Origin of the sequence: Streptomyces sp. GESEQ-4, from assembly GCF_017948455.1 — a bacterium.
Classification (GTDB): Bacteria; Actinomycetota; Actinomycetes; order Streptomycetales; family Streptomycetaceae; genus Streptomyces.
The window spans coordinates 56795-113205 of the sequence record NZ_JAFFSU010000023.1; the positions used below are offsets into that span (position 1 = coordinate 56795).

General features: G+C 69.5%; 53 protein-coding genes, 1 tRNA gene and 2 pseudogenes (2 of these 56 running past the window's edge). 23 read left to right on the top strand and 33 right to left on the bottom strand.

What is annotated here, in order from left to right:
• The 4 genes from KCH48_RS32720 to KCH48_RS32735 form a co-directional block, all read right to left on the bottom strand.
• Positions 1-498, bottom strand: the 5' portion of a protein-coding gene (locus KCH48_RS32720; protein WP_210579739.1) for a zf-HC2 domain-containing protein. It extends 399 nt beyond the left edge of the window; only the first 498 of its 897 coding nucleotides appear in the window; the start codon lies at positions 496-498; the stop codon falls past the left edge of the window.
• Positions 495-1055 carry an RNA polymerase sigma factor gene (locus KCH48_RS32725; RefSeq protein ID WP_210579741.1) on the bottom strand — a complete coding sequence of 187 codons (561 nt, stop codon included), beginning with the start codon at positions 1053-1055 and terminating at the stop codon, positions 495-497. Before KCH48_RS32725 ends, KCH48_RS32720 begins: the two co-directional genes overlap by 4 nt.
• Before the next feature lie 81 nt (positions 1056-1136).
• On the bottom strand, positions 1137-1403 hold the full coding sequence (locus KCH48_RS32730) for a hypothetical protein (RefSeq protein ID WP_210579744.1): 267 nt from the start codon (positions 1401-1403) through the stop codon (positions 1137-1139).
• Between the two features lie 243 nt (positions 1404-1646).
• A complete protein-coding gene (locus tag KCH48_RS32735; protein WP_307841012.1) occupies positions 1647-5270 on the bottom strand; it encodes a helix-turn-helix domain-containing protein in 3624 nt (1207 codons plus the stop codon).
• Positions 5271-5481: 211 nt separating this feature from the next.
• Here KCH48_RS32735 and KCH48_RS32740 point away from each other — a divergent pair, with 211 nt between their 5' ends.
• On the top strand, positions 5482-6753 hold the full coding sequence (locus KCH48_RS32740; protein ID WP_210579747.1) for an acyltransferase: 1272 nt from the start codon (positions 5482-5484) through the stop codon (positions 6751-6753).
• A 681-nt stretch (positions 6754-7434) separates the two neighbouring features.
• Here the strand turns inward: KCH48_RS32740 and KCH48_RS32745 are convergent.
• Together KCH48_RS32745 and KCH48_RS32750 are read right to left on the bottom strand one after the other, a co-directional pair.
• A complete protein-coding gene (locus KCH48_RS32745) occupies positions 7435-7605 on the bottom strand; it encodes a hypothetical protein (protein WP_210579755.1) in 171 nt (56 codons plus the stop codon).
• Between the two features lie 39 nt (positions 7606-7644).
• A complete protein-coding gene (locus tag KCH48_RS32750; RefSeq protein WP_210579757.1) occupies positions 7645-8001 on the bottom strand; it encodes a PRC-barrel domain-containing protein in 357 nt (118 codons plus the stop codon).
• A gap of 168 nt (positions 8002-8169) precedes the next feature.
• Here KCH48_RS32750 and KCH48_RS32755 point away from each other — a divergent pair, with 168 nt between their 5' ends.
• The 3 genes from KCH48_RS32755 (at position 8170) to KCH48_RS32765 (ending at position 10865) form a co-directional block, all read left to right on the top strand.
• Positions 8170-9003 carry a ribonuclease BN gene (locus KCH48_RS32755; RefSeq protein WP_210579759.1) on the top strand — a complete coding sequence of 278 codons (834 nt, stop codon included), beginning with the start codon at positions 8170-8172 and terminating at the stop codon, positions 9001-9003.
• Between the two features lie 413 nt (positions 9004-9416).
• Positions 9417-9830: a hypothetical protein gene (locus KCH48_RS32760; RefSeq protein ID WP_210579767.1), complete on the top strand. Its 414-nt coding sequence runs from the start codon at positions 9417-9419 to the stop codon at positions 9828-9830.
• Positions 9831-10715: 885 nt separating this feature from the next.
• The gene (locus KCH48_RS32765; RefSeq protein WP_210579770.1) at positions 10716-10865 is read left to right on the top strand and encodes a hypothetical protein; all 150 of its coding nucleotides are present in this window, start codon (positions 10716-10718) and stop codon (positions 10863-10865) included.
• Between the two features lie 335 nt (positions 10866-11200).
• Here the strand turns inward: KCH48_RS32765 and KCH48_RS32770 are convergent, their stop codons facing one another.
• The 6 genes from KCH48_RS32770 to KCH48_RS43020 form a co-directional block, all read right to left on the bottom strand.
• Positions 11201-12442: a PP2C family protein-serine/threonine phosphatase gene (locus KCH48_RS32770; RefSeq protein WP_210579772.1), complete on the bottom strand. Its 1242-nt coding sequence runs from the start codon at positions 12440-12442 to the stop codon at positions 11201-11203.
• A 295-nt stretch (positions 12443-12737) separates the two neighbouring features.
• On the bottom strand, positions 12738-13049 hold the full coding sequence (locus KCH48_RS32775; RefSeq protein ID WP_210579774.1) for an STAS domain-containing protein: 312 nt from the start codon (positions 13047-13049) through the stop codon (positions 12738-12740).
• 69 nt (positions 13050-13118) lie between these two features.
• Positions 13119-13394 carry a hypothetical protein gene (locus tag KCH48_RS32780; protein WP_210579776.1) on the bottom strand — a complete coding sequence of 92 codons (276 nt, stop codon included), beginning with the start codon at positions 13392-13394 and terminating at the stop codon, positions 13119-13121.
• A gap of 10 nt (positions 13395-13404) precedes the next feature.
• On the bottom strand, positions 13405-14106 hold the full coding sequence (locus tag KCH48_RS32785) for a DUF5994 family protein (protein WP_210579778.1): 702 nt from the start codon (positions 14104-14106) through the stop codon (positions 13405-13407).
• Between the two features lie 575 nt (positions 14107-14681).
• Entirely contained in the window at positions 14682-15209 is a 528-nt protein-coding gene (locus KCH48_RS32790) for a DUF5994 family protein (protein WP_307841013.1), read from the bottom strand.
• Positions 15210-15362: 153 nt separating this feature from the next.
• Positions 15363-15497, bottom strand: a complete 135-nt coding sequence (locus tag KCH48_RS43020; RefSeq protein WP_282615210.1) for a hypothetical protein — start codon at positions 15495-15497, stop codon at positions 15363-15365.
• Positions 15498-15617: 120 nt separating this feature from the next.
• Between KCH48_RS43020 and KCH48_RS32795 the strand changes: the two genes are divergently transcribed.
• Positions 15618-16103 (top strand): DUF5994 family protein, encoded by a 486-nt coding sequence (locus KCH48_RS32795; protein WP_210579780.1) that lies wholly within the window; start codon positions 15618-15620, stop codon positions 16101-16103.
• A gap of 6 nt (positions 16104-16109) precedes the next feature.
• Here the strand turns inward: KCH48_RS32795 and KCH48_RS32800 are convergent, their stop codons facing one another.
• From KCH48_RS32800 to KCH48_RS32820, 5 genes are all read right to left on the bottom strand, one after another.
• Positions 16110-16877, bottom strand: coding sequence for a GAF and ANTAR domain-containing protein (locus tag KCH48_RS32800; protein ID WP_210579782.1), 768 nt, complete (start codon positions 16875-16877; stop codon positions 16110-16112).
• Positions 16874-17623, bottom strand: a complete 750-nt coding sequence (locus tag KCH48_RS32805; RefSeq protein ID WP_210579784.1) for an ANTAR domain-containing protein — start codon at positions 17621-17623, stop codon at positions 16874-16876. Before KCH48_RS32805 ends, KCH48_RS32800 begins: the two co-directional genes overlap by 4 nt.
• A gap of 88 nt (positions 17624-17711) precedes the next feature.
• A complete protein-coding gene (locus KCH48_RS32810; RefSeq protein WP_210579786.1) occupies positions 17712-18080 on the bottom strand; it encodes an STAS domain-containing protein in 369 nt (122 codons plus the stop codon).
• Positions 18081-18097: 17 nt separating this feature from the next.
• A complete protein-coding gene (locus tag KCH48_RS32815) occupies positions 18098-18679 on the bottom strand; it encodes a hypothetical protein (protein WP_246886222.1) in 582 nt (193 codons plus the stop codon).
• Positions 18680-18716: 37 nt separating this feature from the next.
• A tRNA-Gly gene (locus KCH48_RS32820) sits at positions 18717-18790 on the bottom strand.
• 540 nt (positions 18791-19330) lie between these two features.
• Here KCH48_RS32820 and dcd point away from each other — a divergent pair.
• The 4 genes and pseudogenes from dcd to KCH48_RS32840 all read left to right on the top strand — a co-directional run.
• Positions 19331-19906, top strand: coding sequence for a dCTP deaminase (gene dcd / locus KCH48_RS32825; protein ID WP_210579796.1), 576 nt, complete (start codon positions 19331-19333; stop codon positions 19904-19906).
• Between the two features lie 22 nt (positions 19907-19928).
• On the top strand, positions 19929-20444 hold the full coding sequence (locus KCH48_RS32830; protein WP_210579935.1) for a phosphoribosyltransferase: 516 nt from the start codon (positions 19929-19931) through the stop codon (positions 20442-20444).
• Between the two features lie 120 nt (positions 20445-20564).
• Positions 20565-21350 (top strand): calcium-binding protein, encoded by a 786-nt coding sequence (locus KCH48_RS32835; protein ID WP_210579804.1) that lies wholly within the window; start codon positions 20565-20567, stop codon positions 21348-21350.
• Between the two features lie 86 nt (positions 21351-21436).
• A pseudogene (locus tag KCH48_RS32840) lies at positions 21437-21958 on the top strand (DUF899 family protein); the annotation flags it as partial.
• 35 nt (positions 21959-21993) lie between these two features.
• On the opposite strand, the gene KCH48_RS32845 reads toward KCH48_RS32840, so the two are convergent.
• From KCH48_RS32845 to KCH48_RS32875, 8 genes and pseudogenes are all read right to left on the bottom strand, one after another.
• Entirely contained in the window at positions 21994-23007 is a 1014-nt protein-coding gene (locus KCH48_RS32845) for a Yip1 family protein (protein ID WP_210579806.1), read from the bottom strand.
• A gap of 125 nt (positions 23008-23132) precedes the next feature.
• Positions 23133-24575 carry an FG-GAP-like repeat-containing protein gene (locus KCH48_RS32850; RefSeq protein WP_210579808.1) on the bottom strand — a complete coding sequence of 481 codons (1443 nt, stop codon included), beginning with the start codon at positions 24573-24575 and terminating at the stop codon, positions 23133-23135.
• 35 nt (positions 24576-24610) lie between these two features.
• A complete protein-coding gene (locus KCH48_RS32855) occupies positions 24611-26086 on the bottom strand; it encodes an FG-GAP and VCBS repeat-containing protein (protein WP_307841014.1) in 1476 nt (491 codons plus the stop codon).
• A 130-nt stretch (positions 26087-26216) separates the two neighbouring features.
• Positions 26217-26420 carry an FG-GAP repeat protein gene (locus KCH48_RS43265; RefSeq protein WP_307841015.1) on the bottom strand — a complete coding sequence of 68 codons (204 nt, stop codon included), beginning with the start codon at positions 26418-26420 and terminating at the stop codon, positions 26217-26219.
• 60 nt (positions 26421-26480) lie between these two features.
• Positions 26481-26775 (bottom strand): annotated as a pseudogene (locus KCH48_RS43520) (VCBS repeat-containing protein); the annotation flags it as partial.
• A gap of 129 nt (positions 26776-26904) precedes the next feature.
• Positions 26905-27189 (bottom strand): zinc-ribbon domain-containing protein, encoded by a 285-nt coding sequence (locus tag KCH48_RS32865; protein ID WP_210579810.1) that lies wholly within the window; start codon positions 27187-27189, stop codon positions 26905-26907.
• 49 nt (positions 27190-27238) lie between these two features.
• Entirely contained in the window at positions 27239-28336 is a 1098-nt protein-coding gene (locus KCH48_RS32870; protein WP_210579812.1) for an ankyrin repeat domain-containing protein, read from the bottom strand.
• 117 nt (positions 28337-28453) lie between these two features.
• Positions 28454-30721 carry a (Fe-S)-binding protein gene (locus KCH48_RS32875; protein ID WP_210579819.1) on the bottom strand — a complete coding sequence of 756 codons (2268 nt, stop codon included), beginning with the start codon at positions 30719-30721 and terminating at the stop codon, positions 28454-28456.
• A gap of 204 nt (positions 30722-30925) precedes the next feature.
• On the opposite strand from KCH48_RS32875, the gene KCH48_RS32880 reads away from it, so the two are divergent.
• The 5 genes from KCH48_RS32880 (at position 30926) to KCH48_RS32900 (ending at position 36195) form a co-directional block, all read left to right on the top strand.
• Positions 30926-31945, top strand: coding sequence for an MraY family glycosyltransferase (locus tag KCH48_RS32880; protein ID WP_210579821.1), 1020 nt, complete (start codon positions 30926-30928; stop codon positions 31943-31945).
• Between the two features lie 94 nt (positions 31946-32039).
• The gene (gene dnaK / locus KCH48_RS32885) at positions 32040-33887 is read left to right on the top strand and encodes a molecular chaperone DnaK (RefSeq protein WP_210579842.1); all 1848 of its coding nucleotides are present in this window, start codon (positions 32040-32042) and stop codon (positions 33885-33887) included.
• Positions 33884-34528, top strand: coding sequence for a nucleotide exchange factor GrpE (gene grpE / locus KCH48_RS32890; RefSeq protein WP_210579844.1), 645 nt, complete (start codon positions 33884-33886; stop codon positions 34526-34528). Before dnaK ends, grpE begins: the two co-directional genes overlap by 4 nt.
• A 36-nt stretch (positions 34529-34564) precedes the next feature.
• The gene (gene dnaJ / locus KCH48_RS32895; RefSeq protein WP_210579846.1) at positions 34565-35737 is read left to right on the top strand and encodes a molecular chaperone DnaJ; all 1173 of its coding nucleotides are present in this window, start codon (positions 34565-34567) and stop codon (positions 35735-35737) included.
• A 5-nt stretch (positions 35738-35742) separates the two neighbouring features.
• A complete protein-coding gene (locus tag KCH48_RS32900; protein ID WP_210579848.1) occupies positions 35743-36195 on the top strand; it encodes a heat shock protein transcriptional repressor HspR in 453 nt (150 codons plus the stop codon).
• 78 nt (positions 36196-36273) lie between these two features.
• On the opposite strand, the gene KCH48_RS32905 is transcribed toward KCH48_RS32900, so the two are convergent.
• Positions 36274-36531, bottom strand: a complete 258-nt coding sequence (locus KCH48_RS32905; protein ID WP_210579850.1) for a hypothetical protein — start codon at positions 36529-36531, stop codon at positions 36274-36276.
• Between the two features lie 155 nt (positions 36532-36686).
• Here KCH48_RS32905 and KCH48_RS32910 point away from each other — a divergent pair, with 155 nt between their 5' ends.
• Positions 36687-39539 (top strand): AfsR/SARP family transcriptional regulator, encoded by a 2853-nt coding sequence (locus KCH48_RS32910; RefSeq protein ID WP_210579853.1) that lies wholly within the window; start codon positions 36687-36689, stop codon positions 39537-39539.
• Between the two features lie 37 nt (positions 39540-39576).
• Here KCH48_RS32910 and KCH48_RS42550 read toward each other — a convergent pair whose 3' ends face one another.
• Positions 39577-41247: a PA14 domain-containing protein gene (locus KCH48_RS42550; protein ID WP_246886223.1), complete on the bottom strand. Its 1671-nt coding sequence runs from the start codon at positions 41245-41247 to the stop codon at positions 39577-39579.
• 295 nt (positions 41248-41542) lie between these two features.
• Here KCH48_RS42550 and KCH48_RS32920 point away from each other — a divergent pair, with 295 nt between their 5' ends.
• On the top strand, positions 41543-42649 hold the full coding sequence (locus KCH48_RS32920) for a sugar ABC transporter substrate-binding protein (protein ID WP_210579860.1): 1107 nt from the start codon (positions 41543-41545) through the stop codon (positions 42647-42649).
• A gap of 39 nt (positions 42650-42688) precedes the next feature.
• Here KCH48_RS32920 and KCH48_RS32925 read toward each other — a convergent pair whose 3' ends face one another.
• From KCH48_RS32925 to KCH48_RS32935, 3 genes are read right to left on the bottom strand one after another with little or no spacing between them, the layout of a single operon-like run.
• Complete coding sequence (locus tag KCH48_RS32925; RefSeq protein WP_210579862.1) at positions 42689-43531, bottom strand: transglutaminase family protein; 843 nt, start codon at positions 43529-43531, stop codon at positions 42689-42691.
• Positions 43532-43533: 2 nt separating this feature from the next.
• Positions 43534-44466: an alpha-E domain-containing protein gene (locus KCH48_RS32930; protein ID WP_210579863.1), complete on the bottom strand. Its 933-nt coding sequence runs from the start codon at positions 44464-44466 to the stop codon at positions 43534-43536.
• Positions 44463-46004 (bottom strand): circularly permuted type 2 ATP-grasp protein, encoded by a 1542-nt coding sequence (locus KCH48_RS32935; protein WP_210579866.1) that lies wholly within the window; start codon positions 46002-46004, stop codon positions 44463-44465. The genes KCH48_RS32930 and KCH48_RS32935 overlap by 4 nt, the downstream gene beginning before the upstream one ends.
• Positions 46005-46272: 268 nt before the next feature.
• On the opposite strand from KCH48_RS32935, the gene KCH48_RS32940 reads away from it, so the two are divergent.
• A complete protein-coding gene (locus KCH48_RS32940) occupies positions 46273-47295 on the top strand; it encodes a LuxR C-terminal-related transcriptional regulator (RefSeq protein ID WP_210579868.1) in 1023 nt (340 codons plus the stop codon).
• Here the strand turns inward: KCH48_RS32940 and KCH48_RS32945 are convergent.
• Positions 47258-48235, bottom strand: coding sequence for a helix-turn-helix transcriptional regulator (locus tag KCH48_RS32945; protein ID WP_210579877.1), 978 nt, complete (start codon positions 48233-48235; stop codon positions 47258-47260). The two genes, KCH48_RS32940 and KCH48_RS32945, sit on opposite strands and share 38 nt — an antisense overlap.
• Positions 48232-49269, bottom strand: a complete 1038-nt coding sequence (locus KCH48_RS32950; RefSeq protein ID WP_210579879.1) for a helix-turn-helix transcriptional regulator — start codon at positions 49267-49269, stop codon at positions 48232-48234. The genes KCH48_RS32945 and KCH48_RS32950 overlap by 4 nt, the downstream gene beginning before the upstream one ends.
• Positions 49270-49563: 294 nt before the next feature.
• Between KCH48_RS32950 and KCH48_RS32955 the strand changes: the two genes are divergently transcribed.
• The 3 genes from KCH48_RS32955 (at position 49564) to KCH48_RS32965 (ending at position 53532) form a co-directional block, all read left to right on the top strand.
• Positions 49564-49902, top strand: coding sequence for a hypothetical protein (locus tag KCH48_RS32955; protein ID WP_210579881.1), 339 nt, complete (start codon positions 49564-49566; stop codon positions 49900-49902).
• Between the two features lie 330 nt (positions 49903-50232).
• Complete coding sequence (gene clpB, locus KCH48_RS32960) at positions 50233-52830, top strand: ATP-dependent chaperone ClpB (protein ID WP_210579882.1); 2598 nt, start codon at positions 50233-50235, stop codon at positions 52828-52830.
• 174 nt (positions 52831-53004) lie between these two features.
• Positions 53005-53532 carry a YbjN domain-containing protein gene (locus KCH48_RS32965; protein ID WP_210579884.1) on the top strand — a complete coding sequence of 176 codons (528 nt, stop codon included), beginning with the start codon at positions 53005-53007 and terminating at the stop codon, positions 53530-53532.
• A gap of 141 nt (positions 53533-53673) precedes the next feature.
• On the opposite strand, the gene KCH48_RS32970 is transcribed toward KCH48_RS32965, so the two are convergent.
• Positions 53674-54864 (bottom strand): pyridoxal phosphate-dependent aminotransferase, encoded by a 1191-nt coding sequence (locus KCH48_RS32970; RefSeq protein WP_210579886.1) that lies wholly within the window; start codon positions 54862-54864, stop codon positions 53674-53676.
• Between the two features lie 129 nt (positions 54865-54993).
• Between KCH48_RS32970 and KCH48_RS32975 the strand changes: the two genes are divergently transcribed.
• The 3 genes from KCH48_RS32975 to KCH48_RS32985 all read left to right on the top strand — a co-directional run.
• Positions 54994-55239 (top strand): hypothetical protein, encoded by a 246-nt coding sequence (locus tag KCH48_RS32975; protein ID WP_210579888.1) that lies wholly within the window; start codon positions 54994-54996, stop codon positions 55237-55239.
• Between the two features lie 382 nt (positions 55240-55621).
• Positions 55622-56212 carry a DUF2617 family protein gene (locus KCH48_RS32980; RefSeq protein WP_210579890.1) on the top strand — a complete coding sequence of 197 codons (591 nt, stop codon included), beginning with the start codon at positions 55622-55624 and terminating at the stop codon, positions 56210-56212.
• Between the two features lie 58 nt (positions 56213-56270).
• Positions 56271-56411, top strand: partial view of a polyamine aminopropyltransferase gene (locus KCH48_RS32985; RefSeq protein WP_210579893.1) — the 5' portion only. It continues 1497 nt past the right edge of the window; the window shows 141 of its 1638 coding nt (coding positions 1-141); it begins with the start codon at positions 56271-56273; its stop codon lies beyond the right edge, outside the window.

A 56411-nucleotide genomic window follows, 5' to 3' on the forward strand; every position in this document is an offset into this window, starting at 1 on the left:
CGACCACGACGCCGCGACGCCGAGTACGGGCAGGACCGGCGCGAACAGCAGCACCAGCGACACCTCGCCGGAGCCGGAGCCGGAGCCGGAGCCGGAGCCGAAGCCGGAGCCGAAGCCGAAGCCGGAGCCGGAGCCGAAGCCGGAGCCGGAGCCGGTGTCGGCCAGGTCGAGCAGCAGCGCGAGCAGTGTCACGCCCATGACCATGGCCAGCCACGGCACCATCGTGGGCGTCATCCACCTCGACAGCCGCGCCGACCAGCGCCGTCCGCGCGGCATCGTGGCGGTGACCGCCAGCTGGGGTTCGAGGCCGGACCACACGGTGTCGACCAGCGACGCCACGGCGGGCACCTCGGCACCGACGGCGGCAGACAGCCGGTCACGGCACACCCGGCACGCCTCCAGATGGGCCTCTACGGCCCACACCTCGTCGGCGGCAAGGTCCGTGCCGCCGCGCGCGTAACCCTCGATGACCCGCATCGACGCGTGTTCCACACTCATGCCAGCGCCCTCCGCATCGCGATCCGAGCCCGGCGGGCACGGGTCTTGACCGTGCCCTCGGGCAGCCCGAGCAGGACCGCGGTCTCCCGGACGGACAACCCGTCGAGCACCATGGCCTGCAGTACCTGCCTGAGTTCCGGTGCGAGGCGCCGCAGGGCGTCACCGACGTCCCCGTCGACGGTCGCCGCGAGCGCCTCCTCCTCGGCGGCGGGCGCCGCGTCGGGGAGAGCGGCGGCCGGCGGCGGCTCGGCATGGTGGGCCCTGCGCCGGAAGGCGTCGACGAGGCGGCGTGCCGCGATCGTCCACAGCCATCCGGCAGCGGTCCCGCCCACCGAGGCCCCCGCGAACGCGCCCGCCGCTCGCCACACCGCCAGATACGTCTCCTGCATGACCTCGGCGACGATCTGCTCGTCGGCACAGCGACGGCGCAGCCGCACCGCCATCCACGGCGCGGTGCGCCGGTACAGCTCCTCGAACGCCGCGCGGTCACCCCTGGCCACCAGCCGGACGAGACGCTCCTCGTCCAGCTCGCCCGGTGCCTTCCTCACTGATCTCACACCGGCTAGACGCCGGGCCTGGACAGCCGGTTTTCCCTTTGGCGTGAGCCCCGTCACATACTCGGTGCAGGGCGTCCTTACCTACCGCGGTCGTCGTGAATGCCGATTCGTGCGTCGACGCACAGTAAAGGCGCAGGCCAGCATGCCGAGGCCCCAGGCGATCAAAAGGGCACCCCACAGCGGCATGGTCACCTCTGGGATGAGAAGGCGGATCTCGACGCTCGTGCGGTTCTCGAAGATGAAGACCAGAGCGATCGCGGTGATCAGAACGAACGGTGCGAGGCGGCGTACGCCGGGGCGGGAAAGGAACGGCGTGTGAGCCTTGTGATCTGTGCTGGTCTCGGCCATGAGGTGTCTCTCCATCACGTGCCCCTGCATCCAGGGTCCCCTTTCACCACGTGGCACGCCACCGAAGGGACCGCGGGGGCGGCGGCTCCATGGAGCGGGTGACGAGAATCGAACTCGCGCTCTCAGCTTGGCAAGCGACGGCGCTCGGGCGGGCGCTGTGCCTCTGGACTGCCACCGCTCGCTCGGCTGTCTGCTCCAGCAGTCTCGTCGCGAGTGGACACACTGCGGTGATGCATTGAGGTCCTATCGCGCGGGCGGCTGACAGCCGGTAGTTGTGCCGACGGCCTCGCAGATGTTCCGGATCGCGCGGGCCGGGTCGGGTAGGTCGACGTTCCGCAGCTCGACGGAGCTGCCCGTGCTGATGGCCAGAGTGCGTCCGTCCGGGCTGAACACCACTGCTGCGGGCGAGCGGGTCGGCAGGGTGGTTCGGATCTGGCTGGTGGCGAGGTCCCACAGCTGGACTCCTCTTGCGCTGCTTGTGGCCAGGGTGCGTCCGTCGGGGCTGAAAGTCAGCGACGTCACCTCGGCGCTGACGCTGAGGCTGTCTCGGAGCTGACCGGTGCGCGCATCCCATGTCTTCACCAAGCCGTTGCTGCCGCTTGCTGTGGCCAGTGTGTGCCCGTCTGGGCTGAACGCGAGGGACAGTGGGCTCCAGACTCTCGTCTTGATGGTGTGCTGTGTACGGCCGGTGGTGGCGTCGAGCAGCGTGACCTGTTCGCCGCTGTCCTCGATGTAAACGACGGCTAGTGTGCGGCCGTCCGGGGCGAACGTCACCGCCCTTACGGGTCGGCCGCGACCGGTGTGGATGGTGTGCAGCGCGCCGGTTGAAAGGTGCCAGATCCGCACCGATCCCTCCCAGCCGACGATGGCGAGCCGCGTCCCGTCGGGACTGAAGATCGCCGTGTCGATGGCACCCAGGGCACGGCTTTGGCGAAGGCGGCCCGTGGCAACCTCCCGGACCTCGATCACCTTCTTCTTGACGGCCCTGGCAGCCAGAGCGCGCCCGGTCGGGCTGAATCCCACAGCCCCGAGGCGGGAAACCGGGTCGGGCAGTTGCTTTGCCTGGAGTGCCGGGTCGGTGTCGAGCGCCAGTGTGGCTTCGCGGTCGCCTGTCCTGACATCCCAGAGCTGTGCGGACCCACGGCCGGGCGGCCCTTGGTGAACCGTGGCCACCGAGCGTCCGTCCGGACTGAATGCCAAGTCGGAGGCGGAGGTGTCGGCTTGGCCTGACAGAGTGGTCTGCGGGTGATCAACAGTTGGTCGATGGATGCGGATGTCGGGGTCCCCGTTGTTGCTGGTAACCAGGGTGTGGCCGTCCGCGCTGAGGGCCACGTTCATGGCCCCGCGTCCGTGATGACCGGCGGTCACGGTGGCCACCGCTGTGCCGGACGCGGTGTCCCACAGTCGTACCGTGTCCCCGCGACCGGGGATGGCGAGGGTCCGCCCGTCCGGAGCGAAAGCCACTCCGTCCAACCCGTTGGCAGTGTCCCGGATGGTGCGCCGGACGATGCCAGTCGCCGTCTCCCGCAGTTGCACCGAACCGTCGGTGCGGACAGCCGCGTATGTCCGGCCGTCTGGGCTGAAGCCCACCGCAACGCCCTCAATCTGGTTGTCGCGGGCGGCCCGGGTGCGGCCCGTGGCCACGTCCCACACGCGCACCTCTCCATTACGGCTCACCGCAGCGACGGTACGTCCGTCAGGGCCGAAGGCAACCGCCTGCGGGTCGAGGTTGGTGAAGCTGTGCCGCTTGCGGCCGGTGGCGACGTCCCATACCCGTACGGCACTTACGGAGGAGGCGGCCACAGTACGACCGTCAGGGCTGAAAGCCATCCCGCGTACCGCACCGTCCGGGATGGTGAAGGTTCTGAGTTTCCTACCAGTGACCGGATCCAGGAGGGCCACCACCGTGTCGTCGGCACGGATGGCAGTGACAGCGAGGGTGCGTCCGTCGGGGCTGAATGCCGCGATCTCGCCGCTGTCGTAGACGGTGAACGTGTGCCGCAACCGGCCTTCGGGCAGCTCCCAGATCCGCACCTTGCCGTCTCGGCTGTTGGCGGCGAGGGTGTGTCCGTCCCGGCTGAGAGCGATGGAGTCCACGGGCCCGGTGCCGCTGACCAGCCGCTTACGCAGCGGTAGCGCCGCCGCGGCATACAGCGCGGCCGTGGCTTCGCGCGTCGGGCTGGTGCGATACGCGTGGACGGCGAGCAGTGCGGCGAGGTCGGGTTCGGAGTCCAGCAATGTGCTGGACTGGGCGGCCAGTTGCCGGGACTGGGCCAGGTGCTGGGCGGTGACCGCGCTCTGCCACTGCCCCACGGCGAGGCCTGCGGCGACGAGGGCGAGGCACAGGGCGGCGGTGACCGCGGTGAGCACCAGCCGGTACCGGCGACGACCTTTCTGCTCGTGATCGCCACTGGCCTCGAGGAAGGCGTGCTCCAGGTCGGTCAGGTCCTCGCGCGGTGCGCCGCCGAAGTGTTCCTGGGCGGCGGCGAGCCGGCTTCCCCGGTACAAGGCGCCCTTCTCGCGGTTCAGTTCCTGCCAGGCCTGGGCTGCCTCGGTCAACGCCCGGTGCAGACGCAGGCGTTCGCGGTCCTCCTCGATCCACCCGCGTAGCCGGGGCCAGGCAGTGATCAAGGCCTCGTGGGCCAGCTCGACCGTGTCGCCGTCCAGGGTGAGCAGCCGCGCTCGGGCGAGTGCCTCCACCACCTGGGCGGTGTCCTCCCGTCCGGTGCCGGGTAGTTCCGCACGCTCGACGGGACGGCGGGTGTCGGGGGTCCCATCACCAGGGGCGATCAGCCGCAGCAACACACGGCGGGCGGCAGCCGCTTGGCGTTCGGTGAACCGGCCGTAGACCTCCTCAGCGGTCTTGGCGATCGCACCGTCCAGGCATCCGGCCGCCTCATACCCCGCCATGGTCAGTGTCTTGCCGCGGCGGCGGCGCCAGGTCTCCAGCAACGCGTGGGACAGCAGCGGCAGCCCGCCCGGCGCATCGGCGACCTCCTTGACCAGCCGAGCGGTAAGGGCGCGTTCCACGGTCAGTCCGGCGGCCGTGGCCGGCTTGACGACGGCGTCGCGCAGTTCCGCCGGGCTCATCGCACCGGCCAGGAGGTTGGCGTCGCGCAGTGCGTCGGCCAGGTCGCGGTGCTCGGCGCAGTGGCCGTAGAAGTCGCCGCGTACCGCCAGCAGCACTCGTAAGCGGCTCTCGGACTGCCGGGCGGCCAGCAGCAGGTCGATGAAGCGAGCACGTTCGGCGGCATCGTGGCAGAGGGTGAAGACCTCCTCGAACTGGTCGACGATCACGAACGTGTCCGCCCCGGCGCTGCCGTCGCCGGGAGTCGCGGGTGTGAGGAGGGGCCCGTGGCTGCGGGCGGGGCGGTGGCCCGGGGTCAGGATCCGGATCGCGGCCGCGCGCAGGTCCGGGTCCTGAGTCTGCCGGAGTACGGGTATCAGGCCGGCCCGCAGCAGGGAGGACTTGCCGCTGCCGGAAGGGCCGAAGACCGCCGCGAACCGACGACGGCGCAGCAGGTCGATCAGGTCGGTGGTGAGCTGTTCCCGTCCGAAGAACAGACCGCTGTCACCGCTCTCGAACCGTGCCAGACCCCGGTACGGCGTCAGTGATCCGTCGTCGTCCCCAGAGCCGTCACCGGCGGACTCCTCCACCGCCTCCTTCCACCGGGCCTCCCATTCCCCCAGGTCTCCACCGCACGCGCCCACATACGCCAGGGCCACCGGCAGCGTCGGCAGTTGCTCGCCCGCCGCGGCCTGCGACAGCGTGGTCACCGAGTAGCCCGCCCGCTGGGCCAGAGCCCGGTACGTGATCCCGCCGGCTTCCGCCCGCAGCTTGCGTAACTCGGACGCAAATCGCTGCACCGGACCCGACGCCGGATCAACCGGCACCTCACGACGACCCGCCACACCCCTCACGCCCCCCAGCTACCTCATTGTTCGGCCGCCAGAACGGTACTGCCGAACAATGCGCCGGCCGCTGAACTCGGTGATGTTGAGCGGCACGGGGGACCGCTCCGCGGCCGCACCACGACCAACCCACCGGACACCTCACCGAAGAGGACGCTGCCTGCGCATGCAATCGCCACCCCTCACACCACGATTACTTGCAGCCATCACGACGGCCGGTTCGTCGCGGCTGGGCTGGCTGGACGCGTTACGAGGCATCGCCGCACTCGTCGTGGTGTTCGACCACTCGTCGTACACCTTCATGGCGGATTTCCGGAGGGAGTTGATGCCGCAGTTCAACACCAGCCGCTACGGCATCATGGTGTTCTTCCTGGTGAGCGGCTACATCATCCCCGCGTCGCTGGAGCGCCGGGGCTGCATCCGCACGTTCTGGATCGGACGGATCTTCCGTGTGTACCCGCTGTGGGCGGCTGTCGTCACGGTGCTCCTTGCCGTCGACCTCTCAGGCATCGCGGAGATGCGCGACTCCGGCGAGCAGAGCGCTGCCGCCGTCGCTGTAGCCCACGCCACCATGCTCCAGGAGTTACTGGGGACACCCAATCTCCTGCTCATCCTGTGGACGCTCTCCTACGAGATGTCCTTCTACCTGCTGGTCGTCGCTCTTTTCACGGTCCGCCTCCACCAGCAGTCCGCGGCGATCGCTGCCATCTTGGCCGTTCTCGCCGCCGCGGGCGTGACAGCGGGGGTGGCGCTGCCGCCCTCTGCCCTGTCCGGCCTGGTCGGCACCGGCCCGCTGATCGCCTTCGCCACCATCGCCATGGGCGTCGCCATCTGCTGTGCGAGCGCCAGGTCATCCGTGCTCCAGGGGGTCGGGGGTGTGTTGGGCGGCGTGCAGGCGCTCGTCCTGGTTTCGTTCAACGGCACTGTCCCGCTGTGGGAGAGCCTGGTGATCCTCGCCGTGATGTTCCTCGGCACCGCCGTCTACCGTGCCGAGAACAGGCAGAGCACTTGGCGGTGTGCGGCGGGCACTGCCGTCGTGGTGGTCGCCTGTGCCGTGGGGAGTGCGTACCGGTACGGCGACGGTGACCATTTCACCCGGCGCGGCTGGATCACCGCGTTCCTGCTGGCCGTACTCACCTTCAGCGCCGGACTGGCGTCGCGTCACCGGCGCGTACCGCGGATGCTGACCGGACTGGGAGCGATCAGCTACTCGGTCTACATGGTGCATCCAGTGCTGCTGGCAGTGATCGACAGCACGATCGGCCGACGGCGGCAGGACAATCTCGCGCTCGAAGTGGCGTTCTTCGCCGTGCTGTTACCTCTGTGCGTGCTGACCTACCGTTACATCGAAGCGCCGAGCCAGACCTGGGGCCGCAGATTGGCACACCGCGTGCAGCCACGGGCACGCGGAGGGCATGCAACCCTCAAATTGGACTAGACAACAAACAAACCCCAGGCTATTGACCTGGGGTTTCAATCTGGAGCGGGTGACGAGAATCGAACTCGCGCTCTCAGCTTGGGAAGCGACGGCGCTTGGGCGGGTTCTGTGGCTCTGACCTGGGTAGATACCGTTTCCCGCTCTTACGGGCACGCTATGGGCACGGCGTCGTATATCTGCGGGATATTGCGTGAGCGCGATGGCTGAAGCGCCGGGCTCGGCTCGCTCTGTTGCCATTGTCATTTCCGCGGATCAGTGTTGAAGTCCGTGATCGGCAGGGGCAGAGGGGCGGAGTTGCGCTGCTCACCGTCCGAGTGGAGGCGGCTCTCACGGGGCCGATCGAGAACCGGAGAACGGCAAGCTGCGATCAATCCGCTGACTTGGCCGCTGACCTGGGCGAACGGACGGAACGGGGTCTCGTCGACTTCGCTTGCTTTCACCGTGATTCCCCGTTGTTCCCCGTCCGGCATGCTTCTTGATCCTGCTCATGAAGGGTGCTGCTCCGCCATCCGCTCACGCATAGCTCACGCGTGCGAGGGCGTTCTTACCTGCGGCGGAGCGGGCACGGGTGGGTCAGCAGCCAGTTGTGGTGAGCGCGCGGGACCGCTGTGAGCGGAGGGCTGTACGTCGTGGGCGGCCAGGTCTTCCGTGGTGCCGGCGATGATGGGCGAGCTGCCGGTGTTATCGGATGGGGCGGTGACGGGAGTGCTGGGACCGGCGCGCGGCCGTGAGGGCCAGCGCGGCCACGAGGACCACGATGCCGACAAACAGCAGGTAGCTCAGCCCATCCGCTACGACTCCGATGATTCCCAGCACGACGGCGACCAGAACGAGAAACAGCAAGAGAGCCATGATGCGAACATCTCCCTTGGGTAGCTGAGTACCGGACGGTCAGCGGCGCGCGAGTTGCCGCTCGCCGCCTGCGCCCGTCTGGTAGGTCATGTCGTAGTGCTGGAAGATCGCTTCCTCTGCCTCGGCGGGCAGGATGTCGTCCATGCCGACCGAGGGTGCCTTCTTCACCAGCGCCTTGGCGTAGGAGACCTTGACGTAGTCCGGTCCGAGGGTCGCCTCGTCGAGGGGCACGAAGGCCAGGTGGTGGCGGGTGGGGAGTCCGGTGCGGACCGTGGCCACGGCCGGTTCGTCGGTGGTGGTGTCCACGTAGACCGCTTCGAGTACGCCGATCTTGTGGCCCTTCGGGTCGACGACGCTGCGGTTACGCCACTCGCGGATATCGGCTGAATGGATCATGGCTGCCTCCTGAGCCGTTGATCCGGGCCGGTGCGGGCCGCCCAGCCGCCCCTGCGGTAAGCCGCCGCCCGATGCGGGACCGATAGGCCCTTGTCCTTCCAGGTTATCGAGGAACCTCTGTGCCGCGCCCTCGCGCGGTGACGGTACCGAGCGTGGTAGTCGACAGGCATGCCGATGAAGCCTTCCGGTGCCGCGGACCGTCCATCTCGACTCGGGCGGCTGCGCCGCGCGATCACCCGTTCACCAGCCGGGCGAGGATGGCGGCGGGGCAGGGATCTCGAGCTGTGGTCGCGTTCGCTGGGCTTCGCGGCGCTGGGGTTGCTCACGCTGGTGCCGTTGCTGATCATTGTCTCCTCTGCCGATCCCGAGCACGGGCGGGGGTTCGCCCAGTGGCTGGGGGAAGGTCTCGGCGTGTCGAGAGCCTCCAGGCGGCAGGTCGAGCAGTTGTTCATCCGGCCCGGCCAGGCACTGCGGACCACGACCGCGTTCGGTATCGCAGCGCTCGCCGTGTTCGGTCTGACCTTCGGGGCGGCGGTGCAGACCGGCTACGAGAAGGTCTGGGACCTGCCGCCGGCCCGCTGGTGGGCGAGGTGGCGGCATGTGGTGTGGCTCGGGATCCTCACCGGGTACCTCTTCGTCTCCGCCACCACCACGCTGCGGCGTGAACCCCTGGCAGGTGTGGCCGTCGCGTCGCTGAGCGCCGTGCTGTTGCTCTGGTGGTCCCAGCACCTGTTGCTCGGCGGGCGGATCGGCTGGCGTGCCCTGTTGCCCGGCGCCGTGGCCACCGTGATCGGGCTGCTCGGCCTGAGGGTCTTCTCCAGGCTCGTCTTCTCGCCGTTGATCGCATCCAATGCTGTCACCTACGGGCCCGTCGGAACCGTTCTGGTCATCCAGTCCTGGCTGGTCGGCGTGGGAGTCGTAGTCTTCGGCGGGGCGCTGGTCGGACGACTTCTGTACGAAGAACTCCCGCGCGCGGCACACGCACTGAAACGACGCAGGTGAGCTGCTGCGGGGCAGCTGGCCATTTGGCCTGGGCCGTGATCGCCCTCAGGGGGCGAGTCAGCCATGGCCTGATGGGCTGGATGACGTTCGTGTCGGCGGAGGTCAGGACGTGGAATAACCAGGCGTCACTGCGGTCATGATCGACCGGCTCCGGCAGAGACCTCTGCTGACCGGCGGGCGGCGACGGTGTGGCCGCTGGTGATACGCCGGCACACCAGCCCGTCGGCCGACGCGGCTCGTACACGTCGGACGGTGGTGCGGGTTCGCCGCTGGATGCCTCTCCTCTCGGCCGTGGTCGTTCTTAGTGGAACGGCTGACCAGGCCGGCCCATCTGCGACCGGGCCTTCCGCGCTCTGCTCGCCGACGAGGCCACCCATCGAAGCCAGGACCCGCTCGTCTCTGCTCAGTCAGCGGTGGCGTCGGAACTGCTCACGGCACCGTTGCTGGACGGCGCGGATGGCGCAGATGGCGCGGACGACTCGGACGACGCTGAGGCGCTGGGACCGGAGCTGGAGCCGGAGCTGGGAGTAGAACTGGTGTCCGGCGCCATACTCGCGTCCGGCGAGGCAGAGCTGCCTGTCTGCGGCGCCGAGCCACTGGACGCACCCGGGGTGGGGGTCCGGGTGTCGGCGGGATCGGGGGTACCGGCCGTGCCACCGCCCACCGAAGTTCCCCTGCCCGGCTCGTTCTTGACCACGGCCGCTACCGGCTTGCCCATGATCAGCTCCACCGCGGTCACCGTGAGCATCGCCAGGGCGAACACCAGGCCCGTCGCCAGGGCGTACTTCCTCCAGCCGATGGACCTCCGGAGGGAGCCACCCCGGTAGGTGGTGACCGACTCGCCCTCGGAGGGCGCGGAGGCCGGCGTCGTCCCGCCGTGTTCACCACCTGGGCCACCGGGCTCACCGGGCGACCTCGTGTCAACAGCCGTGGCGTCCGCCTGTAAACCGAACGCCGCCGGGGCGTCCGCGCGGTGTTCCGCCCGCTCCTCTCCTGGCGTCCTCGGCACTCCTACGGACGGCACCCGGCTGCGAATCCCCTCGCCCGTCCGTCGGAAAGCATCCTGTACATGAGGTTCTTCTGCGAGATGACGCAGGCTCGCATCGGTCTGCAGCTCGGTGACGGCCGACCCCCGCGTTCCGAGAAGGACCGCGTGACGACATCCAGGGTGCACGGGCGGCGCCTGCGAACGGCCCCATTCCGCTTCGCCTCCATCTGCTCTAGGCTCCACGCAGGGAAGACGGCACTGCGACTGTGTCAGGTACCGGCACGTCTCCCCACCCAGGCTCCCAGCCCCCGAGTCGGAATATCGAGGCCCGGCCGGAGCCGCATCTCCGCAGTGCGCGGCTCCAGCCTCCGTCCTCCCGGCATTTTCCAGACGGGGTGTTCCCACCAGTCCCGCCGCCGCGGAGGACAACGCGCGAGGACACGGTGGAGGGGGGCTTCCCATCCTCGCGCCACGGACGGCCGCCGCCGCAGGGGCGGCGGCGGCCGTCCGGAACGCGAACCCCGGCGCAGGGATCGCGGTCGGTAGCGTGTCGACTGTGGCGCGGAGTGGGTCAGGACCCCAGACCGAGAAGAGGTCCGGAGTCGTCTGCAGGGGCAGCGCGAACACGGCGTCAGGACGGCCGAGCCATGGGTGAAGGCGTCCACGCAGGGCCCCCTCGCCCAGTGTGAGCTGGAGCTCTTCCAGTTGCTCTCTGATGTCGTCGGTGCTGCGCAACGGATGGCTCGCCGTGGTCCGGGACATCGCCGACAGCCCGGCCCCGCCGACCGGCAGCGCGGCCACGGCCGCGGTGCATACGTCCACCACACTCACCCGGGCACCTCGTCGGACCGCCTGCTCGGCCGCCAGCATCTGAATACGGGTCGACCGCCTGTCAGACCCCACCCGGGCCACCGCCTCCAGGCATCGTGACGACGGGAAATACCAGTGCGCGGAACGTGGTGGGGTCTGTGTTCAGCAACGCATGCCGCCGGGGTCTGGAACGTCTGCACAGCAGCGTAGTCCTCGCGCTGTGTGGTGGACGGTCCGAAGCTGTCCGAGGCATCGCAACGGCAGTCGGACAGAAAGCATTCCGTGTGTGGCCGGCAGGGGGCGCACCGGCGGACAGTCAGGGGCGAGTGCGCACCGAGGTTGGCCAGGCAGTGGGTCCCTGTGGCGTCGGCCCCTGTCTTCAGTGGTGCGGTTGTCGGCTCACTCCAGGACCACGAGGTGGTCGGCGGCGCCGCCTCGCCATTCGATCAGGAAGAGGGTCGCGTCGTCGGTGGTGCGGCCGCCCCGTTGCTGCTTCAGGGCGTGGGAGAGTGAGCGCACCACCGCTCGTACCCCCTTCTCTGTGTGTTCGATGCGGTTGACCCAGTGGATGAGTTGTTCTTCGCCGAATTGTTCTTCGCCGGCTTCGTGCTCCTCGATCAGGCCGTCGGTGAAGCACAGCACTCGGTCGCCGGGTTGGAGCAACTGCCGGCTGATCTGGGGCTCTTCACCGCCGAAGCCGACCGGCAAGGTGGTCGGGCCTGCCAGTTGCCGGACGACCTGGTGGTTGCGGATCAACAGCGGTACGGGGTGGCCCGCGTTGACCCACTGCAGATGGCCCGTTGCGATGTTCAGACGCATCATCTGCGCGGTGACGAAGTGGTCGGGCCCGAACTGCTCGGCGATGGCCCGGTCCATGAACGTGTAGATCTCGGACAGGCCGATGTCGGCACGTCTGGCGTGGCGGTAGGCCCCGACGGCGACGGTCGCCATCGTGGCGGCGTCCAGGCCATGGCCCATCGCATCGACCATGGCCACGTGCAGGATGTCCTCGTTGAGGGCGTAGTCGAAGCTGTCGCCTGCGACGCTGTAGGCAGGCTCCAGGATTCCGGCCACCGCGACCTGCGGGACGGACATCGCCAGCGGCGGCAGCAGGGACCACTGGATCTCCGCGGCCACGCTCATCGGTTCGCGGCGCCGGGCAAGGAAGAACTGGTCGGTGTAGCTGTGCTTGGTGACCAGTATGTCGGCGACCAGACCGGCGAGTCTGCGCAGCAGCCGCCGGTCGTTGTCATCGAGGGCGTCGAGGGTGAGGGCCATCACGCCCACCTGGTCGCTGCCGTCCAGCAACGGTAGGTACATCCGGACGCCGTCGGACTGCGGCACCTCGGCAGGGGTCGCGTGCAGGAAGGCCGTGCCGGCGGGAGAGCCATCGATCGGCTCAGGCTCGCCGACCATCAGTCGCCGACCCGGCAGCGGCACCAGCACCTGCTGGCCGTAGTCCTGCAGCAGGATCGAGACGTCGCGGCCACCGACCCTGGCCACCTCTTCCGCGATCAGCGGTGCGATCAGCTGCGGCGGCATCTCGTGTGCCCGGTCCAACAGCACCCCCAGCAGCCGCTCACCGAACCCTTCCGACCGGTCCAGCATGCCCTTGTCAGGCTGCCGCTCACCTTCCGCCATAGCCGCACCCCTGCGCCGGCGTCGTCGAAGCTTCGGCAGCCGTGTCCATGCTCACCTCGTACAGCGAGTCCAGTGCCCGCACCGACATGCGCGGTCCGTCTTGCGGTCACGGCGGATGCGCTCGACCCGCTCACGTGATCTGTACACACGGACTCCTGACACGACCGCGATCAACCCGCACAGAGTGACGCGACCTGCCACGCCGAACAGCCCATTACGCCAGACGCGGCATGTCACACACGGTCGGAACAGATGGCTCTCCGGCCCGTTGTGCACCACATCTCTCCCGGAGCCGTCACAGGAGCAGAAGATCGGAGCCGGTGTCCGCGAGGAGCCGTGCGGTCTGCGGGGACGGGTGGTGCAGCCGCAGGCACGCGTGGGTCTCGGCGGCATGCCGCGACGCGTCGAGGAAGACCCGCCGGCCGCTGCTGTCGCAGAGGCCGACGGTGGTCAGATCGACGTCAATGGTGGTGATGCCGTCACTCAGGCACCGCTCCAGAACAGCGCGCACCTGGGGCGCGGTAGCCGGGTCGATCTCGCCGGCCAGGGTGATCAGTGCTCGCCTGCCCCGGTCGTGCCGGTAGATGTTCAGCTGCGGAAGAGTCATGATGCCTCGGTTCATGGGCCCCCGGCCGCTCCCCGCACAGTCGATGGCCCGGTGACGGAAAGCGGCTGGTCACCTGTGGTGAGTGGTACGGCTGCGGCGGCGGCGCGGCGGGAAGCGGCCGCGGCCTCCGTCGCGGTGGTCACGTCGTTCGCCGGCGGTCGGTGACTCGGATCGGTCCGGTTCCACCGAGGGCTGCGGCGTGACGCGTCCGCGGCGGCCGGGCAGGGCGGCGGTGTACCGGTGCACGGCGATCCTGTCGGCGTGTTGGAGGTTGAGCCGGTGGATCACGTATGCCGCCGCTGCGATGAGGACGATGAAGGCGGCGGCTGTAAGGAAGGTGTTCATGGCGGCCGCCTCACTTACCGACGATCAGGTGACTGGCCGTACCGGGCGCGCCGGGCTGCTCCGGGACGACCGTGGACACCGCGGAGGCGCCGCCCTCGTACTCCCATGTCTCGTCCGGTTCCAGTGGCTCGTCGGTCGCGGCGACGCCGTGCCGGGCCTTGTCCGCGGCGATGAGCGCGCTCGCAGTGAGGGGCGGGCCGTCGTGGTCGGACGCGGCGGCCATCAGCCGGGCCGCCGACTCCGCCCCGGTCTCGGGCGGGATGATCAGCAGGTCCCAGCGTCCGGTGCGGTAGGAGAGCAGCAGCAGCTTGTGCGGGTCGATTTCCGGGGTGAACCAGCCGACCTTGACGATGTGGCCGCCCACGGGAACCTGGCGTGGGATGACCGGCCAGTACATCGGATTGACGGCGATGCGGGTGATGCGGCCCCCCAAGGGGTCCAACACGTCGGTCAGCGCGGGCAGTTCGCTCAGCAGATCCCGGGAGCGGGGCCACCAGGCACCGTCCAGGAGTCCGCGCGAGGTGTCGTCGGTCTTCAATGCGAGACGCGCGGCCGGGGCTGCGACGGGCTCGGGGTGCAGGGTGGGGTGCAAGGTCGCCGACATGATGCGGACCCGTCTCCGGGCAGCCTCAGCGGCGGCCCGGGTTTCATCTTTCGCCGAGAACGACCCGGCGTGGAAGCCGGTGTGCGAATTGCCCTCAGTACCGTCCACACTACTCCGCGCTCCGTCGCAGCGCGGACCTGCGGCGGCCTAGAGCTGGAGCAGTCGCTGGGTGATCTCGGTACTGCCTCAGCGCTTGCCGGAGTTCGTCGGACTGTGCGTCGGGGTCCCGGTCCTGGCGGCCGGCGCGAAGAGGACGCCGCTGTTCCGCGAGGGCGTTCACGAGCAGTGCGGTGGCTTCGTCGTAGGCGCTGGACGATCTTGTCTTCTTCGTTCGACGGGAGCAGCAGCTTCGCGCCCGGGGTGCGGTCCGCGGGCTGCTGGGCGCGCGTCTGGTCGTACATCATCGGGGGCCGCTTCCGTTCCGCCGGAAGGCTTCCGTGATCCTTCCCTTCATCGTCTGTGCCTGACGGTCTGTGAAACGGTCAGGGCCGGCCTCGCTGTTGTCCGGTACGTGGGTTCCTGCGGGATCTGGGCGAGGCGGGTGGGCGGATTGCTTCGCCGTCTGTTCCGGGGTGGCATGGCCCTGCGCCGTGCGGCCAGCCCATGTCCGGCGGCCGTCCGTGTCAACGCGACGGCCATGCGATCCGGGCGGCCTCGTTACGGCCGGGCGGTGACGCGGATGGTCACATCGCCGCCGCCAGTCGGCCGGGCCGTCCGGTGCCCGCGTCGCACGACCAGGAGGTGCCGTCGGCCTGCTCCGCCGTCATGAGGGCGGTCGCGGTCAACTGCGGGCCGGTGCTCGCGCTCGCAGCGGCCATCAGCCGGGCGGCCGAGGGGGCACTGGTCTCCGGGGGAATCACCAGGAGGTCCCAGCGGCCCGCCGTGTAGGACAGCAGCAGGATCTTGTGCGGATCCAGCTCCGAGGTGAACCAACCGACCTTCACCACATGGCCGTTGACGAAGATCCTGGGCGGAATCACCGGCCAGTAGCGGGGGTTGACGGCGATACGAGTGATCCGGCCCCACAGCGGGTCCAGTACGTCGGCCAGCGCGGGGAGTTCGTGGCCCAGGTCCCGTGAGCGGGGCCACCAGGCTCCGTCCAGCTCAACCCGTTCCGGGGAGGGGCTCACAGGTTTGAGGGCGAGGCGTGTGGTCGGCGCCCTGAAGGGCACGGCGCGCAGCGCCGGATGGTCGGTGATCGCGGACATCATGCGAACCCGTCCCCGGACCTCTGCGCGTGGGCAGTTGACCGGTGTCGTTGCTCACCAGGAACGACACCGGGATCGGGGCCGGTGCGCGAAGTGCTCCCGATGACTTCACGCTACTCCCCGAAGAGGCCGAACGGACCGCTCCCGGAGATCGCCTCACTTCCGGCGGGCGTCCTCGGGGGAGGCGGCGACGATGCGTACGTCGGCGTGTCCGTCCGAGGGTGTTTCCTTGGGCTGCATGACAACCTCGTTGTTCCCCTTGGGTACGGATCCGCGGACCGGATCTTTCACTCTGGTCCGGCGTGACCCGCAGGTTCCGCGTGTGACCAGCGAGCTTTCCGGCTGCTGTGGGTCGAAGAGTACGTTGAAACGAGGAAGTCACTCCGTATCTCTCGCAGACAGGCGAGTGTCATGTCCGACTCCGGCTCCCCACGGGTGACCAGGCTCTTGCCGGACGCCGTCCACCAGGTGGTGAAACCCGGGACGGCTGTCGTACGGCTGGAGACCACGCACGACCGCCGGGGCGTTCTCGACGGGGCGTGGTGGCCGCGATCCCGTGACATTGCAGCCGAGCTTCCCGCCCTGATCTCCGCACTGACCGAGTACCTGGGGCCGGTCACGCGCGTCGGCCTGGACGTCGGAGCCTGGGACGCGCTGCCAACTCGACTGCTCGTCGACGACCGCGTCGTCCATATCGACTCCTTCCCGGTCGGCGACGACACCGTTCTCGTTACCCGGGGCGATCAGGACCACTTCTCCCTCCTCGTGGTCCCACCGCACGCGACGCCCGAGGCGGCACGCGCCGCGATGGCCGAGGCCGTCCGCTCCGACAACGTCACGCACGCCGAACAGATCCTCATCGACACCGGTACCGGCCGGGCGGCGCCGGGGGTGTGACGGCGGTCAGCCGCGGTGGTCGCCGGTCCGGTCCGGGGCCGGTGGCGGGATTGCGTCGGTGTCGAAGGCGCCCGAGATGATCCGCGTGGCCAGGTCCGACAGACGCAAGTGACGGGCGCGGGCGTACGACCGGAACGCGGCGAAGGCGTCGTCGACGGAGGTGTTCCAACGCTCCGCCAGGACCCCCTTGACCTGCTCGATCAGGACGCGACTGGTCAGCGCGGTCTCCATCTGGCTGTTCTCGACGTGCGACTGCTCCAGGGTGCGCTGCTGCAGGATCGAGATCGTGGCCACGTCGGCGAGTGCTTGGGCAAGCACTATGTCGTCGTCGCCGAGGCGCTGCGGTGTGGCCTGGAACAGGTTGAGCGCGCCGACGACCCGGCTGCGCAGGCGCAGCGGGATGGCGTGCGTGCTCACATACCCCGTCTCGCGAGCTCGTGCGGCAAAGCGCGGCCAGCCGACGGTGACTTCCGCCCGCGCCAGGCTGATGTTGGTCCGGGCGGTGCCGGTGCGGTAGCACTCCACGCACGGGCCCTGGTCGTGCTGGAGCGCGAACAGCTCCAGCAGGCGGGTGTGCTCGTCGGAGGCGGCGATGATCTGCAGTTCGCCCTGCGAGTCCGCGAGCAGGATTCCGGCCGCCGACACGTCGAGCAGTTCTACACAGCGCGTGGACAGCCGCTGGAGCAGGTCGATGACGTCGAAGTCCTCGACGAGGGAGTCCGCGACCTCCACGAAGATCTCGGCCAGACGTCGTTCGCGGGCCATGCTGATCATCCCTTCCCGTCGTCGGGCGAATACGGCCCGCTCACATCATGGTTGAAGTCGTCGTCGAAGCGCAGCCTGCGGGCGACCACCTCCGCCGCAATCTTGCCGAGGGGGCGCTCGCTGCTGTACGCGTGGGCGCGCAGGTGCAGCAGGGCCTCCTCCATGGACACGTCCAGCTGGACGCTGATCATTCCCGTGGCCTGGTGCACGACCGCGCGGCGCAGCACCGAGGGAGGTTCCAGGGCCATGCCGAGCCCGGGAATGTCCGCGTCTCCGTCGCGTCGGTCGCCGTTCAGGAGAGCGCTGGTCAGCACGGCTGTCAGTGCGGTGGCGTCCGTGTACTGCTGCTGGCTCAACCGCCGCTCGCCGTCGCACAGCAGGGTCAGTACGCCGATCCGGATGGCTCCAATGCCCAGCGGGAAGCAGCACACACCGTGTACGCCCAGCTCGCGCGCGGCCGGCAGTAGCGCGGGCCACCGCTCGGGGCGCACCCGGTCCAGGTCCGGCTCGACGACGGGTGAGCCGACGCGGACCGCGTCCGGCCCCGGCCCTTCGCCCAGCGTGAATTGGAGTTCCTCGAACCGCGCGCTCAGCTCGGGATGGCACCACAGCGGCTCGGCCGACCGCTTGGCACCGACCAGCAGTGACAGCGTGACCCCCTCGGCGCCCAACGCCCGCGCACACGCCTGCGCCGGGTCGTCGGCCTCGCCCCGGTGCAGCGACCGCAGGACCTCGGCCATGCCGTCGCTGATCACCGTTCTCCGCTCCCTGGCGGCCGGGGCGCAAATTCACGTGGCATATACCCCCCAACGGGGTGAGACGCCGTCCGACTTGCGCCGTACATTACGTGGCCCGGTCTGCCGCCGCGCGGTCGGCGGGTATGCCGTTCCAGGCGTCCTGAGGGCTCGCGTACCGCGGGAAACGCTCCTGCAGACCGCCCGCCCGGAACACGAGACTTGCGCCTGGCCGGTCGTGCACGACCCGCACCCATCCGAGCCGCTCATGACAGTCCTCCCACGCCGCGCACAGCGGGTCCAGGACGCTGCCGTCCATGAACGTCACGCCGAGCAGGTCGACTATGAGGAACAGCCGCCCGCTGCCGTGCCGGGCGTCCTCCAGATCACGAGCGAAGGCGGGCGCGGTCGTCACGTCCAACTCGCCGCCGGCCGTGACCACACGCAACTCGTCGAACAGTTCGGGATGCGGGCCCATGCGCCCCATCTCCTCCGTCACTGGGGTGGCTTTCGCCTTGCGCAGGGCCTCTGTTGCGCGGAACTGGACAGCACGGAGAGGGCCGGGGTCACGGGCGGGCCGTATGACGAGCGTACTGGCGCGAGGGGACCGGCCGGTCGCCCTTTCTCCAGGTATCCACGAGAGTGGTCGAAAGTGTCGTCCCTGGTCGGTTCCTGACGGGATCGAGGGCGAAGGTGCAAGAGGGTGGTGCGGCCCAGGTCGGCGCCCGGGAGCCGGATTCCGAACTCGGCTCCCAGATGGCTCCCAACACGGCCCCCACAATGCTCGGTGACCGGCAGGTCGCGCCGCCACCGGGCGAACGCGGGCTGGAGGTGGTTGGGCGGGTAGTGCACGCCGACTCCGATACCCCGAGCGGTCAGGGCAGCGTGCACCTTGTCGCGCTGCGGTACGCGGACGACGCAGTTGAACGGCACCGTGATGTCGATGTCGATGTCGATGTCGATGTCGACCACGTCCACGCCGATGTCCGCACACGTCAGGTTCTTGATCGGGCCGAAGCTGAAGGTCAGGTCGTCGGCCCGTGGGCCCAGAATTCGCGACCAAATTGGACTAGACAACAAACAAACCCCAGGCCATCGACCTGGGGTTTCATCATGGAGCGGGTGACGAGAATCGAACTCGCGCTCTCAGCTTGGGAAGCTGATGTTCTACCATTAAACTACACCCGCGTAAGACGCCGGTCGGGACCGGTGTCGGAACGCGTGGTCACTTTACCTCATGTCGGGCCCCCGGTGCTGAAGCCGTGGGGCCCGAGGGTGTTTTTGAGGGGGCGATGGGGCTGCGGGGGGCGGGAGTTGGGGCGTACGGTGGAGGGGTGGCGCCGGGTCTGGGTGGGGTCGGAGTGCCCCCTGGATGGCCGTCCCTTTCATCCCGTAATGTGGCCTTTCGTCGTCCGGCGGGCAGCAGTCGGACGCGGCTCTGGGGAAGGGACTCTAGGACTTGATGGAGCGCACCGTCGTCCGTTGTGCCGATGGGCACGTGTTCAGCACCGGATCGTTCCCGATGCAGCAGGCCGACCGCCTCGGACCCGGACGGCTCGTCCGATGTCCGCGGTGTGCCCGGCTCCGCAGCGTCGTGCCGGTGACTCTTGAGAAGCGGTAACTCGCGGTAAGCAGTAAGCAGTAAGCGATAAAGCAGTAAGCAGTACGCCAGCGCGCGCGGAGTTCGCCGATTGTGGTGGCTCCGCGCGCCTTGCGTATCCTCGGGACGTGCTTCTCTCAGACAAGGACATCCGGGCCGAGATCGACGCCGGACGGGTACGGATCGATCCCTATGACCAGACCATGGTGCAGCCGTCCAGCGTCGATGTGCGGCTGGACCGGTACTTCCGGGTGTTCGAGAATCACCGGTACCCCCACATCGACCCCTCCGTCGAGCAGGCCGATCTGACGCGGCTGGTGGAGCCGGAGGGGGACGAGCCGTTCATCCTGCATCCCGGGGAGTTCGTGCTCGCCTCCACGTACGAGGTCATCACCCTGCCCGATGATCTGGCCTCCCGGCTCGAGGGCAAGTCGTCCCTCGGGCGGCTCGGGCTCGTCACCCACTCCACCGCCGGGTTCATCGACCCGGGGTTCAGCGGGCACGTCACCCTGGAGCTGTCCAACCTCGCCACGCTCCCCATCAAGCTCTGGCCCGGCATGAAGATCGGCCAGCTGTGCATGTTCCGGCTCAGTTCGCCCGCCGAGTTCCCGTACGGCAGCGAGCGGTACGGGTCGAGGTACCAGGGGCAGCGCGGGCCCACCGCCTCGCGGTCCTTCCTCAACTTCCACCGGACACAGGTGTGATGGCGGCATGGACGGCGGCGGCATGAGCGGCATAGGCATACGGGAGAACCTGACCTACGAGGCGTTCGGCACCGCCGTGCGCGAACTCGCGCAGGCCATCGCCGACGACGGGTACGAGCCCGACATCGTCCTCAGCATCGCCCGCGGCGGCGTCTTCGTGGCGGGCGGCCTCGCCTACGCCCTCGACTGCAAGAACCTCCACCTGGTGAACGTCGAGTTCTATACGGGCGTGGGCACCACCCTCGACATGCCCGTCATGCTCGCTCCCGTTCCCAACGCGATCGACTTCACCGACAAGAAGGTCCTGATCGCCGACGACGTCGCCGACACCGGCAAGACCCTCAAGCTCGTCCGCGACTTCTGCGTCGACCATGTCGCCGAGGTGCGGTCCGCCGTGATCTATGAGAAGTCCCACTCCCTCGTGAAGTGCGAGTACGTGTGGAAGCGCACCGACGAGTGGATCAACTTCCCGTGGAGCGTGCTGCCGCCCGTGCATCGGTCGGGGGAAGCGGTCAAGGCGAACAAGGAAGCGCTCTGAGCTGCGCGGACTGGATGTACGTACAGTAAAAATGTGGTGGAGCGTTGGCCAACGCCGTACGCTCCGCTCTGATCGATCCGATCCATCTGATCAAGTACGAAATCCCGTGGGGGGACATTCATGCGCGCACTCACGCGCCTTGCCCTGCTCGGCACCAGCGTCGCGCTGGTCGCCGGTGCGGCCGGTGGCACCGCTGCTCAGGCGGCGGACGGCGGCTCGGGCAACATCACGATCGACAAGGTCGTCGTCAACGGCGGCAAGCCGGTCGTGGTCGGTACCACCAACGTCGTGTCCGCCAAGGTCTCGGTGACCGCGTCGGACGACTCGGGCATCGAGGAGACGACGTACATCAGCGCCTTCGGTCCGAGGCCGAACTACGACCAGATCTGGTACGAGGACGGCGAGATCACCTGCGTCAAGGTGAGCGCCACCACCTCGACCTGCACGGGCACGCTGACGTTCGACCCGCAGGGTGGCTCCGCCATCAACGGCAACAACGCGGCGGCCACCTGGCGGCTCAGCACGCTGGTCTCCGCCCAGGACAACGACTACATCCACCGGGACGCGGCCACCACGTTCAAGGTGCAGCGCAACTCGAAGCTGACGGTCAACGCCTCGCCGGAGCCGGTGAAGAAGGGCAAGGCGATCACGGTCACCGGCAAGCTCTCCCGGGCCAACTGGGAGGACAGCCTGTACCACGGCTACACGAACCAGCCGGTGAAGCTGCAGTTCCGCAAGAAGGGCAGCAGCACCTACACCACGGTGAAGACGATCAAGTCCAACTCGACGGGCAACCTCAAGACGACCGTCACCGCCTCCACCGACGGCTACTTCCGCTACAGCTTCGCGGGTACGGCGACGACTCCGGCGGTCAGCGCGGCCGGTGACTTCGTGGACGTCCAGTAGCCGACGTGCAGTAGTCCACGTCAGCAGCCGAGCGCCCCGTGCCGCGATGAGTTCCGGCCGGGGCGCGAGTCTGTTCTGGTGACCCTGAGAAGGCGCATACGCGCGAGGGGGACGCGATCGCCGCGGCCCGTCGCCGGCTGCCGATGGTGGAGTGCGACGGGACCGTCGAGGTCGTCGGGCCGGACGGGCCGGTCCCGTTCCTGGACCTGTTCGAGGGCCGCGACGAACTCGTGGTCTACAAGCACATGTGGTACGACGGCGCACCGCACCAGGGGCAGTGCGAGGGCTGCACAACCACGGCCTGGCACCTGAAGGACGCCGTCTACCTCAACGCCCGCGGTGTCTCGTTCGCCATCGTGACCACGGGTCGCGGCAACGAGCGGGTCAACGGCTCCCTCGGCCTGCTCGACATGACGCCCTACGGCCGCGGCGAGGTGTGGGAGGACCACCCCGAGGGCCGGCCCGAGGGCCGCAGCGCGTGCTGGTCCTGGCGCACGGACGCGGACGGCAACGCCACCTGGGGTCCGACCAGCCGCCCCGTGCCGCAGTGGACCCGCCCCGGCGCGACCCCCGTGGAGACCCTGGGCCGGCACGGTCACCACCACTGACGCGCAGGTGCCGACCACGAGAAGGGCTCCAAGAACTAGAACGTACCCAGCTTCACGATCGACAGGATCGCGATCAGCTGGATCGCGGACGCACCGAGCGCCTTGGGCCACGGGAGGTCGTGCGAGCGCCTGACCATGACGGTGAGGAGGGCGCCGGCCGCCACCCAGGTGGCCCAGCCGAGGAGCTGGACGAAGGGGGCGTCGCCGCCGAGGAACATGGCGACGACGAGGCGGGGCGCGTCGGTGATGGACATGATCAGCATGGAGAGGCCGACCGTGGGCTGCCAGGCGCCGTCGCCGCCGAGCTGGCGGGCCAGGGTGTGGGTGACCACGCCCAGGACGAAGGCGGACAGGGCCATCGCCACCGCGGTGGTCAGGACGATCGGGACCGCGTTCGAGAGGGTCGCGTTGATCGCTTCCTCGCGGGCGCCGTCGAAGCCGAAGACCGCCAGCAGGCCGTAGAGGAAGGTCACGATGAGGGCGGGGCCCCACATCGTGTAGTCGCGCATCTGGAGGAAGGTCTGGTTGGGGGCCACGACTATGCCCCTCAGCAGCGCCTTCCAGTGCAGCCGCGGGCCGATGGGGGCGGCCGGCGCGGTCGAGCCCGCGTGGTACGTCCCGCCCTGGTTGTACGGCTCCTCGCCGACCGAGAACGCCTGGGTGTGACCGGGGTTGTTGGCCGCGTACGGGTCCGGGCCGGGGTGCGGTGCGTACCCGCCGCCGTCGCCGAAGTACTCCGGCTCGTCGTAGCCCCCCGCGCCGCCCCGGCCGCCATGGCCCTGGCCGCCGTAGCCACCGCCCTGGCCGCCGTTGCCCTGCGGCCACTGCTGCTGCGGGGCGTACGGCTGCTGCGGCGCCGTGGGATTGCCGTACGGCGGACCCTGCGGGGCCTGTCCGTACGGAGGTTGTTGCGGTCGCGCGTGAGGAGCGCCGTTGCTTCGGCCGCGTCCGATCCTGAATCCAGCCACGTCTTCGAACGTACCTGGTTCCTGGGAGTCCCGTGCCGGGCCCGGGGTTTCGGGCCCGGCTTTGCGGCCGAGCTGTGACATCCCCTAAGGGACAGATGGTGCTGTTCTCGGTGGTCGGTCAGGGTGTCGCCCTAGGGACGTGCCCGGGCCGAAGGACTTCGCGCCGGTGGTGCTGATGCCGCTCGGCGTCGCCCGGGGCGGTGGCGTCAGTGACCCAGCGTCGATCCGTAGCCCGGGGTGCCCGAAGTCGAGACGCCCGTGGCAGTGGGGCCGAAGCTCACCGCGCCGGACGTCGTCGGTCCGGCGGTGGTCCCGCGCAGCGACCACACCGCGCCGTCGCCCGAGTTCTCGCCCGGCGCGGACACGGAGAGCTCGGCGCGGCGGTCGCCGGAGTGGTCCAGCAGGGTCGTGCGGCCGCCGAAGCGGTCGTTCTTCTCGTCGGCGCCGGGGACGCCCGCCGTGTTCTGCGTGTACGACGTGGCGCGGCTGGTGGTCAGACCGGAGGCCGAGCCGTACAGGACGGTCACCGAGCCGGTGGTCGCGGCGGCGCCGGTGGCTTCGCCGGACGCGCCGATCGCCAGGTCCGCGTACCCGTCGCCGTTGATGTCGCCGAGACTGACGCCGGAGCCGAACGCGTCGGCGGTCTCGGCGGTGCCGGGGACGCCCGCGGTGGCCTGGGTCAGGACGAGCGGGGCGCGGTTGGTGTCGCGGCCGTCGGGGCCGCCGTAGACGACCGTGACCTTGCCGCCCTTGGCGCCCGCGGGGTCGCCAGAGGTCTCGCGGTGGTTGCCGACGGCCATGTCCGCATAGCCGTCACGGTCGATGTCGCCGACCGCGGAGACGTAGCCGGCGGGCAGGTCCACCAGCCAGTCGTTGAAGTTGCCGATGCTGCCGTCCACCAGGGTGGTGACCGCGTCGTCGGTACCGTCGAGGCGGCCGTGCACGACGAGTTGGGCGAACCCTCGGCCCATGACGTCGCCGGTGGAGAGGTGTTCGATGCCGTACGAGGCGTCGAGCGGGTGGGAGCCGTGCGCGAAGGATCCGCCGTTGCCGCCGCCGAAGTCGCCGGTCTTGGTGAAGGGGCCGGAGACGAAGTTGAGTTCGAAGCGGCCGGTCGAGCCGGTCGCGATCTCGGGCATGCCGTCGCCGGTGAAGTCGCCCGCGGCCACCGCCTTGCCATAGCGGTCGTTCTCGCGCTCGTTGTGGTTGACGAGCGTACGGCCGCCGGACAGACCGGACCTGGAACCCCAGACGATGACGATGGTGCCGTTGTTGGTGTCTGAGTCGTCCTCACCGGGGGCACCGACGACCAGGTCGGCGTAGCCGTCACGGTTCAGGTCGGCGGAGGCGACGGAGGAGCCGAAGGCGTCGTCGGTGCCGGCGGTGCCGGGGATGGCCGCCGTGTTCTGGGTGATCAGCTTGTACGAGGACGGCTTGAGGCCGCTGGAGCTGCCGTACACGACGGACACCGCTCCCGCCCGCGCCTTGCCGGCGACGGTGGCGCCGGGCGCACCGATCGCGAGGTCGCGTCGGCCGTCGCCGTTGAAGTCGTACGGGGCGGCGGGCGTGGCCGCGTGCGCCGCGGGGGCGCTGAGTGCGAGCGGGGTGAGGGTGGCGGCGAGGAGTGCGGCGGCGGCGCGGAAGCGCATGGAGCTCCTTGGTCCGTGCGGGAGTCGACGGGTCGTCACTGGGCCATCACCCAGCCGAAGTCGGCGTTGCCCTTGAGGGAGACGGCGGGGGCGGTGAAGGACTTGGCGCCGGTGGTGGTCAGGCCGGAGGCGCTGCCGCGCAGCACGGTGATCGCGCCGTGGCCGTTCTCGTAGCCGATGCCGGCGACCAGGTCGGCCTTGCCGTTCTTGTCGAGGTCGATCAGCCGGACGGACTGGCCGAAGGCGTCGTTGGTCTCGTTGCTGCCGGGGACGCCCGGCGTGTTCTGCGTGTACGACTTGGCGCCCGAGCCCTTCAGTCCGGTGGCCGAGCCGAGCAGGACCGTCACCGAACCGGAGTCCCTGGCCGTGCCGTTGTCCTCGCCGGGCGCACCGACCGCGACGTCGGCGTACTTGTCGCCGTTGATGTCGCCGACGCTCACCGCCGCGCCGAACACGTCGTCGCTCTCGCCCGCACCGGGCACGCCGGCCGTGTCCTGGTGGATGACGGTCGGCTTCTGCGCCGGGTTGGGGCCGGTCGCGCTGCCGTACCAGACGGTGATCTGGCCGCCCTTGTGGCCGCCGGGCTTGCCGCTGCGGGGGTCTTGGGAGTCGGCGAGGACGAGATCGCCGTAGCCGTCGCCGTTGATGTCGCCGACCGTGCCCAGGGAGCCGTCGGCCTTGGGCAGCATGGTCTCGGCGTAGTCCGACTCGGGGTGGGTCTCGCGGCCCGCGGGGTCGTGGCGGAAGTAGCCGATGACGCCGCCCTGGTCGGCGTCCGTGGCGTACGGGTACACGCGCTCGGCCGCCTTGCCGCCGTCGAGGTTGCCCGAGATGACGTCGTACGTCGAGCCGAGTTCGTTGACGCCGGTCTCGCTCACCGGCTTACCGGTGCGGGCGAAGGGGCCCTTGTACAGGCCGGTGTAGCTCTGGCCGGTGATCGTGACGTCGGTCTTGCCGTCGCCGTCGAAGTCGCCGGTCGCGACGCCGGAGGAGTGGCCGCCCCACTCGGAGAGGTACGACGGCTGCGGCAGCGCCGAGCCGCCGGTCAGGCCGGACCTGCCGCCCCAGATGACGGTGGCGGTGCCGACGCCGTCGCGGTCGCCGATGCTCTCGTACTGGGAGCCGACGACAAGGTCCGCGTAGCCGTCGGCGTTCAGGTCACCGGCGGCGAGACTGCTGCCGAAGCGGTCGTCGGTCTCGGCGGTGCCGGGCACGCCGGTGGAGTTCTGCGTGATCACGGTCTTCTTGGCGGCGGAGACGCCGGAGGACGAGCCGTACATGACAACCACGGCACCGGCGTAATCCACGGAGCCGACAGCGGCGCTCATCGCGCCGATGGCGACGTCGCGGTATCCGTCACCGTTGAAGTCACTGGCGAGCCCGGACGGCGCGGCCGAGGCGGTACCGGGCAGGGCGGTGAGCAGGCCGCTGGTGAGGGTGGCGGCCAGCAGAAGGGTGCGCTTGCGCAAGGCGGGTTTCTCCAGCGGCAGGCGGGGGATGCCACGCGGCATCCGCAGTCAATGGGGCGCGGACCCCTGCGCGCGTCACGTCCGGCGCGGAGGGTTCGGCGATCAGGAGACTCCTGCCGGGATGCAAGGGTTGTACGTGAGTTCGGTGAAAGCCCTGAGCCCGCTGTGGCGTTCAGAGGCCGAGGAACTCCGACGTGGAGAAGGTCACCACGGGTTCGGCCGCGACCAGATCGCTCTTCGTGCCCGGATGGACGGCGACCGTGTCCTTCGTCTCTCCCTGATACGTCCGTACGGCCAGGTCCGCGCGCCCGTCCCCGTCGAAGTCCGCGGCGGCCAGGACGCGGGTGGAGCGGCGGGCGGCGGGCTCGACGGTCACGGCCGGTGCCGTGGACAGTCCGGCCGTACGACCGCGGAACAGCTGTAGGCGCGAGCCGCCGCACACGGGCTGGTCCGGTTGCCGGCGCGGGCCCGGTCGGGGACTGTGAGGGTGACTGCCTTGCCGGTGAGGCCCTCGGGGGAGCCGAAGAGGAGCTGGAGGGGGCCGGGGGGCGGCCCTGGCCGTCGTAGGGCGGGTCGGTGGAGATCACCAGGTCGGTGTAGCTGTCCGCGTTGAGGTCGCAGGCCGCCTCCGCGTCGAAGAGGGCGGGGAGCTGGCCCTTGACGCGGGCCGCGTTGCGCGCCGGGCTCAGCAACTGCCGGGCGCCGGGGACGAGTCCGCGCGCCGAGCCGTAGCGGTGCCGGTGTGCTGGGCCGGCCCGCGGGCGGCGAGAGGGAGAAGCCAGGCGACCGTGACGGCCGCCACACACATCGTGCGGTTAAGAGGCGTGACGTGTTCAGACCAGTACGTCAGGCCCAGTACGTCACGACTGATACGGCTGCTGCTGCGGCTGCCCGTAAGCCTGACCGCCGCTCACCGCCTGCGCCTGCAGCTGTTCCGCCTGCTCGTTGGTGATCTTCTGCTCCGCACCGCAGAACGTGCACTGCGTCGCGTACTTCGTCGAGAACGGGAACAGCGGTACGAAGAACAGCGTGAACTTGGTGACGCGCTTGCGCAGCGTGTGCGCGGCGGGGTTGCCGCAGTGGCCGCACAGGAGGGTGAGTATCGCGAGTTGGTAGACGTAGCCCTTGGTGCCAAAGATGATCATCCCGCGGCCCTTTCGGATCGGTTGCTTCCCCCAGTGTGAAGGATGAGCCTCAGGAGCCGGCGGTGTGTTCGCCCACTCTGTCGTCGAGCAGCGCGGCCAGCTCCTCGTCGTACCGGCATGCCTCGCAGGCGCTCAGACGCACCCGGGCGTCCGGGTCGAGGGTCAGGGTGCGCAACGCTTCCCTGGCCTCCGCGGTGAGCGCGACGTCCTCATCGATCAGGCACCAGGGCACCTCCCGGCGCACCCGCGGGTCCGGGTGGCCGGCGTGGCGGAGGCCGATGGCCCGCTGGTCGGGGTGGCTGTACTGGGCGTACGTGTCCAGCACCCGCGCCAGCATCTCGCCGTCCGTCTCCGCCGCGGCCCAGTCGGCCAGGAACGCGCCCTCCTTCTTGTCGTAGTACGCGGCGGAGTTGGTGTGGTACCGGAGGAAGGACCTGTCGCGCAGGTAGTCCAGGACGAACCGGCGGTTCAGCGGGGAGGGGTGATGGCGGTGAGCCACCACCGCCGTCCAGGTCTCGAGGCTGCGCCGCTGGGCGAGGACGGAGCGGACCGCCCACCAGTCCACGTGCGCGGCGTCCTGTTCCCTCACCGCACGGGCGATCAGTTCGTCGACCGGCGGCAGGATCCGGAAGGCCCACTCCAGCGAGGACAGGACGGACCCGTGCCCGGCTCGTACGGTGCGTCCGCCGAGGGTGACCTCCCGGACCCAGTCATGGTCGTCGTCCAGGACCCGGGCGGTCTCGGCGGGTCCGCGGGCGCCGGTCAGCCTGCGCAGCTCCTCGGCCGCCCCGGTCTCGTACCAGCGCCTGGCGAGGGCCAGCAGCCGCTCCCGGGCGTCCTCGGGGAGGCGCAGCCGCGGCTCGGTGCCGAGGACGGCCGAGAAGACGGCCGGTGAGCCGCCTACGACGGCACGCTCCAGCGGGGTCGTCCCATCGGGGAGCGCCCGGTCGGGGTCCGCTCCGGCCTCGACGAGCGCCTCGGCGACGGGGGCGTCGTACGATGCCACCGCGGCGCACAGGACGGGCAGCCCGTCCGGGCCCACGGTGTCCGGGTCAGCGCCCGCTGCCAGCGACTCCCGTACGGCGTCGGCGTCCTTGGCCCGCACCGCGTCCACGAGCCGTCCGCTCCCGGTCTCTTCCCCACCCATGGGGAACAAGGTACGCAGGGCCGCCGCCCCCGCTCACCTGGTTTCCGCGACGACGACGCCCCCTGCCCGTCACGGGGCAGGGGGCGTCGTTTCTGTCGTACGGCCGCTGTTACTTCACTACTTCACCGGCTCCGGCTCCGACGTGCTCTCCGCACCGGCCGAGTCCGCCGGGTCCACCGGCGTCTTCACGGAGTCCAGCAGGAGCTGGGCTACGTCGACGACCTGGATGGACTCCTTCGCCTTGCCGTCGTTCTTCTTGCCGTTGACCGAGTCGGTCAGCATGACGAGGCAGAACGGGCAGGCCGTGGACACGATGTCCGGGTTGACGGAAAGAGCCTCATCGACGCGCTCGTTGTTGATGCGCTTGCCGATCCGCTCCTCCATCCACATCCGCGCACCGCCGGCGCCGCAGCAGAAGCCGCGTTCCTTGTGGCGGTGCATTTCCTCGTTGCGGATGCCGGGGACGCTGGCGATGATCTCGCGCGGGGGCGTGTAGATCTTGTTGTGGCGGCCCAGGTAGCAGGGGTCGTGGTAGGTGATGATGCCCTCGACCGGGGTCACCGGGACCAGCTTGCCCGCGTCCACGAGGTGCTGGAGCAGCTGGGTGTGGTGGATGACCTCGTAGTCGCCGCCGATCTGCGGGTACTCGTTGCCGATCGTGTTGAGGCAGTGCGGGCAGGTCGCGACGATCTTCTTGGCCGACCTGGGCTTCTTGGTGCTCTCGTCCTCGTCGTCTTCCCCGAACGCCATGTTCAGCGCGGCCACGTTCTCCATGCCGAGCTCCTGGAACAGCGGCTCGTTGCCCAGGCGGCGGGCGGAGTCGCCGGTGCACTTCTCGTCGCCGCCCATGATCGCGAACGTGACGCCCGCGATGTGGAGGAGTTCGGCGAAGGCCTTGGTGGTCTTCTTGGCGCGGTCTTCGAGCGCGCCGGCGCAGCCGACCCAGTACAGGTACTCGACCTCGGACAGGTCCTCGATGTCCTTGCCGACGACCGGGACCTCGAAGTCGACCTCCTTGAGCCATTCCAGGCGCTGTTTCTTGGCCAGGCCCCAGGGGTTGCCCTTCTTCTCCAGGTTCTTGAGCATCGTGCCCGCCTCGGAGGGGAACGCGGACTCGATCATCACCTGGTAGCGGCGCATGTCGACGATGTGGTCGATGTGCTCGATGTCGACGGGGCACTGCTCGACACAGGCACCGCAGGTGGTGCACGACCACAGGACGTCCGGGTCGATGACGCCGTTCTCCTCGACGGTGCCGATGAGGGGGCGCTCGGCCTCGGCGAGAGCCGCCGCGGGGACGTCCTTCAGCTGCTCCTCGGACGCCTTCTCCTCGCCCTCCATCGTCTTGCCGCCGCCGGCCAGCAGGTAGGGCGCCTTGGCGTGGGCGTGGTCGCGCAGCGACATGATCAGCAGCTTGGGGGAGAGCGGCTTGCCGGTGTTCCAGGCGGGGCACTGCGACTGGCAGCGTCCGCACTCGGTGCAGGTGGAGAAGTCCAGCAGGCCCTTCCAGGAGAACTGCTCGACCTGGGATACGCCGAAGACGTCGTCCTCGCCGGGGTCGGTGAAGTCGATCGGCTTACCGCCCGACGTCATCGGCAGCAGCTCGCCCAGCGCGGTGTCGCCCTTGGCGTCGCGCTTGAAGTAGATGTTCGGGAAGGCCAGGAAGCGGTGCCAGGCCACGCCCATGTCGGTCTTCAGCGAGACCACGATCATCCAGATGAAGGAGGTCGAGACCTTCAGGCCGGCGAAGAAGTAGGTGAGGTTCTGGAGCGTGGAGAGGTCCATGCCCTCCAGCCACGACACCACCGGGTACGAGATGAAGAACGACGCCTCGTAGCCCTCGACGTGGTGCTGGGCGCCCTCCAGGGCGTGCAGCATGAAGATGCAGATGCCGACGATCAGGATGACCGTCTCGACGAAGTACGCCTGGCCGGTGTTGGAGCCCGCGAAGCGGGACTTGCGGCCCGGCTTGTTCGCCTTGCTGAGCTGCCGGATGACGATCAGCGTCAGGATGCCGAGGACCGTCATGGTGCCGATGAACTCGACGAAGACGTTGTACGGCGCCCAGTTCCCGATGATCGGCAGCACCCAGTCGGCCTGGAAGAGCTGCCCGACGGCGTTCACGATCGTCAGCAGCAGCGTGTAGAAGCCGATGGCCACGAACCAGTGCGCGACACCGACGACGCCCCAGCGGTTCATCCGGGTATGGCCGAGGAACTCCTTGACCACGGTGACGACGCGCTGCAGAGGCTCGTCGGTGCGGGTGCCCGCGGGCACGCTCTGGCCGAGCCGCATGAAGTTGAGGATCTGCAGGGTGGCGCGGGTGAACAGGGCCACGCCGACCACGATCAGAACCAGCGACACGATGATCGCGGCGAGTTGCATTTCGGGGCTCCTCGGGCCTGCGAGAGGGGCTTCGTCGAGAGGTCTCAAGACATTACTAAGCGGTAACTTAATCAGTTCCGAGACTACCCCTATCTTCCGCCGCACTGTAGCCGGGCGTGCGGTGATCTGTGTCGCTGAGGGTTGCCTCAGGAGTCGACCGTGTTATTCATGATAATTAGGGCAATTCATGACTAATTTAAGAGGGTGATCTACGGGATCGTCGCCGCCTCAGCCGCCTTTCTCCTCGCCGCCGTCCTCGCCGCCCTGTTCCGGCTGCCCGCCCAGCGGATCGGGCTGCTCGACCGGCGGTGGCAGCGGCCCGTGCCCGTGGTCGGCGGGGTGGCCGTCGTGGTCGCGACCTGTGTCGTGGCCGGCGCGGGGAACTGGACGCGGTACGCGCCCCTGGGGGATGGGGTCGGCGGGCTGGTCGTGGCCGCCGCCGTCGTCGCCGGGCTCGGGCTGATCGCCGACTTCCGGCGGGTGAAGCTGCGGTTCCTGGTCGGCGGTACGGCCATCGCGGCGGCCTGCGTGGTGCCGTACGCCGAGACCGGGCTCTTCGTCGGCGTGCTCGCCGTCGGCTGGATCGTCTTCGTGGCCGTCGGGTTCCGGGCGCTCGATCACGCGGACGCGCTGGCGGGGACCGTCGGGGTGGTCACCGCCTTCGGGGCCGGGGCCATCGCCGCCGCCGAAGTCATGGACGGACTGGCCGTGTTGCTGAGCGTTCTGGCCGCCGCGCTGACCGGGTTCCTCATGCACAACTGGCCGCCCGCGCGCGTGGCGCTCGGTTCGTGCGGGTCGCTGTTCACCGGGTTCCTGCTCGCCTCGACGGCCGTGTTCACGCGGGCCGGCGGTGATCCGTTGTCCGACGCGGGCGTGCTGTTCGCCCTCGCCGCCGTCGCGGGCGCCGATGTCGTACTCGTGATGCTGTCCCGCCGCTTCGCCGGGCGGCCCCTGCTGCGGCGCGGGCCCGACCATCTCGCGCACCGGCTGCGGCGGCTCGGGCTCACCCCGCAGGGGGCGGTGGTCATCCTGGCCCTCTGCGCGTTCGCGGCGGTGGCCGTCGGGGTGCTGGTGCATGTCGGGTGGGTGGGGGAATCCGCGGTGGTGTGGGTGGCCGGCGGTGCCGTGGTGGTCGTGGTGGGGTTGCTCGGGGTGCCGGTGTACGGGCCTCGCCGGTCCGCTTCTCCCCAGGTCACGGGCCAGTTGCGTGTAAGGAACGGATAAGAGTTGAGCCTCACAGACTCAGGTCTGTTGACCGCGGGGGAGCCGTCGTGCACACTTGAGTCCGTTCCACTCAAGTCAGCTGGAGGAATCAACCATGGCACGTGCGGTCGGCATCGACCTGGGCACGACTAACTCCGTCGTCAGCGTTCTGGAGGGCGGTGAGCCCACCGTCATCACCAACGCCGAGGGCGCCAGGACCACGCCGTCCGTCGTCGCCTTCGCCAAGAACGGCGAGGTGCTCGTCGGCGAGGTCGCCAAGCGCCAGGCGGTCACCAACGTGGACCGGACCATCCGCTCGGTGAAGCGGCACATGGGCACGGACTGGAAGATCGAGCTCGACAACAAGCCCTTCAACCCGCAGCAGATCTCCGCGTTCATCCTGCAGAAGCTGAAGCGCGACGCCGAGTCCTACCTGGGCGAGAAGGTGACGGACGCCGTCATCACCGTCCCCGCGTACTTCAACGACTCCGAGCGTCAGGCGACCAAGGAAGCCGGTGAGATCGCCGGTCTCAACGTCCTTCGTATCGTCAACGAGCCGACGGCCGCCGCTCTCGCGTACGGCCTCGACAAGGACGACCAGACGATCCTCGTCTTCGACCTCGGCGGCGGCACCTTCGACGTGTCCCTGCTGGAGATCGGCGACGGCGTCGTCGAGGTGAAGGCCACCAACGGTGACAACCACCTCGGTGGTGACGACTGGGACCAGCGCATCGTCGACTACCTGGTCAAGCAGTTCTCGGCCGGTCACGGCGTGGACCTGGGCAAGGACAAGATGGCCCTCCAGCGCCTCCGCGAGGCCGCCGAGAAGGCCAAGATCGAGCTGTCCTCCTCCACCGAGACCTCGATCAACCTGCCGTACATCACCGCCTCCGCCGAGGGCCCGCTGCACCTGGACGAGAAGCTCACCCGGGCGCAGTTCCAGCAGCTGACGGCCGACCTGCTGGAGCGCTGCAAGACCCCGTTCTTCAATGTGATGAAGGACGCCGGCGTCTCCATCAACGAGATCGACCACGTCGTCCTCGTCGGTGGCTCCACCCGTATGCCTGCCGTCGCCGAGCTGGTGCGCGAGCTGACCGGCGGCAAGGACGCCAACAAGGGCGTCAACCCGGACGAGGTCGTCGCCATCGGCGCCGCCCTGCAGGCCGGTGTCCTCAAGGGTGAGGTCAAGGACGTCCTGCTCCTCGACGTGACCCCGCTGTCCCTGGGTATCGAGACCAAGGGCGGCATCATGACCAAGCTGATCGAGCGCAACACCACGATCCCGACGAAGCGCTCCGAGATCTTCACCACGGCCGAGGACAACCAGCCGTCGGTGCAGATCCAGGTCTACCAGGGCGAGCGCGAGATCGCGGCGTACAACAAGAAGCTCGGAATGTTCGAGCTCACGGGCCTGCCCCCGGCCCCGCGCGGTGTCCCGCAGATCGAGGTCGCCTTCGACATCGACGCCAACGGCATCATGCACGTCACGGCCAAGGACCTCGGCACCGGCAAGGAGCAGAAGATGACCGTCACCGGCGGCTCCTCGCTGCCGAAGGACGAGGTCGACCGGATGCGCCAGGAGGCCGAGAAGTACGCGGAGGAGGACCACGCCCGCCGCGAGGCCGCCGAGTCCCGCAACCAGGGCGAGCAGCTCGTCTACCAGACGGAGAAGTTCCTCAAGGACAACGAGGACAAGGTCCCCGGCGAGATCAAGACCGAGGTCGAGGCCTCCGTCGAGGAGCTGAAGGAAGCCCTCAAGGGCGAGGACACCGCCGTCATCCGCACGGCCACCGAGAAGGTCGCGGCCGTCTCGCAGAAGCTCGGCCAGGCCATGTACGCCGACGCCCAGGCCGCGCAGGCCGAGGGCGGCCCGGAGGGTGCCACCGCCGGCGGCGCCAAGGCGGACGACGACGTCGTGGACGCCGAGATCGTGGACGACGAGCGCAAGGACGGTGCGGCGTGACCGAGGAGACCCCGGGCTTCGAAGAGAAGCCCGACGTCCCCTCCGGCGCGACCCCCGACGACGCCGAGCCGCAGGCCGCTCCCGAAGAGGGAGCGGCCCCGGCCGGGGACGTGAACGCAGAAGCGGGCCTGCTGGCCCAGCTGGACCAGGCGCGTACGGCGCTCGGTGAGCGCACGGCCGACCTCCAGCGGCTCCAGGCCGAGTTCGCGAACTACCGCCGCCGGGTCGAGCGCGACCGGATCGCGGTCAAGGAGATCGCCATCGCGAACCTCCTGACCGAGCTCCTGCCCGTGCTCGACGACATCGGCCGCGCCCGCGACCACGGCGAGTTCGTCGGCGGATTCAAGTCCGTCGGGGAGTCGCTGGAGACCGTCGCGGCGAAGATGGGACTGCAGCAGTTCGGCAAGGAGGGCGAGCCCTTCGACCCGACGATCCACGAGGCGCTGATGCACTCCTACGCGCCGGACGTCACCGAGACGACCTGCGTCGCGATCCTCCAGCCGGGGTATCGCATCGGCGAGCGCACCATCCGCCCCGCGCGGGTGGCGGTCGCCGAGCCGCAGCCGGGCGCCCAGACCGTCAAGGCCGAAGAGGCCGAGGCCGGCGACGACAAGGAGAACGGTGGCCCGGACGAGGGCTGACGGTGAACTGACGAAGAGAGAGGAGGGACGTCGAGGATGAGCACCAAGGACTTCATCGAGAAGGACTACTACAAGGTCCTCGGCGTCCCCAAGGACGCCACCGAGGCCGAGATCAAGAAGGCGTACCGGAAGCTCGCCCGCGAGTACCACCCGGACGCCAACAAGGGCAACGCCAAGGCCGAGGAGCGCTTCAAGGAGATCTCCGAGGCGAACGACATCCTCGGCGACCCCAAGAAGCGCAAGGAATACGACGAGGCACGCACCCTCTTCGGCAACGGCGGCTTCCGCCCGGGGCCGGGCGCGGGCGGCGGCAACTTCAACTTCGACCTGGGCGACCTCTTCGGAGGCGCCCCCCAGGGCGGGGGTTCCGGAAGCTTCGGCGGCGGCATCGGTGATGTCTTCGGGGGCCTGTTCAACCGGGGTGGCGCCACCACGCGCACCCAGCCGCGCCGCGGCCAGGACATCGAGTCCGAGGTCACCCTCAGCTTCACCGAGGCGATCGAGGGCGCGACGGTCCCGCTGCGGATGTCCTCGCAGTCACCCTGCAAGGCCTGTTCGGGCACGGGTGACGCGAACGGCAACCCGCGCGTCTGCCCGACGTGCGTGGGCACCGGCCAGGTGGCAAGGGGCTCCGGCGGAGGTTTCTCCCTCACGGACCCCTGCCCGGACTGCAAGGGCCGCGGTCTGATCGCGGAGAACCCCTGCGAGGTCTGCAAGGGAAGCGGCCGCGCCAAGTCGTCGCGCACCATGCAGGTCCGTATCCCGGCCGGGGTGTCGGACGGCCAGCGCATCCGCCTGCGCGGCAAGGGCGCACCCGGTGAACGGGGCGGCCCGGCAGGCGACTTGTACGTGGTCGTCCATGTCGACGCCCACCCGGTGTTCGGCCGCAAGGACGACAACCTCACCGTCACCGTCCCGGTGACGTTCACCGAGGCGGCGCTGGGCGGAGAGGTCCGGGTCCCGACGCTGGGCGGCCCTCCCGTCACCCTGAAGCTGCCGCCGGGCACGCCCAACGGCCGCACCATGCGGGCGCGGGGCAAGGGCGCGGTCCGCAAGGACGGCACCCGCGGAGACCTGTTGGTCACCGTGGAGGTGAGTGTTCCGAAGGACCTGACGGGGAAGGCTCGTGACGCGCTCGAGGCGTACCGCGAGGCGACCGCGGGTGAGGATCCGCGGGCGGAGCTGTTCCAGGCCGCGAAGGGAGCTTGATGGAGATGGACGGCCGTCGACGCAACCCGTATGAACTGACCGAGGAGACCCCGGTCTACGTCATCTCGGTGGCGGCCCAGCTGTCCGGCCTGCACCCGCAGACGCTGCGTCAGTACGACCGCCTGGGCCTGGTCTCCCCGGACCGCACCGCCGGCCGGGGCCGCCGCTACTCGGCCCGCGACATCGAACTGCTCCGCACCGTGCAGCAGTTGTCGCAGGACGAGGGCATCAACCTCGCCGGCATCAAGCGCATCATCGAACTGGAGAACCAGGTCGCCGCCCTGCAGTCCCGCGTCGCGGAACTCCAGGCGGCCCTGGACGGCGCCGCGGCGGCGATGCAGCAGCGCGAGGCGGCGGTGCACGCGTCGTACCGCCGCGATCTGGTGCCGTACCAGGAGGTACAGCAGACGAGCGCGCTGGTGGTGTGGCGGCCGAAGCGGCAGCAGTCATCGGACTGACGGTGCGTCAACTCGCGTCCGGGCCCGCAGGTTCATCGGAACCTGCGGGCCCGGGGCTTCGCTGCCTGGCCGGGTGTCCTAGGAGGCCGCCAGCTGACACGCCGTGGCCGCGTGCCTCGGCGTGACTCCGATGTTGTTCAGCCTCTGGACGCAGTCGAGCTGTCGGCCGGCCTGACCGTCGTCACAGGCCCTTTGAGCCTGCGGGCCGACGATGTAGCCGACGTCTCGCAGGTACTGCCGGCACTGCGTCGCGGTGGCCTGAGCCGTTGACGTGATTCCCACGGAGAGCCCGATCACGGTCGTGATCACGCATCCCCATGCCGCCAGTGTGCGCATGTCTTCTCCCTGTTGAGGTCGGACGATGCCACTCCCAGTAGGAGAAGCCCCGCCGGAGTCCCCAGGGTGTGGCGTGAATGTGGGCAGGAACCTTGGGAAAACCTTGCTTCACTGGTCAGCGTGGGGCGCCGGGTGCGGGTGGGCGGGGGAAGCGCATGACCGACTTTCTGCTGCTGGGTCCGGTCGAGTTACGGGGCACCGACGGCGAGACCGTGGACCCGGGACCGGCCAAGCAGCGCACGGTTCTGGCGGCGCTGCTGGTGGACGCGGGGCGCTGGGTGGCGGTGGAGACGCTGATCGACCGGGTGTGGGGGGAGGATCTGCCGGCCCAGGTGCGTCCGTCGCTGTACGCGTACATCGCGCGTATCCGCCGGGTGCTGGCCGATGCGGCCGCGCCTTCCGGTACCGGTGCCCGAGTGGACCGTGCTGCCGTGGAGCCGCGGCTGCGGCGCGGTCCCGGCGGGTACTTGCTCGACGTAGCGCCGGACCGGGTCGACGCGCACCGATTCCGGCGGCTGGTCGAAGAGGCACGCGGCGCGGGCCGTACGGATGCCGAACGGGTGATGCTGCTGCGCAGGGCGTTCGGGCTGTGGCGCGGGGAACCGCTGGCGGGCCTGCCCGGGGCGTGGGCGCGGCGCACCCGGCACAGCTGGCAGCAGCAGCGGATCGAGGCGGTGCCGGCATGGGCCGATGCCGAGTGCAGCGTGGGTGGCCATACGGAGGTGGTCGGCATGCTGACCGCTCTGGCCGCCGAGCACCCACTGACCGAACCGATCACCGTGGCCCTGATGCGGGCGCTTCAGGCCGCCGGGCGCGGACCGGAGGCCCTTGCCTGCTTCACCGCCCTGCGCAAGCGGCTGGCCGAGGAACTCGGTACGGATCCGGGGACCGAGGCGCAGCAGGCGCATCAGGCGATCCTGCGCGGTGAACCTGCCGTGCCCGCCGTCCGCCGTCGGCCGCCGCGTGCCGAGATACGGCCCGGACGTACGGCGCCCGCCCAACTACCCCTGGAGATATACGGGTTCACCGGCCGGGAGGAGGAACTGGCCCGGTTGGACGGGCTCTTGACCACCATCGATGAGCGGGCGTCCGCGGTGGTGGTCTCGGCGGTGTCGGGGACGGCGGGCGTGGGCAAGACGGCGCTGTCGGTGCACTGGGCGCACCGGGTGGCCGACCGTTTTCCGGACGGCCAGCTGTATGTGAACCTCCGGGGCTTCGACCCGTCCGGTGCGGTGGTGACTCCCGATCAGGCGGTACGGGGCTTCCTCGACGCGCTCGGGGTACCGGTCGAGCGGGTCCCGGTGGACCTGGAGGCGCGGGTGGGCCTGTATCGCAGCCTGCTGGCCCGGCGGCGGGTGCTGGTGGTGCTGGACAACGCCCGTGACGCCGACCAGGTCCGCCCGCTGTTGCCCGGCTCGTCCGGTTGCCTGGCCGTGATCACCAGCCGTAACCGGCTCACCGGCCTGGTCGCAGCCGAGGGCGCCCACCCCATCGTCCTGGACCTGCTCCCACCGGCCGAGGCCCGCGCCCTGCTGGCCCGTCGGCTCGGAGAGCACCGGTTGACGGCCGAACCGGACGCCGTGGAGGAGATCATCGACCGCTGTGCCCGCCTCCCGCTGGCCCTGGCCATCACCGCCGCCCGCGCCGCCACCCGGCCCGCCGCCTCCCTCGCCCGCCTGGCCGACGACCTGGCCACCGCCCGTGGTGGTCTGGCGGGGTTCACCGGTGACGGCGACGACCCGGTGACGGACGTACGCGAGGTGTTCTCCTGGTCGTTCGACGCCCTCAGTCCCGGCGCGGCCAGGCTGTTCGCCCTGCTGGGCCTGCACCCCGGCCCCGACATCTCCGTTCCGGCAGCCGCCGCCCTCACCGGCCTCACCCGCCCCGAGGCACGGGCGGCGCTCTCCGAACTGGCCCGCGTGCACCTCGTCACCGAGCACCTCCCCGACCGCTACTCCCACCATGACCTGCTGCGCGCCTACGCCGCCGAACTGGCCCGCACGCTCGACCCGGACACCGAGCGAGAGCCGGCCGTGCGCCGGGCACTCGACCACTACCTGTCCACGGCCGAAACCGCCGACCACCTGCTGGACCCGGACCGCGCCCCCGTGCCGCCCTTGCCCCTCGGTCCCGGCGTGCGTCCTGACCAGCTCACGGATCAGGCCGAGGCCCTCGCCTGGTTCACCGCCGAACATCCCGTCCTGCTCGCCGCCCTGCGCCAGGCCGTGGACACCGGCCTGGACGCCCACGCCTGGCGGCTGGCCCGGGCCCTGGCAACCTATCTCCAGCGGCGCGGACTCTGGAGCGACCTCCTGGCCAGCCAGCGCGCGGGCCTGCACGCCGCCCGACGGCTGTCCGACGACAGAGGTCAGGCCCACACCCACCTCGGTCTCGCCCTCGCACACATCCGGCTGCTCGAACTCGACGATGCCCACCGCCATCTCGGCCAGGCCCTCGATCTGTTCGGCCGGGTGGGTGACCGGGTCGGTCAGGGCCTCACCCGCAACACCCTCGTCGTAGCGTGGTCCGCGGAGAACCGCTACGACACCGAGCACCTCCTCATGCGGGCACTGGAGGATTTCCGGGCCGCCGGTCACCGGGCCGGGCAGGCCAGGGTCTTGAACAACCTCGGGTGGTACCACGCCACACGCCGCGACGACACAGCCCTCACCTACCTCCGCCAGGCCCTGGACCTGCTCAAGGGCACCGCGGACCGCGCGGTCCGGGCGGCCACCTGGGACACCTGCGGCTACGCCCACCACCAACTCGGCGAGTACCACCAGGCCGTCACCTGCTACCACCGGTCCCTGCACCTGTACCGGGACCTCGGCGACCGCGTCGGCGAAGCCGAAACCCTCGTCCGTCTGGGCGACACCCATCACACGGCCAACGAGACCGACCCGGCCCGCGAGGCATGGCAGCGCGCCCTGGAGCTCGCCGACGATCTGGACCACCCCGACACCGAACAGATACGGGACAGACTGCGCACCCTCGGCGAACTCCGGTGAGACCGGAGGTCGAACCTCCGGCCCCCCTTCTCATGCGTCAGCGGCCGACGAAGAAGTCCAGCGAGGAGCTCTGCTCGCCCTGACGGCCGTAGGCATCCACGGCGTGCACGGTGACCGTGCACGGTCCGTTGTAGGGCGCCGTCCAGGAGATCGCTCCTGTCGTGGACAGCCGGACGCCGCTGTCGCCGCAGGCGCCGCTGATCTCCCAGGAGTAGCCCTTCAGCCCTCGTCCTTCGTCGCCCGCGCCGGGCGCGGCTGTCACCCGGGTGGGTGACTGCGCGGGAACCCCCGCGGGGATCCCCGCGGAGACCAGCGTCAGCCTCGGTGCGGCTGGCCCGGTCACGGTGGCCGGGGTGAGCCGGTCGACGACGGCTTCGCCGGAGGGCACCGACTCGGCGCCCGCGCCGTCCACGGCGGCGACGTAGTAGTACGCCTTGCCCCGCGGGGCGGAGGTGTCGTCGTACGACGTTCCCTCGACGTCACCCAGGAGGGCCCAGGCACCGGTGGGTTCGGTGCGCCGGTAGACGCGGAACCCGGTGGTGTCGCCCGCGTCCGGAGTCCAGGTCAGGCGGGTGAAGGCGTCGGAGGGCGTGCCCTCGACCGCGTTCGGCGCGGGCGCGCTGGACGCGACGGGCCGCGTGACCAGCGCCGGGTCGGAGAGGGGGGCCATGTTCCCGGCGGCGTCGACCGCGATCACCGCGTAGTCGTAGAGCACCCCGGCAGGAGCCACGGCATCCGTCCAGGACGTGCCGAAGACGATCTCGGGACCGTCCATGTCCGACACCCCGGGCTCCGCGCCCCACACCTCGTAGTGATGGACGTCGTTCGACCAAGGAGCCTTCCACGCGAGGGAGTTGCCCGCTGTCGTGCCCAGCGCCGACACCGTCTCGACCCGCGCCGGAGGCGTCCGGTCGACGGTGCTGACGAGCTGGTCCGCCGTCCCCGACGAGGAGTTGCCGGCCTTGTCATAGGCGCGGACCTCGTAGTAGTACGTGGCGCCGGTCGCCAGCAGGGTGGTGTCGGTGTACGTCGTGGAGGTGGTCGTCGCGAGGGGCGCGGTGGGGAAGGAGGTGCCTTTCAGGCGGCGATAGACCCGGTACCCGGCGAGGTCCATCTCCTTGTTCTTCGCCCAGGTGAGTTTGGCCTTGCCGGTGGCCTGGTCGTACGACACCGAAGTGCCCGTCGGGGTGAGGGGCTTGACTTTGTCGACGCTCGCCGATGTGCGGGGCGTGTAGGCGAACTTGACGCTCGCGCTGCCGGTCCAGTTGACGTAGTCGATCCGCAGGGAGTGCTTGCCCTTGGGGATCGTGAGGTTCAGGGTCTTGGCCCGCGAACTCGTCGTGTTCGACCAGAGGTTGATCTTCCGGACGCCGTCCAGGTGGACGCGGATCCCGTCCGTACCCGAGCCGTTGAGCGCGAAGGGCCCACCGGAGCCGAAGTCCCTCGTCACCGTCCAGCGGACGCCGAAGTTGTTGCTCGGCAGGCCGGTGGCGGGGGCGCCGCTCCAGCTCTGGTCGATCGCCGGGTCGCAGTCCGTCTTCTTCGCCGTGCCCGAAAAAGTGGTGTTTGCGAAGAATTGCCGTTTGAAGACGGGGGAAGCGCAGCTGACGGCGGCGGAGGCGGGGGTGGTGGTGATGGTGGAGAGCAGGCCGCCGGCGGTGGCGAGCGCGACGGCGGTCGCTGTCGTCGCGCGTCTGGCTGAGTTCATTCGGTCCTCGGGTCGGGATCAGAACGACGGAAAAGAGCTGCCGTGATCACGACTCGCGAGGTATGGCGTTGGTTGTACGGATCTCGATCACTGCTCGGGGTGCGTCAAATGGAGGGTCCGTAAAGGGGGTTTGCAGGCGAATCTTTCGGTTCTTCACAGGTCAAACGGAGGGTGATGTTGTCATCTCGTTAAGTAGTTCCGCTTGACGCGGGCGGGCGCGGGCGCGTTGGCTTTTCAGTCACCTGGGTCGCAATGCTGCGCCCACGTCCGGAAAACACCAGAAGTGAGCCCCTTCATGCGTCGTACCGCCATAGCTGTGGCCGCGTCCACGATGACCCTGTCGCTCGCCTCCTGCGGCGTACTCAACGCATCAGGCGAGGCCAGTGACGCGAGCCCGACCAAGGGCAACGACATCACCCTGGGGCTGCTGCTGCCCGAGCGGGCGAACTCCCGCTACGAGAACTTCGACTACCCGATCATCAAGAAGAAGGTCGAGTCCCTCACCCGGAAGCAGGGCAAGGTCGACTACGCCAACGCCGACGCGAGCGCCGCCAAGCAGGCGGACCAGCTGCAGAAGATGATCGACGACGGGGTCGATGTGATCCTGCTGGACGCGGTCGACTCGCACGCCATCGCGGACGGTGTGGAGAAGGCCAAGGAGGCCGGTATCCCGGTCATCGCCTACGACCGGCTGGCCGAGGGCCCGATCGACGCGTACATCTCCTTCGACAACTCGCTGGTCGGCGAGGTCCAGGGCCGCACCCTCGTCGAGGCGCTGGGCAACGGCGAGGACGTCTCGAAGAAGATCGTCATGATGAACGGCTCGCCCACCGACCCGAACGCCAAGCAGTTCAAGGCGGGCGCGCTCGACGAGCTGACCGGCAAGGTGGACATCGAGGAGTCCTTCGACACCAAGGACTGGGATCCGAAGAACGCCGAGGCCAACATGGAGCAGGCCATCGCCAAGATCGGCGTGGACAACATCGCCGGTGTCTACTCCGCCAACGACGGCATGGCCGGCGGCATCGTCGACGCCCTGAAGGCCGCGGGCGTCACCGACATGCCGCCGATCACCGGGCAGGACGCCGAGCTGGCGGCCGTGCAGCGGATCATCAGCGGCGAGCAGTACATGAGCGTCTACAAGTCGTACCCGCAGGAGGCCGAGGCCGCCGCGGAGATGGCTGTCGCCAAGGTCCAGGGCAGGGACATCCAGTTCGACGCCCTCACCCGTGACAAGGTCGACAGCCCGACGAACAAGGACATCCCCGCTCAGCTCGTCCCTGTCGTCGCCCTGACGAAGAAGAACCTCAAGGACACGGTCATCGCCGACGACATCTACCAGCTGTCGGACATCTGCACGGGCAAGCTCAAGAGCGCGTGCGAGGCCCTCAACCTGGGGTGATCGGGGGCAGAGGGCCGGAACGCCGGCCCTCCCGCCGGCTCATCCCACCCTGGTGAACTCCACCGTCACCTCCGGCGGCCCGCCCGCCACGCCCCGGTAGATGCCCTTGTGCGGCGTCACGTCGTCGTAGTCGCGGCCCCGGCCCACGACCACGTGGGACTCGTCGGGCCTGGTGCGGTTCGTGGGGTCGTAGCCGCACCAGTCGCCTGCCCAGTACTCGACCCAGGCGTGGCTCTGTCCCTCCACCGGGCGGTGCAGTTCGGCCTCGCGTTCGGGGTGGAGGTAGCCGGAGACATAGCGGGTGGGCAGGCCGAGGGCGCGCAGGAGGGCGATGGTGACGTGGGCGATGTCCTGGCAGACGCCGGCGCCCTGCTCCCAGGCCTCGGCGGCCGAGGTGGTCACGCCGGTGGCGCCGGGGATGTAGGAGACGTGGTCGGCGACCAGCCCGGACACCGCGATCGCCGTCCCGTGCGGGTCCAGGCCGGCGGAAACCTCCCTCGCCCGCTCCACCAGCTCCGCCGGGACCGTCGTACGACTGGTTGCGTTCGCGAATTCGAGGAGGCGAGAGTTGGCGGTGCGCGCCGCGATCTCGGTCCAGTCGGGGGCCTCGGGGAGGGGGTCCGCCGGGGCCGTCTCGACCAGGCTCGACGCCGTGATCGTGACGTCGGCGTGCGGGTCCATGAGGTCGAAGCCGGTCACCTGGGTGCCCCAGTAGTCCCAGTACGACCAGGTCGCCGTCGCCGGGGCGATGCTGACGCGGGCGTCCAGGGTGGTCTGTCCTGGCAGCGTCAGCGGGGTCATGCGGACCTCGTTGTGGGACGAGGCGGCCGGCTGGGCGTACGAGACCTTGGTGATGTGCTTGATGCGGAGGCGGCGGGTCATGCTCACGCTCCTTCCTGGGCCCACTCGACGGGCCCCTGGTACGGGAAGAACCGCTCCGCCACCGCTTCGGCGGAGGCCATGCAGGACTGCCGCAAGTCGGTCAGCAACAGGGGTAGTTGCTCTTCCAGGGTGTGGGAGTCCAGATACTCCAGACGGGTGCGTATCCGGCCGATCGGCCGGCGTGCCGGGTCCTGGCGGGGGCGGCCCAGCGCCGTCAGGCACTCCTCGGCCGTGGTCAGCGCGTGCAGCGCCGAGCGCGGGAAGGCCCGGTCCAGGAGCAGGAACTCGGCGACCCGCGGGCTGTCGCCGAAACCGGTGTGCACGCGCGCGTACGCCTCGTCCGCGCCGCTCGCGCTCAGCAGCGTCGTCCAGTCCGGGGCGTGCGCGGCGTCCAGCACACGCACGGACAGCAGCCGTACGGTCATGTCCACCCGCTCCAGGCTCCGGCCCAGCACGACGAAACGCCAGCTGTCGTCCCGGCTCATGGTGGAGTCGGCGAGCCCGAAGAAGAGGGCGGCCCGGCTGCGGACCAGCTCCAGATAGGCGTACGGGCCCGTACGGCGGGCCGCGCGCCGCTGTTCGGCGAGCGCGTGCCAGGTCGCGTTGAGGCACTCCCACATCTCGGAGGAGACCGCCTCCCGCGCGCTGCGCGCGTTCAGCCGGGCCGCGCCCAGCGCACCCTCGATGGCGCAGGTCGAGTGGGCGTCGAACGCCAGCTGGTCGAGGACCTGCTGCATGTCCACGCGCTCGTCGCCCGCGTCGACGCCGAGGATCGCGTACAGCGACCGGCAGGCCGCGTCCTCGTCGCGCCAGGGGTCCTCCAGCATGCGGTGCAGATACGCGTCGAGAATGCGCCCGGTGGCGTCCGCCCGCTCGACATAGCGGCCGGTCCAGGTCAGCGCCTCGGCTATCCGGGACAGGATCACGTCGTTCACTGCTGCGCCCCTTCCTGTACGACGGTGGGGGAGCCGTCGGGTCCGAGCTGGCGGGGTGCGACGTCCGGGAGGCCGGTGGCCGGCGCCGGGGCGGGCCCTTCGGCGGGGCCCTCGGCCAGCACCCAGGTGTCCTTGGAGCCGCCGCCCTGGCTGGAGTTGACGATCAGATTGCCCTCCTGGAGGGCAACCCGGGTGAGGCCGCCGGGGAGCACCCAGATGTCGTCGCCGTCGTTGACGGCGAAGGGACGGAGATCGATGTGGCGCGGCGCCATCCGCTCGCCCGCGAGGGTGGGGGAGGTGGACAGGGCGACCGGCCGCTGGGCGATCCAGCCGCGGGGGTCGGCGGCGACGGCCTTCCGGGTCCGCTCCAGGGTCTCGGCGTCGGCCTTCGGCCCGATGACGATGCCCATCCCGCCCGCGCCGTCGACCGGCTTCACGACCAGCTGGTCGATCTGATCGAGGACGGCCTCCAACTGGCCGGGCTCGTCGGGCCGGTAGGACTCGACGTTGGGGAGAATCGGTTCTTCGGAGAGGTAGTAGCGGATCAGATCAGGGACGTACGTGTAGAGCAGCTTGTCGTCCGCGATCCCATTCCCCACGGCGTTCGCGAGTGTGACATTGCCCGCCGTGGCGGCGCTCATGATGCCGGGGCAGCCGATCACCGAATCGGGCCGGAAGTGCAGCGGATCGAGGAAGTCGTCGTCGAGCCGCCGGTATACGACATGGACGGGCACCTCGCCGCGCGTGGTCCGCATCCAGATCCGGTTGTTCCGGCAGACCAGGTCGTGCCCCTCGACCAGCTGCACCCCCATCAGCCGGGCGAGCAGGGCGTGTTCGAAGTAGGCGGCGTTGCTGGGACCGGGGGTGAGGACGACGACCCGGGGATCGGTGGTACCGCCGGGTGCCGCGGCCCGCAGCGCGGCGAGCAGCCGCTGCGCGTACCCGTCCACCGGCAGCACATGCTGCTCCGTGAAGAGCGAGGGGAAGATCCTGGTCATCGCCCTGCGGTTCTCGATGACGTACGACACCCCGCTCGGGACCCGCACATTGTCCTCGAGCACCCGGAAGTCCCCGGCCTCGTCCCGTACGAGGTCGATGCCGGCGACATGGATGCGCACCCCGCCGGGTGGTTCGACCCCGTGGGCCGCCCGGTGGAAATGGGCGGAGTTGAGCAGCAGCCGCCAGGGCACCACACCGTCCTCGAAGGCGCGGCAGTGCCCGTACGCATCGGAGAGATAGGCCTCCAGGGCGCGCACACGCTGTGCCACCCCGCGCTGGATGAGATCCCATTCCAGGGCGTCGAGGATCCTGGGCACGAGATCCAGCGGCCAGGGCCGCTCCTCGCCCGCGAAGGCGTAGGTCACCCCACGGTCGGTGAACGCCCGGGCCATCTGATCCGCCCGGAACCGCAGCTCACTCGGCTCGATCGGCTGCAGAGCCGCCAGCACCGGCTCATAGGCGGTCCTGACCTCACCCGGCCGCACAAACATCTCGTCCCACGCATCGGCCAACGCGTATGCGTCAAATATGTCCGCCATGACTGGACGTTAAGGGCGGTACGTAACGCGGCGATCACCCGGTGATTTCGGGCAGCTCACGCGGCGCTCGGGATTCCCCGCGCCCAGGCCGCCCCGGGCGTACGCCGCACCACCATCACCTTGTTGCAATTCAACGGGCGGAGGCGCGGAGATAGCAGGGCAAAGAGGCCGAATATCACCGCCATGCGAGGAGGAGGCGTGTTGCGGAGCAGGTCCGGTCCCTTCATAGTTGCGCTGCAAAGAGGCTGAACCGGGGGTGGGATGGGCGATGGCCGGGCACGGGACGGACGAGCATCCACACGGTGCTGACCGACTGTGCGACGCGGGGGATCGCGTGTATTCCCGGGCCGTACGGCGGGGCCGCGTGCGGCGTCAGGACGCGGAGCCGGTGCCGTGCCTGCTCGAACTCGCCCTGCTGCATCCGGACCCCGACGACATGGACTGGCTGGTCCCCACCTCCCCGCAGGAGGTCATGACCCGGCTGCTGCGCGGGGTGTACGACGAGGTCAGCGCGAGCCAGCGGCGGGTCGGGTCGGTGGTGGCGGCCGTGGAGCGGTTCGCCGGACTCGGCCCGCGTCTTTCGTCGGTGCCAGCCGAGGGCACCTCGATCCGGGTCCTCGACGGTCTCTCCCGCATCCAGGCCGCCATGGACGAGGCGACCGAGGCGTGTACGTCGGAAGTGCTGACCGTGCAGCCGGGCGGCATCCGCCCCGAACACGAACTGACGGAGGGCCTCCATCGCGCCCTGGCCCTGCGCGGCCGGGGCGTGCGTATGCGGGACCTGTACACCCACGTCGCCCGGCACGGCCAGGGCCTGCTCAACTACCTGGAGCTGATGGGCGACGCGGTGGAGGCCAGGACCCTCGACGAGGTCATCGACCGGCTGATCCTCTTCGACCGCACGGTGGCTTTCATCCCGGCGAACGCGGACCGCACGCTGGCGCTGGAGCTGCGTCATCCGGCGCTGGTCCAGTACTTGGTGACGGTCTTCGAACGGCTCTGGCGCCTGGCGATCCCCGTGACCGCCGCCCTGCCCGACACGGGCATCGAAGGGATCTCACACCGTGAGCAGTCCATCGCGGCGCTGCTGGCTGAGGGCCATCAGGATGCGGTGATCGCCGAGCGGCTGGGGATAAGTGTCCGCACCTGCCGTGCCCACATCGCGCGTCTGTCGGAGACGCTGGGCGCGGCCAGCCGCACGCAGCTGGGCGTCCGTATCGCCCAGGTGGGGCTCGATGGCCCGTCCCGCCCCCTCATTGTTCCCGGTCAAGAATCCCCGACTGTCCGATGAGGTAGCCGAGTTGGGCACGGCTGTCACTGCCGAGGGTGGCGGCGAGTTTGGCGATGTGCACGCGGGCGGTGCGGATGTTCATGCCGAGGCGCTCCGCGATGACGGCGTCCGTGTGGCCTTCGATGAGGAGGCTTGCGATGGCGCGCTGGCGGGGGGTGATGCCGTTGAGGGTGGGGCGTTGGACTGCCTCGGGGTACATGCGGGTGGCCAGGCGCCAGAGGCGGTCGAAGGTGGTGGCGAGGTAGGTGACGATCGCCGGCTGTCGGATCTCTAGCGCCACGGTGCCGTCGGGGTCGGCGGGGCCGACCGCGCGGTCGACCATGATCATGCGGTCGGGGATCTCGTCGAGCGTGCGGGCCTCGGCATCACCTCTGAGCTGTTCGTACCGGGCGAGGACGAGGGGCAGGTGGCGCTGGGTGTGCTGGTAGAGCGTGCGGATGCGGCCGCCGCGGTCGAGCAGGTCTTGATCGCGAGTGATGGACACGGCCTGGGCAACCTCGCCGCGTCGGCCGGAGTAGTGCGTATTGGGCTGGACGCAGAGGACTTCATGGGTCACATCGGCCATGACCTGGGTGATGGCTCGGTTGATCTGCTGCGTGCCGCTGAGGACTGAGATCGTCGGGGTGTCCGCCGCTGCCGTATGCCGGCCGTCGATCCGCATCAACGGCTGGAAGACGGCCGCCAGTTGCTCCTCCAGTCGCCGCTCGTCGGCGATGCGGTCCTCGACGGTGCGCAGCAACCGGTGGAGCGCGAAAGCTGGCGCTACGGGTTGCAGCCACCGCAGGTCGCTGGCGTCCGGATGCAGCAGTCCCAGATCGATCAGGCACGGCGCCGCTTCCACGGCTTCGATGCGCACCCGCCCTGCGCGCAGGGCATGGGCGTACAGGTCCAGGCCCGCGTCGCACAGCTCCTCCGCTCCGTGCGCGTGCGCCTCCGTCACGGGTGGCTGTCTCCCTCCGATGCCAATTGGTTCTGCTCCAGGATCCCGGACTGGGCGATGAGAAAGCCGAGTTGGGCGCGGCTGCCACTGCCGAGGGCGGTGGCCAGCTTGGCTATGTGGGCACGGCAGGTGCGGACGTTCATGCCCAGGCGGCGTGCTATGGCCTCGTCGACGTGGCCCTCGACGAGGAGTTTGGCGATGGAGTGCTGGATCTCCGTGATGCCGTCGGGGGCGGCCTCGTACGGGGCACCGGCGCTCAGCGGGACCGCGCGGTTCCAGATGAACTCGAAGACCTTGATCAGGTAGCGGATGAGTCCCGGGTGGCGCAGTTCCAGTGCCACCTTCTGGTCGTCCCGTGCCGGGATGAAGGCGACGGTGTCATCGCAGATGATGAGCCGCTCGACCAACTCGTCTATGGTGCGGTACTCCACCTTGCCGTTCGCGAGATGGGCGACGTAGGCCAGCTGTTCGAGGTTGAAGCGGACCGTGTGTTGATAGAGGGTGCGTATGCGCACTCCGCGATCTACCAGTGCCGTGTCGCGTTCCAGGCCTTGTCGGACGGTGCGCTCGGTGAAGCGGTTGCTGGGTTGGATCGTGAGCATCTCGTTCTGGCACTGGGCCGTGGCAAGGTCGAGTGCGACGTTGATCCGGTCGCTGCCCTCCAGCACGGTGATCGAGTGCGTGGCGGACGCCGCCTGTGTGCTGAGGGTCATGAACGGCTCGAAAGCGTCGGACAGTTCGATTGACCTGCGGCGCCGGTCGGTTATCTCGCGCTCTAGAGGGGTGAGGCGCTGAGCCAGTGCCACTGCCGGGGGAACGGGGCGCAGCCAGTCCGGATCATCGGGATCGGGCTGCAGCAGGGCGAATTCCATGAGACAGGGGGCCTGCGCCACATCCTCACGAGCTATGCGGCCTGCACGCAGGGCGTTCGCATAAAGTCGGCCACCCTCCTCGCACAGCTCGGTTACCGCATGGGGATGTGTCGCCTTTGTCTGATTCATCACCAAAACTCCACCCCCCAGGGTCCTGAACATGCAGGAACATGATGCACTCATTGTGTGGCCATGACGTGCCTGAATGAGCCATCGTCGTACTCGACGGGGGAAAAGGGGACCTTCAAGTGAGGACGAAGCCGACTATGCGTAACAGAGCGCTTCGCTCGGTACTTGTCGCCGCCTTCTCCGCCGTTTTGGCCCTCGGTGCGCTGAGTGGCCTCTCCGGCACGAAGGGCGACGTTCGGGCAGACAGTAAGTGGCCAACCGTAGTCGTGTCGTCGGTGCCAGTGGATTCGACACCAGTGAATTCGACAGATGGAGCCGGGAGCTGACGTGACCACCCCACCCGACGACCGCTCCTTCCGCCGTGAAATGGCGACCGCCTACCGCTCCGGCTGGCACTTCATCGACCTCGCCACCGCCATCCCCCACAGCGGTGACTCGCTGATGGTGACCGTCTTCGGTGAGCCGGTCGTCGTCACGCGGGACGAGGACGACGACGTCCGGGCGTACCGGTGTCTGCGGCGTCCCCGGGGGGCGCCGCAGCCGGTGAGGTGTGCCATCCGATACGGAATGATCTTTGTGAACCTCGACCAGCGTGACCACCAGCTGGCCGAGCCCGAGCCCTCGGCCGCCCCACAGGCCGTCCCAGCCACCCCCCGCAGTGCCTGACGCGATTCCCCCGTCGTAACAAGATCGCTCAGGTGCTTCCCCCCGCAGCGGCGTCACCGTGACCTGAACACGGTGACGCCGCTGCAGTTTTGCGGGATATTTCGGGACATCGATGCAGTCGGTCTGTGGCTGGAAAACACCGCGATCACCCGAGCCGGCCGAGTCGGACGAGTCCCGGGAACGTATGTCCATGTCCCGCGAACGTACGTCCACGACGCCGGAAGTCGGCCGCCGAACCTCCCGTACACCCCCTTGAGTGGAATAGACTCAACTTTGTGTACGTTGCTCACGTCAGTGTGGACGGCTGACGCCTAGGAGGAGAACGGATACGTGGACGCCGAGCTGACCAACCGGAGCCGGGACGCCATCAACGCGGCCAGTAACCGGGCCGTGCAAGAGGGACACCCCGATCTCACCCCGGCGCATCTGCTGCTCGCGCTGCTCGCGGGCCAGGAGAACGAGAACATCACCGACCTGCTCGCCGCCGTCGACGCCGACCAAGCCGCCGTACGGACCGGCGCGGAGAAGATCCTCGCCGGGCTGCCCAGCGTGACCGGGTCCACTGTCGCGCCGCCGCAGCCCAGCCGTGAGCTGCTGGCCGTGATCGCGGACGCGCAGGCCAAGGCGAAGGAGCTGGGGGACGAGTACCTCTCCACCGAGCACCTTCTCGTCGGGATCGCCGCGAAGGGGGGTCAGGCCGGCGACGTACTCTCCCAGCAGGGCGCCAGTGCGAAGAAGCTGCTGGAGGCCTTCCAGAAAGCGAGGGGAGGGCGCCGCGTGACCACACCGGATCCCGAGGGCCAGTACAAGGCACTCGAGAAGTTCGGGACCGACTTCACGGCCGCCGCGCGCGAGGGGAAGCTCGATCCCGTCATCGGGCGGGACCAGGAGATCCGGCGGGTGGTGCAGGTGCTGTCCCGCCGTACCAAGAACAACCCCGTCCTCATCGGTGAGCCCGGCGTCGGCAAGACCGCCGTCGTCGAAGGGCTCGCCCAGCGGATCATCAAGGGTGACGTGCCCGAGTCCCTCAAGAACAAGCGGCTCGTCGCACTCGACATCAGCGCCATGGTGGCCGGGGCGAAGTACCGCGGTGAGTTCGAGGAGCGGCTGAAGACCGTCCTCGCGGAGATCAAGGACTCCGACGGGCAGATCATCACCTTCATCGACGAGCTGCACACCGTCGTGGGCGCCGGCGCCGGCGGGGACTCCTCGATGGACGCCGGCAACATGCTCAAGCCCATGCTCGCCCGCGGTGAGCTGCGCATGGTCGGTGCCACGACCCTGGACGAGTACCGAGAGCGGATCGAGAAGGACCCGGCGCTGGAGCGCCGCTTCCAGCAGGTACTGGTCGCCGAGCCGAGCGTCGAGGACACCATCGCCATCCTGCGCGGGCTCAAGGGGCGCTACGAGGCCCACCACAAGGTCGTCATCGCCGACAGCGCGCTTGTCGCGGCGGCCAGCCTCTCCGACCGCTACATCACCTCCCGCTTCCTCCCCGACAAGGCCATCGACCTGGTCGACGAGGCCGCCTCCCGGCTGCGGATGGAGATCGACTCCTCGCCCCTGGAGATCGACGAACTCCAGCGTGCCGTCGACCGGTTGAAGATGGAGGAGCTCGCGCTGGTCAAGGAGACCGACCCGGCCTCGCGCGAGCGGCTGGAGCGGCTGCGGCGCGATCTCGCCGACAAGGAGGAGGAGCTGCGGGGCCTGACCGCCCGCTGGGAGAAGGAGAAGCAGTCCCTGAACCGCGTCGGCGAGCTGAAGGAGAAGCTCGACGAACTGCGCGGACAGGCCGAACGAGCCCAGCGCGACGGCGACTTCGACACCGCCTCCAAGCTGCTGTACGGCGAGATCCCCACCCTGGAACGGGACTTGGAGGCCGCCTCGCAGGCCGAGGAGGAAGCCTCCAAGGACACCATGGTCAAGGAGGAGGTCGGCGCCGACGACATCGCCGACACCGTCGCCGCCTGGACCGGTATCCCCGCCGGGCGCCTCATGGAGGGCGAGACGCAGAAACTCCTGCGTATGGAGGAGGAGTTGGGCAAGCGCCTCATCGGCCAGCAGGAGGCCGTGCGGGCGGTGTCCGACGCCGTCCGGCGCAGCCGGGCGGGCATCGCCGACCCGGACCGCCCGACCGGCTCCTTCCTCTTCCTCGGCCCCACCGGCGTCGGCAAGACCGAACTCGCCAAGGCGCTCGCCGACTTCCTCTTCGACGACGAGCGGGCCATGGTCCGGATCGACATGTCGGAGTACAGCGAGAAGCACAGCGTGGCCCGGCTGGTCGGCGCGCCGCCCGGATACGTCGGGTACGAGGAGGGCGGCCAGCTCACGGAGGCGGTGCGGCGGCGGCCGTACAGCGTCATCCTGCTCGACGAAGTCGAGAAGGCGCACCCCGAGGTCTTCGACATCCTGCTCCAGGTGCTGGACGACGGCCGTCTGACGGACGGTCAGGGGCGGACGGTCGACTTCCGCAACGCCATCCTGGTCCTCACCTCGAACCTCGGCAGCCAGTTCCTGGTCGACCCGATCATCACCGAGGCGGAGAAGAAGGAGCAGGTGCTCGAGGTGGTCCGCGCCTCCTTCAAGCCGGAGTTCCTGAACCGCCTCGACGACCTGGTCGTCTTCTCGGCCCTGACCAAGCCCGAACTGGAACGCATCGCCAGGCTCCAGATCGACCGCCTCACCAAGCGCCTCGCCGAACGCCGCCTCACGCTCGAGGTGACCGACGAGGCCCTGGCCTGGCTCGCGGACGAGGGCATGGACCCGGCCTACGGCGCCCGTCCGCTGCGCCGCCTCGTCCAGACCGCGATCGGCGACCGGCTCGCCAAGGAGATCCTGGCGGGCGAGGTCAAGGACGGCGACACGGTCCGGGTGGACTCGTTCGGGGACGGACTGATCGTCGGCCCGGTGACCGGCAAGACCCTGTGAGGGGGCGCGGGGGGCTCCCGGAAGGGGCCCTCCGTATCCTCCGTACCTTTCGTACAGCGGACGTCCCCTACCGGACAGATCCTGTCAGCTGACGGCTGACACTTCCTGTCGGGGTTGCCAACCGGGTCCCCCAGTGAGGGAGGATGGCGGAATCCGTACGAAGGGAAATTCACGGTGACCATCGACCCGTCCTCGATTCCGAACTTCGGGGGCCAGCCCGAGCCGCAGCCCCAAGGACCGGCGGGCCCCGTCGTCCCGGATCAGGACCTCGTTAAGCAGCTCCTCGACCAGATGGAGCTGAAGCACCTCGTGGACGAGGAGGGTGACCTCGTCGCACCGTGGGAGCAGTTCCGTACGTACTTCATGTTCCGCGGCGAGGGTGACCAGCAGGTCTTCTCGGTGCGGACGTTCTACGACCGGCCCCACCAGATCGACGAGAAGCCGCAGCTGCTGGAGTCCATCGACGACTGGAACCGGCGGACCCTGTGGCCCAAGGTGTACAGCCACACCCATGACGACGGCACCGTCCGCCTGATCGGCGAGGCCCAGATGCTGATCGGCACGGGCGTGAGCCTGGAGCACTTCGTGTCGTCCACGGTCAGCTGGGTGCGGGCCGCGATCGAGTTCGACAAGTGGCTCGTGGAGCAGCTCGGCCTCGAGCAGGAGGTCAACGAAGCGGAGAAGCCCGAGGACGACGAGTAAGTCACGTCCTGGTCTTCAGCGGAGCCCGGCCAGGGCACGGGCCATTGCGGCCGCGTGCCGGGGTCGGGCTCTCGCCGTCCACAGCCTGTGGAAAACTCTGCCGATCCACTCTGCCGGTCTACGGGGCCACCCGACCCGGCCTCAGCCGGCCAGCGCCTTCAACCGCTTCACCGCCTCCTCCAGCACCTCCGTCTGCTTGCAGAACGCGAACCGCACGAAGGGTGCGCCGGCCTCCCGGTGGTCGTAGAAGACGGCGTTCGGGATGGCGACCACCCCGGCGCGCTCCGGCAGCGCGCGGCAGAAGGCGAAGCCGTCGCTCTCACCGAGGGGGCGGATGTCGGTGGTGATGAAGTAGGTGCCGGCGGGCTTGAACACCTCGAAGCCGCTCTCCGCCAGCCCCGCCGCCAGCAGGTCCCGCTTGACCAGCATGTCCTGGCGAAACGCCGTGAAGTACGTGTCCGGGAGCCTCAGCGCCTCGGCGACCGCGTACTGGAACGGCCCGGAGGCGACGTACGTCAGGAACTGCTTCGCCGATCGCACCGCCGTGACCAGCTCCGGCGTCGAGGTCACCCAGCCGACCTTCCAGCCGGTGAAGGAGAACGACTTCCCGGCCGAGCCGATGGTGACGGTCCGCTCGCGCATACCGGGGAACGTGGCCAGCGGCAGATGCTCGGCGCCGTCGAAGACCAGGTGCTCGTACACCTCGTCCGTGACCACCAGCAGATCCCGCTCGACGGCCAGCTCGGCGATCGCGGTCAGCTCCTCGCGGGTGAGGACGGTGCCGGTCGGGTTGTGCGGGGTGTTGATCAGCAGGAGGCGGGTGCGGTCGGTCACCGCGTCGCGCAGCTCGTCCAGGTCGAGGCGGAAGCTGCCCTCGTGCGGACGGAGAGTGACCGGCACACGCGTGCCGCCCGCCATCGCGATGCAGGCCGCATAGGAGTCGTAGTACGGCTCGAAGGCGATCACCTCGTCGCCGGGTTCGAGCAGGGCCAGGAGCGAGGCGGCGATCGCCTCCGTCGCGCCCGCCGTCACCAGGACCTCGCGGTCCGGGTCGTACGACAGCCCGTACCGCCGCCGCTGATGATCCGCGACGGCGCCGCGCAACTCGGGGATGCCGGGGCCCGGCGGGTACTGGTTGCCGCGGCCGTCGCGCAGGGCGCGCACCGCCGCCTCCCGGACTTCGTCGGGCCCGTCGGTGTCGGGGAAGCCCTGGCCCAGATTGATCGACCCGGTCGACAGAGCGAGCGCGGACATCTCGGCGAAGATCGTCGTCCCGAACTCGGCGAGCCGGCGGTTGAGGAGCGGGCGTGCGCTTGAGGTCATGCCGGTCATCCTGCGCCCAAGCTCTGGAGTTCCTCAACTCTGCTTTGACGGTCATGGCGGCCGGGCATGCCCAGGTCACGCAACCAGCGGAGCGCCCACGGGGGGCCGCTCCGGGGTAAATGGAAGGAGGGTGACGCCATGACCATCGGCATCATCCTGACGGTCTTCTTCGTCCTGTTCTTCGCGGCCATGGTCGCCAATGCGCGCAGGGGCGGCCAGCGGCGTCGTCGGCGCGCGGGACGGTACAGCGGGAGCGGCAGCAGCAGCGGCGCCAGCGGCAGCTGGTGGGGCGGGGGAGACAGCGGCGGCTCGTCGTGCGGCGGCGGTGGCTCGTCGTGCGGAGGCGGCGGCGGGGGTGGCGGATGCGGTGGTGGAGGCAGCTGACACGGGGCAGCTGAGCTCCCTCGAGGGGGAACCGCATCCGACCCGGGGACCGCGCTCGCTGCCGGTCCCACATCGCGCCCGCCGGGGACAGTTCCCGGCGGGCGCTCGTGCGCTCCGGTGCACGCCAAATGCGCTGAGGCGCACGCCGTGGTTGAACAGTTGAGCTGTGGAGCCCACTGAGGGATGGAAACCCTCCGAAGTTGGGTAAAAACGCTGTGGAGGCGCCTCAGTTCATGATTCCCTCTACATCACCAAAGCGGCCCCTCGGACGTCCCGCGGACACCTGTTCCCGACCGGGCTGACCGGGCTGATCTCCCGGCGTGGACCGGGAAGTGCCGGACCCACCCCTCCCTTTTTCTTTGTTTTCTAGCGGAGCCGACCCATGCTCACGACCCTGAAAACCTCGTACACCGACACGCGCGCGGCCGACCTCGCCTGGGCCCTGGGGCGTGAGCCGCTTCCCGCACTGGCCACCCTCGACCTCGAACTGACCGGGACCAAGCTCCAGTTGAGACTGCTCGGTGCGTCCCACCAGGTGCTCCTGGAGGAGGAACAGGGCGTCTGCTCGGAGACGGTGGCATGCATTCCGGGCAGCAGCACACCGCTCCCGCTCGGCGTCGCCAAGCGGGTGGGCGACTGGGAGTACGAGTTCGCGGCCCGCGTCGAGATGCTCTCCCCGGGCTCCTTCGCGGGCCGCGCCCAGGAGTTGCTGGCCCTCGTCTCCGACCACCCGCACGGCCTCGCCGGAGTCTTCCCCGGCAGCCCGCACGCCTTCACCGCGCTGCTGGCCCAGCGGCACGAGGGGCAGGTGCACTGGCGGACCTGGCACGCGTACCCGCAGGACGGGCAGTTGGTGGCGACACGGACCCGCGTCGGGGTACGGGTGCCGGCGGGCCGGCCCAGCCCGTCGCCGGTGTCCTCCCGCGCGGGCGCGGGGGAGTTCGCGGCCCAAACCGGTATCCGCCGACTGTAAACAGACTCCACACGTGTGGGTGACGAAGCGTGCCGGTGGCGTGACGTACCGTCGCAAGGTGATCGAACCGCACGCGCCCGCCCCACCCGGCACACCGCCGCCCTGGGGCCGCCCCGCGCGGCTGCCCGTCCGGCCCGGCGTCGGCCGGTTCCTGGTCCTCGCGGGTGTGTTCGTCTGCGCTGCCTGCGGACTCGTGTAC

Coding starts and splice junctions, on each gene's coding strand:
- KCH48_RS32920 (WP_210579860.1), top strand. CDS start 41,543: ATGCGTCGTACCGCCATAGCTGTGGCCGCGTCCACGATGACCCTGTCG.
- KCH48_RS32795 (WP_210579780.1), top strand. CDS start 15,618: ATGTCCGACTCCGGCTCCCCACGGGTGACCAGGCTCTTGCCGGACGCC.
- KCH48_RS32970 (WP_210579886.1), bottom strand. CDS start 54,864: ATGACCGGCATGACCTCAAGCGCACGCCCGCTCCTCAACCGCCGGCTC.
- KCH48_RS32835 (WP_210579804.1), top strand. CDS start 20,565: ATGCGCGCACTCACGCGCCTTGCCCTGCTCGGCACCAGCGTCGCGCTG.
- KCH48_RS32780 (WP_210579776.1), bottom strand. CDS start 13,394: ATGAACACCTTCCTTACAGCCGCCGCCTTCATCGTCCTCATCGCAGCG.
- KCH48_RS32740 (WP_210579747.1), top strand. CDS start 5,482: ATGCAATCGCCACCCCTCACACCACGATTACTTGCAGCCATCACGACG.
- KCH48_RS32790 (WP_307841013.1), bottom strand. CDS start 15,209: ATGATGTCCGCGATCACCGACCATCCGGCGCTGCGCGCCGTGCCCTTC.
- KCH48_RS42550 (WP_246886223.1), bottom strand. CDS start 41,247: ATGAACTCAGCCAGACGCGCGACGACAGCGACCGCCGTCGCGCTCGCC.
- KCH48_RS32730 (WP_210579744.1), bottom strand. CDS start 1,403: ATGGCCGAGACCAGCACAGATCACAAGGCTCACACGCCGTTCCTTTCC.
- KCH48_RS32940 (WP_210579868.1), top strand. CDS start 46,273: ATGGCCGGGCACGGGACGGACGAGCATCCACACGGTGCTGACCGACTG.
- KCH48_RS32905 (WP_210579850.1), bottom strand. CDS start 36,531: ATGCGCACACTGGCGGCATGGGGATGCGTGATCACGACCGTGATCGGG.
- KCH48_RS32775 (WP_210579774.1), bottom strand. CDS start 13,049: ATGACTCTTCCGCAGCTGAACATCTACCGGCACGACCGGGGCAGGCGA.
- KCH48_RS32830 (WP_210579935.1), top strand. CDS start 19,929: ATGAGCGGCATAGGCATACGGGAGAACCTGACCTACGAGGCGTTCGGC.
- KCH48_RS32980 (WP_210579890.1), top strand. CDS start 55,622: ATGCTCACGACCCTGAAAACCTCGTACACCGACACGCGCGCGGCCGAC.
- KCH48_RS32975 (WP_210579888.1), top strand. CDS start 54,994: ATGACCATCGGCATCATCCTGACGGTCTTCTTCGTCCTGTTCTTCGCG.
- KCH48_RS32950 (WP_210579879.1), bottom strand. CDS start 49,269: ATGTTCAGGACCCTGGGGGGTGGAGTTTTGGTGATGAATCAGACAAAG.
- KCH48_RS32935 (WP_210579866.1), bottom strand. CDS start 46,004: ATGGCGGACATATTTGACGCATACGCGTTGGCCGATGCGTGGGACGAG.
- KCH48_RS32755 (WP_210579759.1), top strand. CDS start 8,170: ATGCCGATGAAGCCTTCCGGTGCCGCGGACCGTCCATCTCGACTCGGG.
- KCH48_RS32910 (WP_210579853.1), top strand. CDS start 36,687: ATGACCGACTTTCTGCTGCTGGGTCCGGTCGAGTTACGGGGCACCGAC.
- dnaK (WP_210579842.1), top strand. CDS start 32,040: ATGGCACGTGCGGTCGGCATCGACCTGGGCACGACTAACTCCGTCGTC.
- KCH48_RS32855 (WP_307841014.1), bottom strand. CDS start 26,086: ATGCCGCGTGGCATCCCCCGCCTGCCGCTGGAGAAACCCGCCTTGCGC.
- KCH48_RS32770 (WP_210579772.1), bottom strand. CDS start 12,442: ATGGCGGAAGGTGAGCGGCAGCCTGACAAGGGCATGCTGGACCGGTCG.
- KCH48_RS32745 (WP_210579755.1), bottom strand. CDS start 7,605: ATGGCTCTCTTGCTGTTTCTCGTTCTGGTCGCCGTCGTGCTGGGAATC.
- KCH48_RS32750 (WP_210579757.1), bottom strand. CDS start 8,001: ATGATCCATTCAGCCGATATCCGCGAGTGGCGTAACCGCAGCGTCGTC.
- dnaJ (WP_210579846.1), top strand. CDS start 34,565: ATGAGCACCAAGGACTTCATCGAGAAGGACTACTACAAGGTCCTCGGC.
- KCH48_RS32865 (WP_210579810.1), bottom strand. CDS start 27,189: ATGATCATCTTTGGCACCAAGGGCTACGTCTACCAACTCGCGATACTC.
- KCH48_RS32845 (WP_210579806.1), bottom strand. CDS start 23,007: ATGTCACAGCTCGGCCGCAAAGCCGGGCCCGAAACCCCGGGCCCGGCA.
- KCH48_RS32850 (WP_210579808.1), bottom strand. CDS start 24,575: ATGCGCTTCCGCGCCGCCGCCGCACTCCTCGCCGCCACCCTCACCCCG.
- KCH48_RS32810 (WP_210579786.1), bottom strand. CDS start 18,080: ATGGGCCCGCATCCCGAACTGTTCGACGAGTTGCGTGTGGTCACGGCC.
- KCH48_RS32900 (WP_210579848.1), top strand. CDS start 35,743: ATGGACGGCCGTCGACGCAACCCGTATGAACTGACCGAGGAGACCCCG.
- KCH48_RS32800 (WP_210579782.1), bottom strand. CDS start 16,877: ATGATCAGCATGGCCCGCGAACGACGTCTGGCCGAGATCTTCGTGGAG.
- KCH48_RS32870 (WP_210579812.1), bottom strand. CDS start 28,336: ATGGGTGGGGAAGAGACCGGGAGCGGACGGCTCGTGGACGCGGTGCGG.
- KCH48_RS32875 (WP_210579819.1), bottom strand. CDS start 30,721: ATGCAACTCGCCGCGATCATCGTGTCGCTGGTTCTGATCGTGGTCGGC.
- KCH48_RS32925 (WP_210579862.1), bottom strand. CDS start 43,531: ATGACCCGCCGCCTCCGCATCAAGCACATCACCAAGGTCTCGTACGCC.